Consider the following 57,671-nt stretch of genomic DNA (forward strand, 5'->3'; position numbering starts at 1 on the left):
AAACAAAGATATATTATTAGGAACAGCTATAGGTGATGCTTTAGGATTGCCAGTTCAATTTTTAGATAGAGAAGTTATAGCAAAAAATCCAGTTACGACAATGGAGGGACTCGATCAGTTTAATATACCAGCAGGTACATGGTCTGATAATACTTCTTTATCCTTTTGTCTAGCAGAATCCCTCTGTAATGGTTATGACCTAAATGATATTATCAACAAGTTCACGAAATGGATGTATGAAGACTATTGGACACCAGCTAACGAAACATTTGATATAAACTATATAAATTATTTTGCCATTGTAAATTTAAGAAATAATGGATCTCCACATGTAACAGGGATAGACAATAAACGAGGTAACCGTGACGGATCACTCATGAGGATTCTTCCACTAGTACCTTATATCCTTAACATGGAGGAAGAAAATAGATTTAGGATAATAAAAGAAATTTCCTCGTTAACCTACAGGCACTCAGGAAGTATTTTAGCCTGTATCGCATTATGTGAATTTGCCATACAGTATATCAACCTCCAATTAGTAGAGGAAGCCTACCAAGCTATGCAGCAAACAATACTACAACTTCTGAAAAAGGAGATGTTTATTGAAGAAGATATTCCTTTTAAAAGGTTAGTAGGCTTATCTTATGAAGAATTTAAAGCTATTGAATTGAAGGATATTCATTCTACAGAATATGTTATAGATACACTAGAAGCCAGTTTATGGTGCATCTTCAATACTACTAACTATAAAGATGCTGTTTTAAAGGCTGTAAATTTAGGTGATGACACTGATACAGTTGGAGCGATTACAGGAGGATTAGCAGGGATTATATACGGTTATGATACTATTCCTTCTGAATGGTTGGAGGTATTAGCAAAAAAAGATGATATTATTGAATTAGCTGATAAACTGGATTCAATAATGAAATAACAGTTTTAATACAATCATACATATAGGGTTTACTTCAAGAGAGGTAAGCCCTTTTTATTTGTGGAATGTACACTTTCTATATTAGTGAACGTTTCTCTTATTATCAATCACTTACAATTTAGGGCTATTTTCTGGCTCTACAAAATATTCACTTACATATTTAATCTTATAAATTTGAACGTTATGAGTTTGAAGTATTCTAACACCACGGCAGACCGTCTGGATTGGGCTGATATGCTTAATCTAACTAGAAAACTAATACAGGACGGGAATTATAAAATCGCTTTGTTTATCACGCTAGGTTCTTTCTGGGGATTACGTGTGTATGACATGAAGCAACTCACTTGGTTGTTGATTCTGGATAAGGATGAAATCATCATCACGGAGCACAAAACGGAGAAGAAAAGGACTATTCCCATTTCTCCACAACTAAAGAAGTTCATCACGGATTGTTACAACCACATTAACCCCGTTTGCCTTAATTCTCCTGTCTTTCTAAGCCAGAAGAAAACCGTTTACTCCACCCAACAGCTAAACAGGATTCTAAAGCAGATAAAGACTAAGTACAGGGTAAACGTCAAAAATTTCTCCTGTCATAGTTTACGCAAGACTTTTGGGAGGCAGGTTTACAACCAGAATCCAGAGAATGCGGAAAGGGCTTTAGTTATGCTTATGGATATGTTTAACCATTCCTCTTTGGCTATCACAAGACGGTATATTGGATTGAGGCAGGAAGAGGTTGCGCAGACTTATGAATCTTTGTCATTCTAGTAAAAAGCCTATTCCTTCAATTTAGAGGGGATAGGCTTTAATTTTAATAGATATATTATATTTATTCTTCACGTTTCATTTTTAAGTTTTCATTATACTGTTTTCGATATGAATAGTCTATTCTTAATGATCTTAGTTCTGCAATTTCACTTTTTAGATATTCTTGAATAGTTATTTCTTTTGTTGTAACAGTAGTGTTTAGGGAGAAATTTTTTAGACTTGTATTTTTAGATGTTTCTTTATATTCTGTAATTAGAAGGGTATCTTTGTTTAGCGTATATTTATCTGGTAAGATAGAAACTAGAGGGCTTCTAGCAGTTTTTCTAACAGCAATGATGAACTCTAAACCACTTCTAAATTGAATGACATAAAAACCTTGCATCATAGTGACAGTGTAATAGGTAACAGAGGCAAGATGTTTGTGGAATAATTCTCCTTTTTCCTGAATATTAAGATTATCTAGTTTCTCTTTTTTTCTGGTGTCAATTAATCTTAGTTTATCAGCTTCTTTACTGAGTTTTGCATCAGTTAGTTTGTTCATTTCTTTTTTAAGAGCTTCAATTTTATTTTCTATTTCGATTTGTTTGTTTTGTACCGCAGTGCGTAATGTGGAAGAACGTGCTTCTAAATAGCTTTGTACTAATTCTTGATTTTCTGCTTCTAGGTTTGAACGAATTAACTCTTTATTTTTGATTTGTTTATTCAAACCGTCAATCTCTTCAATTAAGTTTTGTACTTTGTTATCAATTTGTCCTTTGAAAAAGTCAATATTTTCACTATAATTCATGTATTTGAATAAGCTATATATAATTTCATTGGTTAGATGATAAGAGATTTCATCCTTAAAATGGCAGGCAATAGGATTGTCTTCTGTTCCCACGTAACTACATCTGTATGTGAGTTTGGTGACAGCCTTTTCTGGTTTCTTGTCCTTTACAATCATGGAACGTCCACATCGACATTTGAAAATTCCTTTTAATGGGTTGTATAAATTTTTGCCAGTTGATTTATATTTATGATTTTCTTTTACCAAAAGATTTGCCCTGTCAAAATCTTCTGGTGTAATTATTGGTTTAATATTGACAGAAATGATGCTTGCTTCTTCTCTATCGAATTTTAATTTCCTTTCTCTAACTCCTTTGTAAATAGAATGTTTAATTAATCTACCTAATAACTGTCTGGTAACAAAGAACCCTCTAAATGTAATATTTCTATTATTGAAGTATCTTGCGACTTCTCCAAGTGAATATCCTGATAATATTAATTCATAGACTTTTTTTATGTGTTCAACTTCTTGTTCATTTTCTTCGAGAATTTTTTTAGGTCTACGTCCATTAGGATTATAGATTGCTTGGAAGCCAAAAGGTATATTACCATCAACCATAGCATAGGGGTTATTTGATAATATAGCTTGTTTGCCTTCTTGATTTTTTCTTTTTATTTCGATTCTTTCTTTTGCATTTTTGTCGGCACTAACAAGTAAGGTTATTAGTTCTATTAAATTCAGAGCTTGATTAGCTTTATAATATTTACTTGCATCGTCTAAAAATACCACGTCTAAGCCATGATATATAATATTTTGAATTGTATTGACTGTAATTAATGTTTCCTCCCTGCTCAATCGAGATAATTCTGAAATTACTAATATTTCTCCATCTTTATCTGTAAGAGATTGTAACTTAATATAGCCTTCTTGATCAGCTCTTGCCCCAGAAATTCCGTAATCTACAATTTCTTGAACAATTTCATAGTTGTTTCGATCGCAATACTCTTGAATTTTCATCCTTTGTCTTGCGACATCTTGCATTTTAGTTGAAACTCGAATATAAGTAATAGCTTTTTTCATAACTTTGTTCCTAAATAGATATCACAAAGATAATCAATATTTTCTGTCATGGGTTAATCCGAAATGTTATTTGAGTATTCATTTCAAATTCCAGCAAATCGTATTGGCTTCCACGGGAATGGAGGCCCATTCTCGTTGATGCAATTGAAAATAATTCAAGAAGTTATAACCTTAATTGTTTTTACAATCTTTACTGTCGTTTTTTTTAAAGGTGAATCATTACAGTGGAATCATTTTGCAGCTGGCGTTTGTTTGGTGCTTGCAGTATATTTTGTATTCTTGAAATGATTACAGGAAGAAAATTCTTTTCAATGCAAATCAATAATCAATCTTTCTTGAGATTCTTGATCTGATTTTATATTGAGAAGTTTCATAGCAATATCTACCAAGTACGACACTTGGATGTATACCTACTTTATTTGCGAATTCAATTAATTTTTTGTCAAAAATTGCATGATTAATGCAAATGTTTTCTCGTTTAAATTTTGACCATTCATCTTTAGGAATCAAAATATCTTTGGCAAAAACATTTGCTTCGTTTTCTTTTATAGAAACTTCATCTTCAATATTCAATTCTCCGTTATTACCCTCTGTATATAGATGATTATATACATGATAAATTTCATGGAAAATAGAAAATATGAAATTATCAATTGTGGCTTTTCTTAAAGTAACAGCAATAACAGGAATATTGTCACTCAAAAAAGAATATCCGTCAATTGGTGCTTGTTCTGGTTTTGAAAGAATGATAAATTTTATACCATATTTGTTGAGAATATTTAGGGTTTGGCTTTCTAAATTTTTTCCATTTAAATAAGCAGTTTTTAGATCTCTAACGAGTTCATCTTTTTTTGATAAATCAAATGGATTTTGCAAACAAATACCTTTAGCTTTATAGCGGACTAATTGGCACCAGCCTCCAATATTTACAGCATTATTACATAGTTTTTCTGACTTTTTGAAATATGCTTTTTGGGTTGCAACATAATGAAGTAAATCATTTATATCTCTACACTGATAAATATCCCATATTCTCTCAATATTTTTGCTAAGAGAATTAGTTAGTAAGCCTAATTTTTCAAAATATTTGACAGGAACATTTTCTTTAATAATTTTCCAAAGCTCGATATCTTTTATACGTTCGATGTTCTTTTGCTGAATAGAGGCTGAATCTAGATCATATTGATTTTGGAGATCCAACCAAAATTTAGCATCAATACCTAAACTAGCTTCTAATAATATAGCTGTATCTACTGTAATTGATCGTTTACCTTTTATGAGTTCATTTAATGCTGTTACTGGCATACCTATTTCTTTTGCAAAATCTTTTTGCTTTATTTCTCGTGCATCCAACTCATCTTTTAGAATCTCTCCTGGATGTGTTGCTTTGTACGGTAGAGTATTTTTTGTTGCCATAAAACATTATTTATAATGATTACTTAATTCTAATAGAGAGCAAATTATAACCTTATTAGGTTCTCTTTCTTCTTCATAGGAACGAAATTCTATCCTATACTGATTGTTTACTCGAACAGATTCAATATTTTTCTTATTTCCTTGAAGTTTTTCATAGTTCAAATTGTGGAGTTTATATAAAAACTCTGTATTAGGAGCATTTTTTAGAGTGTCAACGACTCTTTTATATCTATCAATAATAGAGGGTTGAAACCGATATTTCTTATTTTTCGCCTTACCCTCTTCATATAATTCTCTTAAATATTCATTTTCAAAAACAATCTCCATATTGTTTATAAATATACGACAAAGATATGAAATTGTTTCTAAATAATTCACTATTATAGTGAATTATTTTTTTGTGTTGTTATTTTGGTAATACTAAATAACATGGGTTATTTCGAAATGTTATTTGAGTACTGTGCGCAGGTGCCGGCTAATCGCTTGGGATTCATCGGTAACGGGGGACCTTTTTCTTTGATGCAATTGAAAGTTATTCAGGAAGTAATCACCTTGGTCATTTTTATTATTTTTTCTGTCCTTTTCTTCAAAGGGGTGACTTTCCAATGGAATCACCTGGCTGCTTGTATCTGTCTGGTACTTGCCGTGTACTTTGTTTTTATGAAATAAAGTTTTTACAGGTCAGGACTTTTTCTTAGGTGAAGGTGATGCTTCTCCGATACGGGGAACACGCATGGTTTGCCGGAGAGCGGGTTGCTTTGGGTTAGGACTAAAGTGTCATACACGCTTTCAATATTCTCGTAAGTAAGCACTTCTTCCGGGGTCCCGGCGGTGTGGATGCTTCCCTCTTTGAGCATGATTAACTGGTCGCTGAACTCGCTAGCGAGGTTGAGGTCATGGATAATCAGCAACACGGTAAGGTTCTTTTCCCGGTTTAGGAGTTGCACGAGGTTAAGAATCCTCATTTGGTGCGATATGTCAAGATGGGAAGTCGGTTCGTCAAGCAGGAGTATTTCCGTTTGTTGGGTAAGTGCCCGGGCGATGGCTGCCAGTTGTTGTTCGCCACCGCTAAGTTGGTTCATGAGTTTTTTCCGTTTCTCCCATATCCCTGTCAGTCGCATATTTTTCTCGGCAATGGCATAGTCCTCGCTGCTTTCGAAAAGTTGTAGCGGGGCATGGTATGGCAGGCGTCCCATGAGCACGTAATCTTCAATGGAAATGAAATCTGCTTCCACGGTTTGGTTGACAATGGCAATTTGCCTTGCCCTCGCCTTGTGCGTCATGCGGGTTGCGTCGTTGTCGTTTATGCGTATGGAGCCTTCTAGCACGGGCAACATCCCGGTGATGGCACGGAACAGGGTCGTTTTGCCCGCCCCGTTGGGACCGATAATAGACGTCAGCTTACCCCGTTGGACGTTGAACGAGATATCGTGTATTGTGAATTTGTGACCGTAGCCGCACCGGAGGTTTTTTATTTCTATCGCGTTTTCCATATCATGCTATCGTTTTTTCCGTTCGGGTATTACTCATGACAAGGATAAAAATGATGCCGCCGATGATGCCGGTAATAACCCCGATCGGAAGTTCATTGGGGGCAATAATCGTTCGGGCAAATATATCGGACAGGATCAGGAAAATGCCTCCCCCGATAAAGGAACTCGGTAGCAATATCCGGTAGTCGGAACCAATGATAAAGCGCATCAATTGTGGGATAATCAATCCCACGAAACCGATAACCCCGACGATGGAAACACAGATTCCTGTGAGCAGCGAACTGAGCAAAAATAGTATTTTGATTGCCCGGTTGGCATTAATCCCCAGTTGAATCGCCTTTTCCGCCCCTAGGCGCATGGCGTTCAAGGTTGGTGTGTAGAAAAATGCCAGACATAGAACGACGAGGCTGGTCGTGGAAATCAGGGTGATGAGAGCCGGGGCGGTTTCGTTCAGGGAACCCATGATCCAGAATACGATGCCGTGCAGATTCTCGCTTTTCGTGACGGACATGATGAGCAACATGAGCGAGGAGGAGATAAAACTAATCATCACTCCCGTCAGCAAAAGATTGTGGATGCGTACTTTGCCCCGCCGTATCCCGAGCGTGTAGACAAGAACGATCGTCACGAGTGCCCCGATGAATCCGGCAATAGGAAGTATCAGACTGCCGTATAGGGTATGCAATGACAGCACGATTGCCGCGGTGACCCCCACGGATGCTCCTCCCGATATTCCTAGGGTGTAGGGCTCCACGAGCGGGTTGCGGAATATTCCTTGCAAGATAACTCCCGACAGGCTTAAGGTCCCGCCGACAATGAATCCGAGTATGATGCGGGGGATTCTTAATTGGCGCAGGATATTTAAACGAACATCATCCGGATCGCCGTTCCAAAGCTGAAAAAGATCTTGTATGGAAAAACGAATCTCCCCGAAGCAAAGTCCGGCAATGATACTTCCTGCGAGCAACAGTAGCAAAAAAGCCAGAAAGACAATCCATTTGTAATATTTTCCTTGCATGGGAAATTTATTTGTTAAGATATAGCGGTTTCCGGTACAAAGATGCGAAATATTCATTAAACTTGAAAGTTATTCTTGTATTCGTCCAGTGGAACGAGTTTTTGGTGCTTTTCTGTAACTTCATGCGGGGATTGACGTTAAAAACTAAAAAAAGATGTTATGCTCTCGGTGGAATTTCAATATAGGGTAAGAAAGATTTACAAGTCGCTCAAGCACTTGGTGGAAGTGGTGAGCAACGTATTGTTGTTTTTGGCTTCATTTCTGGCGATCATTCTGGTGATTTATCGCTTCGGGTTTAGGATGCCCGACACGTATTCCCACGAGATATACTATACTTTCCGGGAGATCATGCATCTTTTCCTGGCGCTGGGTTTGCTTCGTTTCCTGTTTAATTTTAAGCTGTTGCGAGCGGAGAAAGGTTTCTGGATAGAGGTATTGGTGTTGCTTTTCCTGTTTGCCTTGACCTTATTCTCGAGGCATTTTGACAAGCCGGATTCCGGGGCGATCAGTCCGCTACTCTTTAAGGTGGAGCGGATATTGACTTACGGGGTGGTGTTGCTGTTAAGCATCATCCAGCTCTCGAAGCAAATATTCGTCGTCTTGCGAAGCCGGGTGAAAACGGAAGTCCTTTTTGCCGGAAGTTTCTTGTTCATTATCTTGTTAGGATCGGTATTGTTGAGGTTGCCCAATGCCACTTACGAGGGCATCAGTTTCACGGATGCGCTTTTCACGTCGACGAGTGCCGTATGTGTGACGGGGTTGACGGTTGTGGACACGGGCACCACGTTTACTTTGATGGGGCAAGTCGTCCTGTTATTCTTGATTCAGGTCGGGGGGATCGGGGTGATGACCTTCACGAGTTTTTTCGCCATGTCCTTTTTAAGCGGTACTTCTTTTCATGACCAGTTGATGATGAAAAATCTTCTGAACGAGGCTTCCTTGAGAGATATTTTCCGGACAGTCGTGTACATCGTGTTGACAACCTTTATTATCGAGGGCATCGGTGTGTATTTGGTATATTTGCAGGTACAGAATGTGGCGGACATCGGGAATAAAACGTTTTTCGCTTTGTTCCATGGTATCTCGGCATTCTGTAACGCGGGCTTCTCCACGTTGCCCGGCAATCTTTACGACCCGTTGATACGCCATCTGTATGGATTGCAGGTGATCCTGGCTTTCCTGATTATTTTCGGGGGTATCGGTTTCCCAATCTTGTTCAATTACGGGAGATTGCTGCATTACGGTATCCGGAACAGGGTGAAATGTATGCTGGGAATGGGGTACAAGGTTGTCCATGAACCCCGTATCGTGAGTACGACGACCCGCATCGTGTTACCCACGACGTTGGTATTGCTGGTCGTGGGGACGGGTTTATTCTGGATATTCGAAGACCACAACGCCTTGGAAGGAATGTCCGTGACGGGAAAGTTCGTGACTTCGTTCATGGGGGCGGTGACTCCCCGTACTGCGGGATTCAACAACGTGGATATGTCTATTCTGCACCCGTCCACCATTTTCCTGACCATGGTGTTGATGTGGATTGGTGCGGCGCCTATGTCCACGGGTGGCGGTATCAAGGTCACGACCTTCGTGATCGCGTTGAAAAATATCTGGGCGAACCTCACGGGTAACGACCGGGTGGTGGTAGCCCATCGGCAATTGACCCGGGAGAACGTGAACCGGGCACATTCGGTGATCGTGCTTTCCGTGCTCTGGATCATTTTAGGCACATTCGCTATTATTTTGTTAGAACCGACGGCAACCATCACGCAGGCTGCTTTTGAGATTATATCCGCGTTAGGTACGGTTGGATTGACGCTGAATCTGACCCCGACCATGAGTGTCGCCGGGAAACTTGTTGTTGTTTTCACGATGTTCGTCGGTCGTGTCGGTCTGTTGACCCTCTTGGCTTGTTTCATCCGTCGTCAGGAAGCAAAATTGTATACTTACCCGGACGACACGGTAATACTCTAATTTTAATTCTCAATTTTCAATTCTTATGAAGTGCATTGTATTTGGATTAGGAAATTTCGGGGTTGCGTTATCGCAGCGGTTGACGAAAAGGGGCAACGAGGTATTAGGCGTTGACTCGGATATCAGTAAGATAAATTTGTACAAGGAGGCGATCACGAACACGGTGGCATTGGATGTGAAGAATGCGCAGGCATTGCAGACCTTGCCTTTATTGGACGTGGATGTCGTGTTCGTCGTGTTCGGGAAGGATTTCGGGACATCGTTATTCGTGATAGCCTTGTTGAAACAATTTGGCGTGAAACGTATCGTTGCCCGTTCCATCTCGCCCGTGCACAAGGTGATCTTGCAATCCATGGGGATCACGGAAGTGATAAATCCCGAGTGGGAATATGCCGATTTCTTTGCCACGAAAGTAGAATTGGGAACTACTGTCGATTCTTACGTGGTGGATGAGGACCATTTAGTTATCGAGTGGGAAGTACATTCTACTTTCTTGGGGAGAAAATTGGAAAATGCCAAATTTGAGGAAGAGTTCGGCTTGAAATTGATTGCCTTAAAACGCTATGATCCTAAAGCCGGTAAAGCTTTAGTCGTGGATAATCCCCCTGCCGACCTCGTGTTCACGGAAAAGGATGTCCTCGTATTTTTCGGACAGCCGAAGAATTTCCGTAAACTCGGGGTTCAGATAGTATAGGGGGTAGGCGTTATTTCCTGCTTCATCAATTGAATCAACTCTTCCACCGTCTCCACGAACGTGACAGGCGTGGGGCTGCAAATATATTGATCCAACGGAAATATTTTATTATTCTTCACGGCATTGAGGCTTTTGATCTCTTTCCATTTGGTGATCTCGTTTTCGCCCACGATGCCCATGCCCACGACAAAAATGATGTCTGGGTTTTGGAGAAGAACGAATTCTTTGGATACCATGGCATTGTCAAGGTCTTGTGCGATGTTTACCCCTCCGGTTTGTTGGATATAGTCGTGCATGAACGAGCCGGGTAATGCCGAGAATAGCGGGTCACAACCGATCTCCATGAATACTTTGGGAGGATTGTTGAAATTGATTCCTTTTTTCAGGTTTTCGAGTCGTGCTTTGCATTCCTTCACGGTAGCTTCCGCCTTGTCAGCTTTGCCCGATATCTCACCCAGGGTGATGAATTGCTGGCATATCTCCTCGAAGTTTTTGGGTTGGTTCAGGCGTTTGGTTTTTATACCCATGCGCTCGAATCCCTCGAGTACTTTCGGGGGAGTCAATCCGCTGGCGAGCACGATGTCCGGTTGCAGTGCCACGATCTTTTCCATGTTCACGCTCACCGCGTCAGCCACGACCGGGATAGAATCCGTCGGTTCCGTGATGCAAAAGCGGGTACAGCCCACGATGTCTTCGTTTGCTCCCAAAAGGTACAGGTTTTGCGTGATGGAGGCGGCAAGCGATACGATACGTTTATGCTTTTGCGAGTATCCGGTGATTGCCGTGATAAGTAATATGAATAATAAAATGAACTTCTGCATGATCTTGATATATAAAATGAGGGTGTAAAAGTAATATTATTTAGTTTATTCGTGTATGTGTTTATCCAGAATATCCCCGTCCCGGAACTCTTGAATGACGTAGTGTGAACCCGAGAATTCTTTTTGTAAGCTTTGTATTTCTTCGGGGCTTTGCACTCGTGGGATAACCGTCGTCCGGAATTGGTATTCCAGTCCGGAGGTTTTGATAATCCGGATAGATTCTTGTATCTTTTCCAGCAACGAGGCAGTCATCGTGTAATTTACCTTTCGGTAACCGGGAAGCGAGAGGGAGGATTTGATATCCATAGCCACGGCATCTATCCACTGTCCGGCGATCAATTGTTGCAAAACCTCCGGGTTCGACCCGTTCGTGTCGAGTTTCACGGGTAACCCGAGGGCTTTTATTTTTTGGATAAACGGGAGCAGGTCTTCGTGCAACGTCGGTTCTCCCCCGGATATGACCACCCCGTCGAGCCAATCCCGCCGTTTGTTGAGGAAGCCGAATACGTCCTCTTCCTTCATGTCCTGTGTCTGCCGGAGTAATTCCGGCAGTACAAGAGATGGGTTGTGGCAGTACCCGCAACGGAAATTGCATCCTTTCGTGAATATCACTGCGGTAACTTTCCCTTCCCAGTCAATCAGGCTTTGTTTGACGAATCCTCCTATTCGCATAATACGCTTTCTTTTTTCTGGACGCTCTTGTCAAACAGTTTCCGATCATTGAACTCGGCTCGTTTCCCGTTGTTCCATTGGCTTACGGGACGCATGTAACCTACAATCCGGCTGTACACCTCGGAGGATGCCCCGCAATGCGGACATTTGAAATGTTCTCCCGCGATATAGCCATGCGAGGGGCATATGCTGAATGACGGCGAGAGCGTGATATAAGGCAATCGGAAAGTAGACGTCACCTTGCGAACCATGTTTTTCGCCGCTTGCGCGGAGGTCTGCTGCTCCCCGGTAAACACGTGGAAAACGGTTCCACCCGTGTACAGCGTTTGCAACTTGTCTTGTTGGTCAAGAGCCTCGTACAGGTCATCCGTGAAGTTCACGGGCAGATGCGTGGAATTGGTATAGTAAGGTTGTGCGCCTTGCTTGTATTGCTCGTGGTTCGCAACGATAATATCGGGATATTCGGCAGTGTCGAGCAGGGCGAAACGATAAGAAGTACTCTCTGCCGGGGTTGCTTCAAGATTGTATATATTTCCCGTTTCATCTTGGAATTGCGTCAATATATCCCGCATGAAGTGCATCACCTTTTGGGCGAACTCCATCCCGTCCGGGTGTGAAATGGGTACCCCGAGAAAATTCATGCAACACTCGTTCATGCCGTTGATGCCAATCGTGGAGAAGTGGTTTTTCCAGAAACAACCGTAGCGTTCCCTGATATAGCGTAAATAATATTTGGAATAAGGGTACAGTCCTTTCTCGGTATAACGTTCAATCACTTTGCGTTTGATTTCCAGGCTTTCCTTGCTGATCTCCATCAAATGGCGCAAGCGTTGGAAAAAATTCTCTTCCGACGCGGCTTCATATCCCAGCCGGGGCAGGTTGATGGTTACCACTCCCACGGAACCCGTCAGCGGGTTGGCGGCAAACAATCCTCCGCCTCGTTTCATTAACTCCCGTTTGTCCAGCCGGAGGCGGCAGCACATACTGCGCACGTCGTCCGGCTTCATGTCGGAATTCACGAAATTGGAGAAATAGGGAATGCCGTATTTTGCTGTCATCTCCCAGATGCCCTCGTAATCCGGGTTGTTCCATTCAAAGTCCGGGGTAATATTGTACGTCGGGATGGGGAACGAGAACAGGCTGCCGGAAGCATCGCCTTCGCTCATCACCTCGGCGAATGCTTTGTTGAGCATCGTCATTTCGGCTTGGAAATCCCCGTACACTTCTTCTTTCACTTCACCGCCGTGCACGATATGTTCGTCTTTCAGAAAATCGGGTACAGTCAAATCCATCGTGATATTGGTAAAAGGTGTTTGGAACCCGACCCGGGTCGGCACGTTCAGGTTGAATAGAAATTCCTGCAAGCATTGTTTCACTTGCTTGTAATTCAAATTGTCGTAGCGGATATAAGGAGCGAGGAACGTGTCGAAGTTCGAGAACGCTTGAGCCCCGGCGGCTTCGCCCTGCATGGTGTAGAAAAAGTTCACGATCTGCCCGAGAGCCGTGCGAAGGTGTTTTGCCGGGCTACTCTGTGCTTTTCCCTCTACCCCCCGGAATCCGACCGTCAGCAAGTCTTTCAGATCCCAGCCTACGCAATAAACACTCAGGAATCCCAAGTCGTGGATATGCAAAGCCCCGCTTTTATGCGCTTCCGAGATACGTTCCGGGTAGAGTTGGCTCAACCAATAATTGGAAGTGATTTGCGTCGCTATATGTTGATTCAGTCCTTGCAGCGAGTACGAGGAATTGGCGCTCTCTTTCACTCTCCAATCGCTCAATGACAGGTAATTATCCATGACTTCTATATTTGTCAGCAGCGTCTTCGAGTTGCGTATCTGCTCGTGTTGCTTGCGGTAGAGCAGGTATGTTTTCATCAATTGCAGGTCGCCGTGTTGGAACAGAACGAGTTCCACCGTGTCCTGGACTTGTTCCACGTGCGGAAGCTCCCGCTCTGGGGTGTTCGCTTCAAGGATTTGCACGACTTTATGACACAATTCCCGTGCTGTTTTACGATCGGGCTGTCCGATAGCTCTCGTTGCCTTGAAAATGGCTTGTTCAATCTTTTCCGGTTTGAAATCGCAAATTTCCCCGTTGCGTTTCACGATTCTTGAGAACGTGGTTGATGTTTCCATGATTAAAATTTTAATAATTAAAAAATACTTCGGGGAAAACACGAGAAAGGATCGTGTATGGCAGAGAATTGTCTTTTTCGCTTTTCACCCGAAAGCTCCAATTTATTTGCAATCGGCAGGTCTTCTGACTTACTCTCGCTTTTGAATCTCCTTCCCATCGACAGCGTGACAGTGGATTATTGATTCAAGCGTTGAATAGAGCTTACAGCTACGGGTATAGTGCGGGATTTTCACCTGCTTCCCTGTTCGTCACCGGAGTGAACCGAATGCATGGCAAATGTATGATAAAATAATTGTATTTCAATAGCAGTTTTCAAATAAAATAATTTCCTTGAAATGTATGTATTGTTAATGTGATGAATTATAATTTGTTGTAACAAAAATTGGATAACTTTTTGGATGGATGTGTTTTGTTGTCTTTTTGAATTCGGAAAATTTATAGCCAAATGTGAATAAATGAATTTTTGAATAGAGTTGATTATTTCGTCCGGTCTTTGGCTATGAATACTTTATAGGGTTACGAGATACTTGACAACGTAGTACGCTCCTTTTAAAAAGTAAAACCCGATTGCTTGGATTTGATTAGCAATCGGATTTTTTCAGAATGATAGTCTATGACTATTTTTTGTTGGGTTCTGCTGCTTGCAATAGACGGGGAATGGGTAGAGTGTTCCTCATCTCCTCATAGTCAATGGGGGACAGAGTCCATGCATCCCAAGAAAGGTCTTCCAAAGAACGATAGATCACGAAAAAGTTGGAATAGTCGAATTCTTCGGACTCCGGAACTACGTTGCCCTGTCCTAGCCAATAAGTGGGATAAGCTTTGTATAGCCCTCCTAACCAATAATCTTCCGGATCAACGGGTTTCAAATTATCAAAGTCTTGAGATGAAAGTTCATAGAAGCCGTCAACAAAGTTGTCTTGAGAGATTGTCAAGTTCCCGTTACTTACTTCAATTTTTCCGTCATTGTTTCCATCATAGCCAAAACCGATAATATAACTGCCCGATTGAGCAATATAGAGGCGGGGATCTTCTTTCGCGATCGCCCGCAACATATCGATACCTAGAGGTTCTGTCCCTTTTTCCCAGCGATATCCCCATGCGAGAAAGAAAACTTCGTCATCTGTAGGTTCCAGCATATTGGTACCGGTGATCCATTGAATTGCGAGAGCAGAGCGGTTTTCACCTTCCCCTGTCCAGTTTTTTATGTTGGCGAAACGGAATTGACCGTCAGATACGTTGATTGTCAATGTGTCGGCATCGGAACCCACGGAATTGGTTGCCGTGAGGATGATCCGGTATTCTCCGAAATCTTCGGGAGTGAATTTATAAATAGTGTCGGTGGAAACTTGTTCCCCTTCGAGTGTCCAAAGAAGGGCAACGTCCGTGGGATCAAGCAGCCTTGCTTTCAATTCGACGGTTTCTTTCGGAAGGCAAGTAGTGATTCCGCTCACGTTAATGATGGAAACTTCCGGTAGGGTAGGAATGTGAGGGGGCTCTTGCTCCTTGTCATCACTACATGCGCTAAATAACGAGGTCATCAATCCCCACACGATAAAAAAGAAATACAACTTCTTCATAATTGTTTAATTTTGAATTAATTTTATATATTAAAAAACGCAATAATTAATTCATATCCATGTATCCCACGTGGACACAAACATTTCTGTTTGCCGGAAAAGATGATCGTCAAATATCGATATGTAAACGGTACTGGCGTTTATGTTCTCCTTCCCCTTGAACATGAAACATATTAGCATATGGCAGGTCTTCTGACTTGTTTCCTTCTCCGGGCTTCCTTCCCGTCCCTCGTGCGAGGGACAGTGGATAAAGTATGTCCGGGAAGTATCGTGAAACTTACAGCAGGGGATTCTGTTCAGGACTTACACCTGATTCCCTTTTCATCCCGAAACGCGATTCGCGAAGCGGGACACCACTTGCTTCCATTATTCTTGGCAAAAGTAAAGAAATGATGTTAAATAGTCAAATATTTTTATTATATTTTGCATCCATGGGAAAGACGTTTTAGCCTATTCTTGGAATATATTAATGATGTGAAAGTAAAAAGCTCCCGGGCATCCCGGGAGCTCAAGTATAAAATTATTTTTAGTTAAGCGTTTTGGAATATACTATTGTTATTTGATTGTTGCCGTTTCCAACAAACGGGGTAGGGGCAGGATATTCTGCTCTGCATCATTGATCGGGGAGAACGTCCAGGCGTCCCAGCTCTCGTCTTCCAGTTCACGGTTGTTGGCGTAAAAATTGGAGTACTCGTATTCTTCCGATTCCAGTACCGCTTCCCCGTATCCCAGCCAGTAGGAAGCGTACGCCACGTGCCAGCCGCCAATCCAGTAATCATCCTCGGTGAGCAGCTTGAAGTCGTCGATGTTATCGTCCTCTCCTTGTACGTATATGCCCTCCTTGAAATCTTTTTCCGTCAACGTGATTCCCTGGTATGTCTTGCCCCCGTATTCAAAGTCCTCGCTTTTAATTTTGATTTTCCTGTCACCGTTGCCGTCATAGCCGAATCCTTTGATGGTAAACCCGAGGGCATCGCTGGAAACAATAACGAATAGGCGGGGATCTTTTTTGGCGATAGCCTTGATCAGGTCAAATCCCGTGGGGGTATCCTCTCTTTTCTCCGGTTTCTTCCATTTATACCCCCATGCCCGGAAGAATATCTCTCCGTCCTCGGGGTGTAACAAATCCTTCACGTCTTGGGACACCCATTGTATCGCCAGCACCGAGCGGCACTCGCCTTCTCCCGTCCAGTTTGTGACGTCCGAAATTTTGAAGCCGTCCATCACCGTGATATTCACGCTGTCCGATGCTTCCCCGAGTACGTTGGAAGCCGTCACTTTGACCTTGAACGCACCTTCCTTGGCAGACGAGAACTCGTATATCGTGTCCTTTGACATTTCTTTCCCGTCCACGAACCATTGGAGTGCGGCTTCCGTCGTGTTGATAATGTTCGCTCTTAACCTCACCTTCCTTTCCGGGAGAATAGCACTTTTCAGGCTTAGATTCTGTACGGAAACTTCCGGGGGAGTCAGAGGTTTGTCGTCACCTCCGCCTCCGCCATTGTCATCGCTACAAGAACTCCACATTCCCGTGAAGATCAATATAGCTAGTGCATAAAGTAAATTCTTTTTCATTACCGTTTTATTCAAAATTGTACGTGAAGAATATTCCGGCGGGGAAACGGGTATAGTCGTTATATGCAGCACTGATTTCGGGTTCTTCTCCACTAAAATCAAATGCCGTGATTTGATTTATCAAATAATTATTTCCCCAACCTTTTAATGTGTTCATGAAAACTTTTCCTGTTTTAGGGTTAACGGCAACGGTGTTGTAGACCTGTCCGACGTTCTCAACCATTGTTTTGGCATCTACCATGAAATCAGTTTGATTTTCACCGAAAATGTGACGATAGATTTTTGATGAGGTGCTATTTATATACAAGGTATCTCCTTTGGCTGTAATATTAGGAGTAGCTGGGCGAGCGAAAGTATTGGGTTTTAATTCATTTGCCGCATCTCCTGTTAATGTGTTAGCTTTTAGAATTTCACAGGTATTGGCATCCACTTTTGAGATTTTACCGGATGCGTCTGAAACCCAAAGATTATTATCTGAAGATTTAATTACTCCGGAAACATTACCCTCAAACGTAATTGTTTTGGCAATTTGGTCTTTTCCTTCTTCGAAGACAAGGACAGTATTGTTTCGGGTGGCAAATACTTTGTTGTTTACAACAGGCATTGTGTTGTTACGTGCTCCTGAGGTGCCTTCAACGAGTAATACTTCTCCTGTTGAAGGATGAAATATTTTGATACCTTGACCATCACGAATATATATATTATCCTCGTCTAATACCGCAATATGAGTAGGGGAACTTACTTTACCCTCTAATTCTTCTTGGAATTTGCGTTCTCTTTTTAAGGTTTCTGCATTGAGAATAGTTACAAAACCACCATCATACCCTCCGGATTGAGAAACAATATACATTTTATTGTCTTTGATAAATAAGTCTTGGGTTAAGGCTCCTAATTCTCCTCCATTTTCAAATTGATAAACATTATTGGTTATTTCTCCTTTTGAATCAATGAAAATTAAACTTCCGGGCGATCTACTTCCTTCGTTAAGAATGAAAGTCCCGTACTTGTATTTCCCGTGAACCTCGATCATGGTTGTGGTAAATGCCTTCCCGTCTGCATTGGATACGGCAAGCATCACGTTATATTTTCCAAGTTCTTCAGCCTTGAACGTGTAGATAGAATCTGTCGATACTTTTTCCCCATTTACCAACCAAGCCAAACTCGTTTCTATCGGGCTATCGACCTTAGCTTTCAAAACAATAGATTCTGTCGGGAGCATCGAAAAACTACCATTTGCGCTTTCGATAGTTACTGTCGGCGGCGTCGGAATATATTTATCATCATCACTACAAGAACTCACTAATCCTGTCAACACTCCTAAAAACAATAATACTAAATAAAACTTCTTCATAATTCTAACCTTCTCTGTTTACTGTAAAATAATATATTAATAGATACTCTAAAATTCCCACATCAGCGACACGAGGCAATTCCGTAACGGCATCGGGTAATACTGTGTCGATTCGTAATACGTGTCCAGCAGGTTGTCCACCCGAACTTGCGGGGTCAGGCTCATCCCGTTGCGGAACTCGTACCGGTAACCCGCGAGGATATTGTGCACCGAGTAAGGGTCGGTAGCGTATTCCTGGTCGGTGGTGATAAAGCGGCGTCCGATATAGGTCACCTGCCACGAGAAAAAAGCTCCCCGGTAATCGGCTGCAACCCTCACGTTCCATTTGAAGCGGGGCACGTAAGGAATCTGCTTCATGTACGAGCCGTCGTCCTCGTGTTGTTTCTTGCGGGTACGGGATTGCGACCAGCTGTAATTGCCCGATGCGTTTACCCTCAAATCCCCGATCTCGTAGGTCAGCTTCCCGTACAATTCCACCCCTTCTGAACGCACGTTGCGGTGGTTCTGCGGTGTCCATATCCATTGGTTCCCGTCCTTGGGCAACCATAGTATCCAATTGTCGATATACATCAGGTAGCCCGACACCTCCGCGTCCAGCGAGAGTCCCTGGCACAGGTGCTTCCGGTAAGCCACGGAAGCGTCGTACGAGTACCCGTCTTCCGGCTTCACGTCCGGGTTGCCTCCCGGTCGCCAGTAGAGGTCGTTCATGCTCGGGAACCGGTAGTTGTAAGCCATGCTTCCCTTTACCTGCAATTCCCGTTCCAACAGGTTGAACACCACGCCAGCCGACCACGTGGATACGCCCCGGTTGTCGTTCTGTTCGAACATATACTGCCCGTTCAGCATTATCCACTCTACCGGGGTCCACAATGCCGACGCCTGCCACGAGAGCACGTTACGGTGGTGGTGGAAGGGCGGTTCCACCTCCGGGATGTCATAATCCACGTCGCCCAGCGTGTACTTCGACGAGTCGATGTCGATGTAGCTGCTCACCCGTATCAAGTCGTGCGAGTAAGTCAGGCTTGTGCCCAGCACGAGGTTTTCCCGCGGGGTAAACGTGTAATCGGCGATACCTTGCCACGTCTGCGACTGGTTCTTGTTACCCTCCGGGTCGAACATTCCCCCGGCGTACCATTTGTCGTACTTCTGCCGGTAATAGAGCCACGCCGCCTTCACGTGCAGGGCGTGTATGCCGCGGGTGAAATCCACGCCCGCGTATGCCCGGAAATTGGTTTCCCGTTGCTTCTCGTGCGATTGGTTGACAATCCCGAGAGCGGGAGGCAACATCCGTTCGCCTTCCTGAAACCACGCCACTGCCGTCAGCCGGGTGTAAGGGGATAACCGGAAGTAGCCTTCCTGCATTGCCGCCCATTGCGTGTAGTCAGCGTCTTGCCGTTTCTCGCGGAAAGGCTCGTTGGTCAATATCTTGTTCAGGTAAGTGTAATTATTGTCCGAGTGCTGGTAGTATAGGCGGGTTTTAAAAGTCGATTTTTCTCCGCCCGAGTTCACTTGCGCTCCCGCCGTGTACGTGCCGTACGAGCCGTATTCGCCCAAGGCTTTCCCGCTCACGCCCTTGCGTCCGTCCGGGTCGGTGAAGAGGTTGACGCTTCCCCCGATGGCTCCCGTCCCGTTCTTCACGTGGCTGCTCCCGTAGTACAGGTTCACGTTGTCCGTGAAGAACACCGGGATTTGCGAGAAATCGAAAGTCCCCGACATGGGCGGCGTGATATTGATGCCGTTCCAGTTCACCCGAGTCTGCGAGGGACTGGCTCCCCGGAAGGAGGCAGTCGACAGGGCGCCCATTCCCAGGCTTTTGATGTAAATCGCCGTGTAGTCCGTCAGTAACTCCGCCAGCGAGCGAGTTTTATTTGCCTGCATGATTTCCGGGTCTATCCGGCTCACCTTTGCCCCGGCGTTCGCCTCGTTGGCGTGCCGGATACGTTGGCTGACCACCTGCACCGTGTCGAGCGTCCCGCGCATCGTCACCGAATCCCTTCGTTGTGCCTCTGCCTGCATCCCGCTTCCCAGCGTGAAACAGATACATAATCCTATCGTTATTCTTTTAAGCATAATCTTTCTTTTAGCGTTGACTTCCGGGGAAATAGACCTGACCGGGATAAACTCCCACCTTGTGGCTGACCTTCGAGCCGTCCTTCAAGTAGTGGCGGATGTATCCTCTTTGTGCCGTGTAATCCAGGCAGTCGCACAAGTAGACGTCCCCCTCCGGGCTAACCGCGAATCCGTACATCATGCCCACCTCCGGCAGGTCGTAATAATGCTCGAACTCGCCGTTATCCACGTTCATGCGGTACACGCTTTGTTGTTCTTTCTCGCCCTTGTCGTTCGCTTCAGCCGAACGGGTTTTCACGTTGAAATATATCCATGTCCCCGTGGGATCGATGTCCGTGCGGTTGTAATTGATATAGCCGATGATCTCGCCCGGTGTTTGTGAATTGGGGTCGCCGATGGGCAAGGTGTGTGATTCGACCACTTTCTCCCGCTTGGGGTCTACGCGTTTCAGCGTGATGCCCGTGACCACCCCGCTTCTTTTCTGGTACATCAGCCCCCAGATCATTCCTTCCTTGTCGATCAACATTTGGCACGTTTTCGTGTATTCTTCGTTATATACCTCTTTGATGACCCGGGCGTAATCCTTCTTGATGTTGTCGGCGTCGAACACGTACAGACCTCCCTGCGTCATGCCGAACACTTTATTTTCCGCCACGACCAAGTATTCCACCCACCGGGGGATGGAAATGTATTCCAGCGGCTTCCCGTAAGGCGGCACGGTTCGGACGCGTACCAGTTGGCGGTTCAAGTCCGATACGACTGCTTCCGTGGGGGAGATGGGCACGATCTGCCGCGGGTAGCCCGCCTGCGTGTAGAGTATTGTCCCCTCGGACTTGAAGGTCACGGGGTTGATGATCTCGATCTTTTTCGAGTTGTTCATCGCCACGAAATACTTCCCGTTAATCATCGTGATGGATTGTGCCACGTCGCCCATCGGGCGATGGTTCACGTCTTGGAAGGCATCCACTACCACCTTGCCGTCCTTGTATATCACCGAGATAGCCCCGGCATTCGTGTTAATCAACCCCTCGTTCAGCACGAGAGCCTCGATATCCCCGTTGCCCAACACTCCGTCGGGGTAAGGCATCCCCGGTTTGTCGCATGACGACAATACCGTACCTATGCATAAAATAATCAGAAAACAAAACCACTTTTTCGCGAACATAATCTCCCTTTTAAGCAGGAAAAGGCTTGACGTATCCGGTCGACAATTGTTAAGCTATCGGCGTTCACGTTCTTCCTTCCCCTTGAACGTTAAACAATGTGATCGTATGGCAGGTCTTCTGACTTGTTTCTTTCCCGGCGTCCTTCCCATCCCCGATATACGGGACAGTGGATCACGAGTGCCGGAGAAATTGTTATGAAACTTACAGCAGTGGATCTGTTCAGGATTTTCACCTGATTCCCTATTAATCCCTGGTAAGGTTGTAGAAATATCTTACCCGGGAACCATAGCACCGCGAAAGTAATACCTATTTTTTTATATTACTAATGAATGGTGGAAAAGATTTTCCCGTGAAAAAGACATTTTTTGTCTTTATTTGTATATATCAGATAATTCATTATGTTTGTATTCTTATTATTCTACTATGCAACTTTGTGTCGATTGTCTGCTATAGAGATTGTAAGGCGGTTAAATACTGATGTTTGTATTTTTTTAGTATGATCTTGAATTGAAACATGATGAAGCGGGAGATTGCGATCGGTAAAACTAAAACGGAACAAGCGTTGTGGTTGGTGCTTGCTAATGCGTTGTCGTTATGTATGGCATTGATAATATCCGCTATTCTTAGCCGGTACATGACAACTGTCGAGTACGGAACTTATCGACAGGTGATTTATATTTACTCGACCTTGTTGATCATTTTTTCCTTTGGACTTCCTAACGCGTACTCTTATTTTCTTGCACGAGTTCCTATCGAAGAAGGGCAGGCGGTGATTCGCAAATTGAACCTGTTGTTCTGGGGACTTTCTGTTGTTTTCTCGCTTTTGTTGTTCACGGGGGCGGCTCGAATAGCCGAATTGCTGGCAAACCCGTTATTAACTGTCAATTTGAAATATTTTGCCGTAACTCCCATGCTATTGATGCCGGTATTGGGTGTCGAGCGTGTTTTGACCGTGTACGGGATGACACGTGTCGTGCTGGTGTACGTCTTGCTAGGTCGTGTGTTCTGTATACTTTTTTCCGTGTTGCCGGAGATTATTTTCGATGCCGGGGTTACCGGGGTCGTCACCGGGCTGGTGGTTGCTTCTTTGGGTTCGAGTCTTGTCGGTTTTCGACTTTTGTCGTTGCCGTTTAAGAATGTTACACCCGGGAAAACGGAGATAACAATTCGGGATATATTGCGATTTTCGATGCCGGTATTTACTTCAAGCTTGTACGGATTTATTATCGGGTCCGCGAGCCAATTTTTCGTGAGCCGTTACCTGGGAGTTGAAAATTTTGCCATGTTCGCGAACGGCTACAAGGAACTTCCTGTTGCCGGAATGGTGATTGGCGCCATATCCGGTATTTTATTGCCCGAGTTTTCCCGGATGACCCAAAACGGGGCTGGTAACAAGGAATATATAACTCTCTGGAAAAGCGTGATATTCAAGTCCGCGTCAATAATATACCCCTTTGCCGTGTTTTGTTGCGTTTTTGCCCCGGAAATAATGGGAACCTTATACGGGAGCGTTTATCGTGAAGCGGCAGATTTGTTCAGGATTGTTACTATAATAAATTTGGCGCGGATCGTGCCGTACGGACCGTTGATGTTTGCTTTAGGCAAAGGCAAGGTATTCGCGAACGCCCATATGGTCACGGCAATCTCCTTGCTTGCGCTTGATTTGTCGTGTGTTTATTTTTTCCCGTCTTTATTGGCGATCGCAGTAATCACCACGGCAACCACCTTTTTTTGTCTCATGGCTCTAATGATAAGTACAGCGCGTATTTTGAACACGAGCCTGTTGGGGCTGCTACCCTGGAAATCGATGCTCAAAATCCTGTTGGCATCCGCCTTCTCGTGCTTTTTGGGAAGCTTGGCGGTAAGTCGTGTCGGAATCACTCGCGACTTCCCCGTTCTTGTCATGGGATTTTTAGTATCAGTCGGCATCTATTTGCCCGTTTCCCGGGCTCTGGGCATTAATTACACGGTATTATTGAAACCGTTGGTGGCTTTCCAGAAAATGAATAAGATATTTTTTTGTCGTAAATGTAATTGCACGAATCAATAAAAGTAACTATGAATATTTTAATAGTCACGCAGCGTTTTTATCCTTACAATCGCATTGCTTCTTTTCGAATCAATTCGTTCGCGAAATATTTTCGCGAGGCAGGCTATTCGGTTACGGTAGTGACAGAAGGTGAGCGTGATGAGGCAGTCAATTGGAATGGTTGTGACGTTCACTATATCAAAGATCCGATAATGACTCAAATGCAGTGTAATAAGTTTGTGAGGGAGAATAAAAAATGGGTACCAAGACGTGCGCTTAGGGCGTTGGAAACGAGAATTTTGTGGGGCGGACCATGTATTTGGCGTGCCAAAGCTTATAAAAAGATAGAGGAATTATTTCAAAAGAATAATTTCGACATCGTATTGAGTTCTTACGGGCCTTTGGCTCCCCACGTGCTCGTTATGAAATTGCTAAAAAGGGGGTACAAATTCTTCTGGATCGCGGATATGCGTGACGAAATGTCAAAACATCCGCTAAATACTAAATTACGCACGTATCGATTCGCCATTTATGAACGTAAGATATTGGCGAAAGCGGATTTGGTTGTGTCCGTGTCGAAACCAATTATTGATGATTTCAAAACGATGTGTTCACACGGCCGGTTTTTGGAAGTGAAAAACGGGTATGATTACGAGGAATACCATGAAGTGAATTTCCAGTCCCAATTCACGATGGGGTATATTGGTAATTTTTATGGTATGGCTGTGCCAGGTAATTTGTTTAATGCATTTTCTGAATTGATCGAGGAGGGAAGGCTTCCTCGGAATAGCCGAATTAAAATTGTCGGGAATTCTTTGAAACTTGATATTCCGGACAAGATCGCATCAAACGTGGTTCAATATGAAGCAGTTCCACATGAAGAGGCCATCAGGATATCCATGACTGAAGTTGATGTTCTCCTGATGGTGCACAAATCCGGTAGGAAAGGCGTGTATTCCGGGAAATTATTTGACTACCTTGCCACGAATAAGCCTATTCTGGCATTATACGATCCCAACGACGTGGTCGCACCTCTGCTTGCCGAAACTAAAGCCGGATTTATCGTAGATGAAGCCGATAAAGAAGGAATCAAGGATATGATGATGAAATGTTATCGGATATGGAAGAATAAGGAGGTGCTTCCGCGAGATTGGGATAAAATAAGACAATACTCGCGTCGCAATCAAATTCAGATCCTTTTAGACTATTTATCCGAGGTGTTTTGTCGCGGAAATAATTAGATAACCGCATATTCGCTCGGGGAGAAGCGGTCCGGGTTCCCGTTGCCGAAGAACAGGTACAGGTGCAGAGGTGTTCCGTCCGGTTGGCCTGCCGCGGGGATTTCCACGGTTACCTCGCCGTCACCGCGGCGCATGCCGGGGCAGGCGATCATTTGCGGGGAACGGGGTTGCGTGTCGTAGAAGTACCCGAGGTACACTTGGTCCGAGGCGCTCGCTTTCGGGCGGTCTGAGTCATTTTCCCAGCGGAGGGTGACGCTCCAGCCATCTCTTGCCACGTCCGTGATCACCGGGGCTTCCAGGGTTCCCATGGAGAAACGGAATGTAGGGAATGCCCACACACCCTCGCCCGGGCGGAGGCATCCGCCGTTCACGGAGTGGAATGCCGAGTCGCTTTTAGCGATCCCCGTGGCCCTTGCCCACGCGCGCCATATGGGCAGTTCCCCGGTAGCACGGCGGTATATTCGCCACATCTTTCGCACCTCGGTGAATTGGCTGGAAGATTTCTCTTCTCCCTCTGTCCTGGATTTCTTGGGTCCTCGTTTGGATTTGCATTTCCGTACTGTTCCCCCGTACAAGTAAAACGTGACGCCGTCCATTTTCAAGGGACCGTTAGTAAGTAAAGCGGCGAGTAATGATGAGTTCCTATCCATAACCAATATGATTTAAGTATTAATTCCGAATTAATTCCGGTGCAATAGTACTTAAAATATTTTAATTATGCAATAGCTACTCTTTATGAACGCTATTTATTATAGGGTTCATATAGGGTTCATATAGGGTTCCTATAGGGTTCGTATAGCGTTCATGACGGAATTCATACCGGATTGATACGGAATTATAATTGAATTAATGTATGTAATTGTCTTATCTTATTATGGTTTTGGTAAAAAAATTGTATATTTGGCAAGTGAAACATTAAAATAGATAGGGTATGGCAGAATTTGTGAACCCGATAGGAAAAATACGGGGGAAATACGGGAACGTGATCGGTTACGTGAGGGAAAACGGGAAGAATTGTTGCAAAAGTGCCGGGTTGAAGCGTAAGCCGAACGGGGAGGTACAGAAACGGCAGTCTATCGCTTTCGGCGCGACGGCAGAAAGAAAACGATGGCTGATGGTCGCTATCCGGTTGGGATTTCCCGGGGGGAACGGTTACCCGAAAGGATTCAACGGGTTCGTGAGCGCGAACGTGATGAATGCCGTGAGCGTGGAAAAGATAGACCCGGAAGCACCGGTTAACCCGCGCAAAAAAGCCGGGCGGGAATTCAGGGGAAGCATTGATTACCGGAAATTGCGGGTAGCTGCCGGGCAGTTGGTGCCGCCGTCGGTTAGTACCGAGGTGGACGCGGAGAGCCGGAAGGTGCGTTTTGCTTCCCCGGGTGTGCAACTCGAGTCGATCGATTGTTTTTTGGATGATAAAATTTATGGTGTGGTGGCTGGCACGCGGGGTAAGCGTTGCCGCGTGGTGGAATTAGGTACGCGGGGCGAGGCGATTGATACGAGCGTGGATTTCCCGAGAAATGTCGAGGCGGACGAGATTGTCGTTTACGTGTTCGCCGCGAGTGCTGACGGGAAGGATGTTTCCGATTCAGTGTGTTTGCACGTGTCGTCGGATGAAATTTGACGGTTTATAAAATGAATATTGAAGAATTTAGAGAATATTGCCTTTCGCTGAAAGGGGTGCATGAGAAAATGCCTTTCCCGAATGTTGCAGACAGGTATAGCCGGGATGTATTGTGTTTTTACGTGGCGGACAAGTGGTTTTGCTTCGTGAATATCGAGGTATTCGATTTTTGTTGCATCAAGTGTGATCCCATGGAATCGGGAGAGCTGCGGGATCAATACGCTGGGATTACTCCCGGTTGGCACATGAACAAGAAGTATTGGATTAGTGTCTATTTCAACCAAGACGTTTCGGACTATAAGATACGGGAACTTGTGAAGAAATCTTACGATATTGTTGTAAAGGGGCTTACGAAGAAGGAACGGGAATTGTTAGGGTGAATATTTCCTTTGGAAGTTAATTGTTTTTCTTTATTTTGGACATTCCCGCGGTGTTTGGTTTTATGATTTGCGGGGTACCGAAATAGGTGATGGAGGATACTCCGGTTGGCTCGGTGCTGAGTTCTTGTATCACGTGGATGTTGATATGTGAGGTTCGACTTCGACATTTGCCGTTGTGCTTTTCTATTAAAATATAGAATCGGACTCTTTTTCTCCGATTTTTACATTAAATAATGTTAAATTAAACATTTCTTCTGCGGAGAGGGAAATCGTGTCGCGGGGGAAGGGATCCTGGGAGGGTTACTGTAATGACTCTAATAGAATGTTCAAGTTGGAAGTGAAAATCTTCACGGACATGGCGAGCAGGATGATACCAAAGAATTTCCGCAAGATGTAGACACCGCCTTTCCCGAGAATCCGCTCGACCAGATAGACGTTGCGCAGGACAACGTAAACGACCGTCATGTTTAGGATAATGGCAATGATGATGCTGAATACGCTGCATTCGGCTTTGAGGGTGAGCGTGGTGGCTAATGCCCCGGCTCCCGCGATAAGAGGGAAAATGACGGGGACGATGGTGGCGGAACCTTCGGGACCGTCGTTGCGGAATATTTCGATATTGAATGTCATTTCAATGGCGAGGACAAAAAGCACCAGTGCCCCGGCGAGGGCAAAGGAGTATATATCTATGTTGAATAGTCTTAGCAGTCCGTCACCGGCGAACAGGAAAGCTATGAATATGAGAAGAGATATTCCAGCCGCTTTGCCGGCATAGACTTTTTTCCCCGCATTGTTAAGCCCGATGATGATGGGGGTGGAACCCGTGATGTCGATCACGGCGAAAAGTACCATGAAGGCGGTGAATATTTCTTTTATATTAATGCTGAAATCCATTTTTGAATTGTGTTATAATAAAACTTGCAGGTTACAAATGCAGAGGTCAATCATTTATGAAACGGACAATGAAAGACAGCCATTTGTAAGTCTGCAAATTTACGATTAATTTTTATAATTCCCATATCTCGGCATCGGACGGTACGTGTATCCGTTTTTTCCTGTAATCCTGTTTCATGTAGAGGGGCGGGGTGCGTGAAAGGTACGCTAGACAAAAAAACTTCAATATAGGAGATATTGTTGGCTTGAAAATTTCTGGAATCACCTTTTTTATTATACTTTTGTCAAATGCACCCTGGCGTAGGGTAAGAAGATGTATGAACATTTCGACACGTCATGTGCCGACGTAAATGAGGAACACAATGAAAAAAAGCGAAATGTCTTCTCGTGAAGACTATAAAAAGTCTTTTGAGGATGAAGTAACCGAATTGATGCAAGGACAACTCTTGTTCTCGGAAAGCATATATACCAGTCTGCCGATGGGTGTTGAAATCTATGATGCCGCGGGTCTTTTACGCGGAATCAATGACCATGCCTTACAGATGTATGGTGTTGATGACCGGAATGCAGTGGTGGGTACGGTTAATCTTTTCAATAGTCCTTATTGTGACGAGGAGCTGAGGGGGAAAATTCAGAGAGGAGAGGATATTATATTAGAGTTCGAGTACGACTTCGATCGGATCAATGGTGATGCCTATTTTGAGTCCCACAACCAAAATTCCATTATCTATGAGGCGAAAGTTGTACCGATACGAAATAAGGAGAAAATGATTGTCGGGCACATCTTGCTTACTAATGATGTGACTCCCATGAAGGAGGCGGAATTTCGCACGGAGGAGAGCAAGAAGAATCTGGAAATGGCGATGGATACCGCTAATATGTCTTCATGGGTGTATGACACGTACAAGAAAACGTTCCACACGTTGTATGGAAGTGCTGTCGTGAAGGATGGCTTGACGTTGGAGCCGTTGTTGGAGGCGTTACACCAGCAGGACAGGGAGCCTTTGGTACAGATTTTTACTCGATTGATAAATAAAGAGATTTCGCAGGGGCAGATCACCGTGCGTTTTTATAACGAGGAGGAGAAGCAGTATCGCTATTACGATAGCCGGATGAGGTTGTCTTCCGAGCATTTGGGAAAATTACTGATTATTGGGACACAAATGGACGTGACGGAGAAGGTGCAGATGGCGAAAAAAACACAGGATTTGATAGTGAAGCGCGAGCTGGCGATGCAGTTCAATAGTATCGTGCATTGGGATTTTGACGTGCGGAACCAAACTTTCGAGTCTTATAACGATCCGATTAACGATTATGCCAGTGACCGGCTGGTGAAGATTTCGGAGTACATGGATGTCATCCATCCCGACGATCGTTCCATTTCACACGATGCGATACAGTCGATGTTGTCGGGTAAAGATATAACAGTCGATTTTACTTGCCGGATGCGAACCAAGCACGACGAGGGGTGGCAGTATTGCAATATCACGGGTGTTCCCTTTGAACGGGACGAGGGTGGGAATATCATCCGTTTCACGGGATTCCGGCAAAATATCTCGAAACTTCACCAGTTGAACGAGGAGGTGAAGGAGAGAAATTACAAGATGGAGCTTACTTTCAAAACGGTCGGGATGTCTTATTGGGATTTTGACGTGGAAACAAGACAATTCCGGGCGTTCAATGATCCGGTAAATGATTTCCATCCCGAAAAGCCAATCACTCCCGAGGAGTACCTGAAGTCTTCCCACCCGGATGATTTGAATTGTGTCCGTGAAAATCTGGGGCATATGCTTCAAGGGGTAGATAAGGATTTTAATTTTAAATATCGTTCCAAAACGAAATGGGATAAGGATTGGCAGACCTTGTTGGTTACCGGGGTCCAGATCGAGAGGGACAAGAGGGGGCGTGTGATCCGTTATACCGGGATCAAATTCAATAACACGGAATGGGAAAACGTGACGCGGGAGTTGAAGGAGTTGAAGGATAAAGCGGAGCTTTCCGATCGGTTGAAGTCGGCTTTTCTTGCTAATATGAGCCACGAGATACGCACCCCGCTGAATGCCATCGTGGGGTTCTCCGAGTTGATGATTGGTTCGGATGATCCGGCGGAGAAAGAGGAATACATGAGTGTTATCCAGTCCAACAATGAATTGCTGTTGCGGTTGATTAACGACATCTTGGATCTTTCCAAGATAGAATCGGGTATTCTCGAACGCAAAAGGGAGAGATTCAACCTGGCGAAAGTGCGTGGCGAATTGTACATGATGATCCAGCAGAAGATCACGAATCCCAATATCGAATTTATTTTGGATGATTCCGCCCCGGAGTGCTGGGTGTTGCTGGATCGAAACCGGCTCAAACAGGTGTGGGTGAATTTCCTCACCAACGCCGTGAAATGTACGAGATCCGGGTATATAAAAACGGGATATTCTCTTGAAAAAGGAGGGGTGCGGGTGTATGTCGAGGATTCCGGGGTCGGAGTCCCGAAGGAGTTGCAAGATCGATTGTTTGGCCGCTTCCAGAAGCTGAACGATTTCGCGCAGGGGACGGGATTGGGATTGGCTATTTCCAAGGCGATTATTGAAGCGGCAGGAGGAGAGGTTGGATGTGAGTCTACTGTTGGCGTCGGGTCAACTTTTTGGGCATGGGTTCCTTGTGAGATTTCCATGCAAGAGGATGGAGAACCCGTTGTTCCCCCGGAGCCTTTAAGGCAGCCTTCGCCCTTGAGCCGATTGGAAGGGAAAGATTTGAAGATTTTGATAGCCGAAGATAACGATAGCAACTATTTGTTGGTTCAGCAAATTCTGAAGAATTATGATGTTACGCGGGTACTGAACGGAGCCGAGGCGGTGCAGGCAGTCCGTGATGGAAATTTCGATCTTGTCCTGATGGATATGAAGATGCCGGTTATGGGAGGCTTGGAGGCGACTCGGAGAATCCGGGAATTTGACCCGGAAATGCCGATCGTTGCCCTTACGGCTAACGCATTTGACTCGGATAGGACTCTTGCCCTAGAAGCCGGATGTAATGCATTTTTAACGAAACCTTTAAAGAAAAGCGAATTGCTGGAATTGTTCGCTATGAAACGATAGGGCGTTGAAATGAAAAGATAAAAGCTAAAAACTAAAAGGAGTTCAACTTTTAGTTTTTAGCTTTTAATTTTTAGTTTTTATTTTCCTCGTATTGCCGTGATTCCCGGTAATTCTTTCCCTTCGATGTATTCAAGTAAGGCGCCTCCTCCGGTGGATACGTAACTTACTTTGTCGGCGAGTCCGAATTGGTTGATGGCAGCCACGGAGTCGCCTCCGCCGATGAGCGAGAAGGCGCCTTTGGCGGTTGCTTTCACGATGGCATCGGCAATCGCTTTTGTGCCCACTGCAAATTTAGGCATCTCGAAAACTCCCACGGGACCATTCCAAAGGATGGTCTTGGATTCCTCGATGATTTTCGAGAATGCGGCGATGCTTTCCGGACCTACATCCAAACCTTCCCATCCGTCGGGTATTTCCATGGAGGGTACGATGCGGGTGTTTGCGTCGTTGCTGAAAGCGTCGGCAGCCACGGTGTCTGTTGCGAACACGAGGTTCACGCCTTTTTCTTTGGCAATTTTTATGATGTCAAGAGCCAAGTCGAGTTTGTCGTCTTCGCAAATGGAGTTGCCGACGTGTCCGCCTTGGGCTTTTTTGAATGTATAAGTCATTCCTCCGCCGAGGATAAGATTGTCCACCTTGTCCATCAAGTTCATGATAATCTCGATCTTGGAAGAAACTTTGGAACCTCCCATGATGGCTGTGAACGGGCGGACGGGGTTGTGCATCACTTTGTCTACGCTTTCTAGTTCGCCCTGCATCACGTAACCGAATATTTTGTCATTCGGGAAGAATTTAGCGATAACGGCAGTAGAAGCGTGGGCACGGTGTGCGGTACCAAACGCATCATTGATCCACACGTCGCCGAGGGAAGCTAATTTTTGGGCGAAACCCTCGTCGCCTTTCTCTTCTTCTTTGTAGAAACGGAGGTTCTCGAGTAGAAGTACTTCGCCGGGTTTCAAGGCGGCGGCTTGTTCCTTGGCACTTTCGCCGATACAGTCATCTGCGAATTTCACGGGAGTGCCTAACAGTTCTTCCAGGTGCTTCCGGATATGATTTAGTGAAAATTTATCTTCGGGTCCATTTTTCGGGCGTCCGAGGTGTGACATCAAGATGACGGAACCTCCGTCTGCCAGCACTTTCTTGATCGTGGGGATGGCTGCCCGCATACGGGTGTCGTCGGTGATCTCGAATTTGTCATTTAACGGCACGTTGAAGTCTACGCGGATAAGAGCCCGCTTGTTTTTAAAGTTGTAATTATCAATTGTCTGCATAGCAATTGTTTTTTAATGAATAAAATGACTTAATTGACAGATAAAGGTAAGTATAAATTCATATTAAAATAAAAAAACAGTGGCGAAAATTTGCATCGCTCACGGAAAATACGGATTTTTACTCCCTGTATATAGTGGTACGGATTTGCAATTGAAAAAGTTAGCATGGCAAATGATAGATAAGCACGAGATATTTATGCGTAAGGCTTTAGAGGAGGCTCGCCTAGCAGAAGAGGAAGGAGAAATCCCCGTGGGGGCGGTGGTGGTATGCAAAGATCGTGTGATCGCACGAGCGCATAACCAAACAGAGCGATTGAATGACGTGACTGCGCATGCCGAGATGCTGGCGATTACCTCGGCGACTTCCACGCTGGGAGGGAAATACTTGAATGACTGCACGCTCTACGTGACGTTGGAGCCTTGCGTGATGTGTGGCGGGGCGTTGGCATGGGCGCAGTTGGGGGAATTGGTTTACGGGGCTGCCGACCCGCACCGGGGATATGACCGGCTTACCCCTGCCGTGTTGCACCCGAAAACGAAAGTGACGGGGGGCGTGCTGGAAGCAGAATGTGGCGAATTGGTGAAGGCATTTTTCGCTAAGAAAAGGGAACGGTAAGGCTGATTTTTAATTGTTTTATTGTACATTTACCAATTGAATTTGCGATAGACAGATGGATTAAAAATAGATTTAGTACATGGGAAGTTTTGATATAAGAAACGGGAATGTGCCTGATAGCGAGAAGGAGGTGGAAAAAGCCTTGCGACCTTTGAGTTTTGGCGATTTTCAAGGACAAAAGAAGATCGTGGAGAATTTGGAGATTTTCGTGCAGGCGGCAAAGATGCGGGGGGAGTCTCTGGACCATGTCTTGTTGCATGGACCTCCCGGATTGGGGAAGACAACGTTGTCGGCGATCATCGCCAACGAGTTGGGCGTGGGAATAAAAATCACTTCCGGTCCGGTGTTGGATAAGCCGGGAGATTTGGCGGGGTTACTGACCAATTTGGAACCGAATGATGTGTTGTTTATTGATGAAATCCATCGGTTAAGCCCGATCGTGGAAGAGTACTTGTACTCGGCAATGGAAGATTTCAAGATAGACATCATGATTGACAAGGGACCTGCCGCACGTTCCGTGCAAATTCAATTGAGTCCGTTCACGCTGATCGGGGCGACTACCCGCAGCGGATTGTTGACGGCACCGTTGCGGGCACGATTCGGAATCAATAGCCATTTGGAGTATTATGACCTGGATGTGTTGACGGGAATCGTGGAACGTTCTGCCGCGATATTGAAAACGAAAATAACCAGCCAAGCATCCAAGGAGATCGCTTCCCGTAGCCGCGGAACGCCTCGTATCGCGAATGCCCTGTTGCGGAGGGTGCGTGATTTTGCCATGGTGAAGGGGAACGGGGTGGTGGACCACGAGATCACGACTTATGCGTTGGAGGCGTTGAATATCGATAAATTCGGATTGGATGATATGGATAACAAGATATTGTTGACGATTATCGATAAGTTCAAGGGTGGTCCCGTGGGATTGACCACGATCGCCACGGCGGTGAGTGAAGACCCGGGGACTCTGGAGGAAGTGTACGAACCTTTTCTGATTAAAGAGGGATTTTTGAAGCGAACCCCGAGGGGACGGGAAGTGACAGATTTGGCTTATAAGCATTTGAGAAAAGACAGGAGAAAGGACGACTGGCAACCCTCGCTTTTTTAAAGCGGGAAATATATAAGTTATTGAACTATTGAATGGTTTAGAGCTTTTACGAACGTTAAATATTAATCCGGGGAGAGAGGATGGCGTTTTAGTCCGGTTTTCGTGGAAAAATATTAGAACGTCAGATAGTTATAGTTTAGTTAAATTTTGCTAAGCATACCAATTGTTAAAATTGAATTGTTAAATTTGCGTGTATGAGAAAACAACAGATCATCATATTAGGGATTGTGTTTGGCATTTCTTTGCTGGGATTAGTTATCTTGCAGGCGAGTTATTTCCAGACGGCTTACGATGTGAAAAGGGAGCAATTCTTTTTCACCGTGAATCGGGCTATGGATAAGATCGTCGATTATATCCGCCAGAAAGAAGAGTCGGGGAGAATTGTGCAAGACCAGAATCTGTTGGAAGCGAAAAAACGGGGAATAGCGATAAACGCACCTATGTATATAGACCCGAAACGCCCGATCCCGTCGAAGAATGACCGTGCCTTGATGCTAGGGGCGACGCTGGCGTCGGTAGATGACAATTCGGACGTGCAGGACGTGAGCGAGTTCATGGGGAGTAAGTTCAAGGAAGATAATCTGGCGACCTCTATTTCTAAATTGCAGCAGGCGATCAAAGAACGCACGGGAGAGAATTATAAGTTCGTGCCCGAGGGAAGGGAAGACAGGCACCTGATTGAGGGACGGGTGGATTTGGATAACTTGTATGGTTTTATCGGCAACACGTTAAAGGACGCGGGTGTTAGTTCCCGTTTCGAGTTCGGTATCAAGGAAGAAGGGAAATTTATTTTGAGTTCCAGAGATTTCTTGAACCAAACGTCTAATGATCTCACTTTTAATCGGCAAATATTCCCGGGCGAGGGTAATTCTGCCATATTATATTTGAAGTTCCCTGATGCATCTTCCGATACTTCCGGTTCGATTTGGATGGTATTGCCGGGATTGATTATCACGGTGATGATTGTTTTCTGTGCCGTTTTCTGCCTAATTGTCATTGTGCGACAGAAGAAATTGTCCGTGATCAAGAATGATTTCATCAATAATATGACACACGAGTTCAAAACGCCTATTGCAACGATTTCTTTGGCAGCCCAAATGTTGAAAGATGGTGCGGTGACGAATACGCCGGAATCGGTAGACCGGGTGGCAACGATCATTCGGGACGAGAGTAAACGCTTGACTTTCCAGGTGGAACGTGTGTTGCAAACCGCTTTGTTTACGGAAACCCGGATGAAGTTGAAACTGAAGAATATTAATATGAATCAGTTGATCGAGGATTTGTTGCCTAAATTTAGTTTGCGCGTGGAAGACAAAGGCGGGAAGTTCTCGGCTTACCTTGAGGCAGAGCAAGATGAAGTGCTTGCTGATGAGGTACATATAACTAACGTAATCTCTAATTTGGTGGATAATGCTATAAAATATTGCGTAAAATCACCAGAAATAACCATTTATACTCGTAATAAAGATAAAGAAATTGTAATAAGTGTGATCGATAATGGCATAGGAATTGCTAAGAAAGATCAGAAGCTAATCTTCGAACGATTCTATCGGGTGTCCACGGGAAATTTGCATGATGTGAAAGGTTTCGGCTTGGGACTGTCATACGTGAAAAAAATCGTTGAGGCTCACGGTGGAAGGATTGACGTGGAAAGCTCCTTGGATAAAGGTAGCTGTTTTGACATTATTTTACCATTAACTGTGAAAAAGCAAAAGATAAAGAGAACTTTATTTTTCTAATTTCGTATATTTTTTCAGACAAATTAGAAAAGAGAATGATTAAAATCAACACGAATTATTAAAAACAACATAGCTATGGATGAGAAAATTAAAATTTTATTAGCAGAAGACGATACCAATTTGGGTATGCTTCTTAAGGAATATTTGAGAGCTAAAGGGTTTGAAACCGTTTTATGTGAAGATGGAGAAATTGCGTATGAAACGTTCTTGAATGCACCGTTTGATATTTGCATTTTTGACGTGATGATGCCGAAAAAAGATGGGTTTACTCTCGCGAAGGAAGTAAGACAAATCAATAGCGAAATTCCAATTATTTTCTTGACGGCTAAATCAATGAAAGAGGACGTGTTGGAAGGCTTCAAACTGGGTGCCGACGATTATATGAGCAAACCTTTCAGTATGGAAGAATTGTTGCTTCGTATCGAGGCTGTGTTGAGAAGATCAACCGGATTGAAACCCGAAGACGAGCAGGAAATTTTCAAGATTGGTAAATTGACATTCAATTCCAAGAAACAAACTTTGTTTGATGGCGAGGAAGAACAAAAGCTGACCACGAAAGAATCAGAGTTACTTCGTTTGTTGTGCTTGAATGTAAACAAAGTGCTGGAAAGAAATTACGCTTTGAAGAACATCTGGGCTGATGACAATTATTTTAATGCCAGAAGCATGGATGTTTATATCACCAAGTTGCGTAAACATTTGAAGAAAGATCCGTCAGTGGAAATCATCAATGTTCATGGAAAAGGATATAAGTTGATTCTTTGATAAGGTCATTAGATAAAATAAGCGCTTCCGGTAACGGGAGCGCTTTTTTTTGTGGAAATTTGTTTTGTTTGCCGGTTACGACTTTTCTTGATTTTTTGTACCTTTGCACCCGCAAAAATGAAGAAGTATAGTTAATGAAACATATGAGGTATTCTGATAATCATGTATTTATCCCTTCTCGATTAACCTTTGCCAACTTGTGGGGTGGTGAATGGAGAATACCTAGTTGCTGCATCTAATCTTTTCGATTTTCTTTCATTATATTTCATAATTCATAAATAAAAACGTATGGACAAGTTATTTGTGTTCATAACGATGTTCTGTGTGTCGTTATGGACAGGGGGTGTGTATGCCCAAAATGCAAGTGGGCGGGTGATCACTATCGAGGAAATGTTTTCTCTCGCGGATCGAAATGCCAAGGTATTATATCCATTTGCCACTCTGATAGAGGAGTCAAGTCAAAATGTAAAAACGGCTAAAAGTGCCCGTCTTCCCGATGTGGAGGCGTCTATTTCCGCAAGTTTCTTGGGTAACGGTGTTTTGCTGGATCGTGATTTTTCAAATTCAACAAAGGCTCCCATGCCGCATTTCGGGAATAATTTTGCTTTGGAAGTATCCCAGGTGATATACGCGGGGGGAGTGGTAAACCGTGGAATCGAGATTAGTAAGCTGCAGGAAAAGATGGTTGGCCTTTCCCTGGAAAATGAGCGGGATAAACTGCGGTTTATGCTGGTGGGGTATTATCTTGACCTATTTAAACAAAGAAATCTTCTTCGGGTTTACGAGCAGAATATCGAGTTGACCCGTCAAGTTCTTGTCGATATTAAGGCAAAACATACAGAAGGTGTAGCTTTGAGAAATGATGTGACAAGGTACGAACTTCAACTTTCAAATCTGGAATTGACTTGTACTCAAATCCGTAATTTTATTGCTATTTTGAATAATAATTTGGTAACGATCCTGGGATTGCCCCGTGAAACAAACGTGGAGCCGGACACTACTCTCGTGTCCCGTTTTATGCCGCTCGATGAGGCGGGACATTGGACGGGACAGGCTTTACGGCATTCACTTTCGTTGCGGCAGAGTCTTTTGACTGTGGAGATGAACAAGCAGCAGGAACGAGTGGCTCAATCGGAGATGCTTCCCAAGATTGCTTTTTTCGCGAGTAATCATTTTGACGGTCCGATCACGATAGAGGTGCCGCCTATTGACAAGAATTTTAATTATTGGTACGTGGGAGTAGGGGTAAAATATAATATCGCATCGCTTTACAAATCGAATAAATCCCTTAAACGTAGCCGGCTTACGACTCGCCGGGCTCTACAGCAATATGATGACGCGAAAGAACAAACGGAACTTGCCGTGAAGGCGGATTATATCAGGTACATGGAAGCGCACGAGCAATTGAATACACAAATTAAGAATGTTGAGTTGGCTAACCAGAATTACGCGATCGTAAATAACCGGTACAAGAATGATATGGCGCTTATAACCGATATGCTTGACGCAAGTGCTGCCAAGTTGTCGGCGGAACAGCAATTGGTGAATGCCCGCATCAATATTATTTACCATTATTATAAACTTCTCTATGTATCAGGAACACTTTAAAATATACTATTATGAATAGAAAAACTAGAAAAATCGTTTCAAATACTATTGTTGTTATTGTTATATTGATCGTGTTTGCCGGGGTATGTACCCGTTTCTTTCATTTCGGGACGGTCGAATACACGGATAATGCACAAGTACGCCAACATATTGTGCCTGTTAATAGTCGTATTCAGGGATTTGTTAAGAATGTTTATTTTGATGAATACCAGCAGGTGCACAAAGGAGATACGTTGGTATTGATTGAGGAGGCGGAGTTTGTGCTTCGGTTGGCTCAAGCGGAAGCCGATTATCAGAATGCGATTTCGGGGAAGCATATCGTTTCTACCGGGGTGAGTACGACTCAAAATAATGTTGCCGTTTCGGATGCAAGTCTTCAGGAGGCGAAGATATTGTTGGATAACGCGGAGCGTGATTACAAGAGATTTAAGAATCTTTTGGAACAGGATGCGGTAACCCGCCAGCAATATGATAAAATGGAAACGGCTTATTTGGCAGCTAAAGCAAGGTATGAATTGCTTTCCCGGCAAAAGAAGTCGGCTTCGCTAGTTACTCTGGAACAAACCCGGCGTTTGGAACAGACTGAGGCGGGAATAAAACTTGCCGAAGCGGCTCTTTCTCTTGCCCGGTTGAATCTTTCGTACACGGTGATTATAGCCCCGTGTGATGGTATTACCGGACGGAAAAATATTCAGGAGGGACAACTTGTGCAACCCGGACAGACGTTGCTGAACGTGATTGACGAGAACGATAAGTGGATTGTGGCTAATTACAAGGAGACGCAGACCCTTCATATTGCTCCGGATTATGTTGTCGATATACAGGTTGATGCTTTACCTGATATTACATTCAAAGGGGTTGTGCGTTCTGTTTCTCAAGCCACGGGAGCTTCACTCTCGCTTTTGCCGCAAGATAATTCGGCAGGGAATTTTGTAAAGGTGGAACAACGTATTCCCGTGAAAATTGAATTCACGAAAGATAATGATCCGCGGGATCTTCGTCGCCTTCGTGCCGGGATGAATGTTCAATGTTTCGTAAATTATTGATGATATGCATGACCATAGTAAGTTTTCGTTAGCTTTCATGCGTGATTTTGTCCCGGAAAAACTTCGCCCTTGGATCATGGTTCTCATTGCCGTTGTTTTCCAATTTTCGGGCGGCGTGTATCTGGCGGTTGTAAGCGAGATGGGGGGAGCGCTTGCCTTGAAGCAGGAGGATATTATGATGGCGGGGTATGCCTCTATGGTAAGCATGGCTCTTTCCTTTGCTATTCTGTTCCGGCTTAAATTCCGGTTCCCGCCACGAACATCATTATCGGTTTGTGCTGTCGTTATAATCCTTGCTAATTTAATTTGTCTGAATACCGGAAACGTGGTGGTGCTGGTGCTCGTGAGTTTTATCGCGGGATTTTTTCGTATGTGGGGGACATTTGAATGTAATTCGTCGTTGCAGCTTTGGATTACTCCCAAGAGGGACTTGTCGATATTTTTTTGTTATATTTTCCTTATGGTGAATGCTTGCATTCAGCTTTCGGGCCTGACAACTGTGCATATTGCCACGTGGATTAACTGGCAGTATATGCATTGGTTTGTTATTGCGCTGTTACTTGGTGTGATTATTTTTGTGCTTGTCGGTTTTCGTGATGATCGTTTGATGAAATATTTGCCTCTCTACGGGATTGATTGGCTTGGTGGGGTTCTTTGGGGGATCACCGTGTTGGCTATCGTGTTCGTGGGCGTGTATGGAGAACATTACGACTGGTTTGCCTCTCCTCATATCCGGACGGCTTCGTTTATAGCGGTGGTTTCTCTTTTGTTCAATATATCGAGAGCGTTGGTTATCCGTCATCCTTATATCGATTTGTCGATTTGGACGTATCGACCCATGTGGTTGACGTTTGTGCTTTATATTGTCATTGATTTTTTGTTGGCTCCCCAGCACGTGTTGGAACATATCTTTATGGAAGGAATTTTGGGATACGATGCCCTGCATTTGATTTCGCTGAATTGGATGGTTTTGTTGGGAATCGTAGCCGGAGGGGTTTTCACGTATTATACTTTTGCTCTCCGGAAATGGGGATACAAGCGGATGTTGGTTTTTGCCATGTCGTGTATTACCGCTTATCTGCTGGTGTTTTATTTTTATCTAGATTATAATCTCCCCAAAGAAGCGTTGTATTTGCCTGTTTTTCTGCGAGGGGTGGGATATGTCGTCGTGGCGATCTGTTTCCTGACAGCCCTATCGGGAAGCGTGCCTTTTCGTGTATTCTTTCACGCGGTTACCACTCAAACGCTTGTTAGTGCCACTTTGGGTGGAGTGATCGGCAACGCCCTCCTGGGACGGATATTGAATGTTGTGGTGACAAAAAATACGATGTTGTTGAGTGGGGAGCTTGACAGCGTGCATACGACGGCAACAGGAATCCCTTTGCCTCAGTTGTATGGTATTGTGCGGCAGCAGGCTATGATGGTTTCCATGAAAGAGATTTTTGGTTGGTTGGTATTGTTGTCTTTAGCTTGTTTGGGTGTGTTTATATTGAAAGGAAGTAGCTTGCGAATGGGAAATATTATTCATCCTAAATTCAGTACAATTCGCAAATTGATAAAACATGAGCTTCGGTTAGACCGGATATTTGTCACGAGGCGTTTGTTTTCGGTCGGTCGTAAATTGTGGTTGTTGGTGATAATTTCTGTTGGAATGACCCTTGTAATAGACAATTGTATTACCTTTGTATGTAGAAATGTATAACTAATGCTGTTTTGGCAGCTATAATTTTAATAAAGATGAAAATAGCGATAGCATGTGACCATGCCGGTTACGAGTACAAGGAACGATTAGTGAAATATCTTCAGGAAAGAGGTCACGAGGTAAAAGATTTCGGTGCTTTTTCTGCCGAGAGTATGGATTATCCGGATACGGCTCATCCGATGGCTTCTGCTGTTGAGTCGGGAGAATACGAGAAAGGGATTGCTATTTGCGGAAGTGGTAACGGTATCTCGATGACAGCCAACAAGCACCAGGGAATTCGTTGCGCTTTGTGTTGGAATATGGAGATTGCCGCTTTGGCTCGTCAACACAACAATGCTAACGTGGTTGGTCTGCCCGCCCGTTTTATTGCTTACGAGGAAGCTCAAAATATAGTAGATACTTTCCTCGTAACGGATTTCGAGGGAGGACGTCACCAGAGAAGGATTGACAAGATACCGGTGAAGTAATTCTGTGATTAAATGATTTCCGATTCAGTGATTATAGGTTCATTAAAAACAATCACTCGATCGGAAATCATAAAATTGTCAAGTCATCAGATTCTGCACATATCCACCGGCATTTCTTTCTGTGCATCTGTCACGGCGAGGGTGGTCATGTAAACAATATCTCTTACACTACATCCCATTTGTAATATATGTACGGGTTTGTTCAAGCCTAGCAGGACGGGACCGATGATTTCGTTGTTCCCGAGTTCTTGCAGCACGCCCAAGGCAATACTTCCGGAGCTGAGGTTCGGGAAAATGATCGTGTTCACATCCTTGTTTGCCAACGGGGAGAAAGGGAAACGGGCTTGTCTGAGTTCCGTGTTGAAAGCAATGGATGCGGACATTTCACCGTCGACCAGTATTTCGGGATATTTGCGATGCAACGTATCCACGGCTTCCTGTATCTGTGCCGGACTTCCCAGATGATATTCTCCGAAATTGGAGTATGATGTCAGTGCAATAACAGGCTCAACGTTGAATTGTTTCACGGCTTCGTAAGTTAAGATGGTCACACATTCAAGCGTGTCAGCTGACGGGTGGCTGTTGACGGTCGTGTCGGCGAGGAAATAAGTTCCTTTTTTGTTCGTCACGATGTGCATCCCCACGGCATATTTGCAACAAGCTCTTAATCCGATAATGTCTTTGGCGGCACGCAGTACATCGTGGTAATCGGAATGTACGCCGGAGATAAAACCGTCGGCATCGCCGGATTCCACCATCATCAACCCGATGAAGTTTGAGTCTTTCATCAATTCTTTGGCTTGTTCCAGAATAATCCCTTTACGTTGTCTTTTCTCGTAATAAGCCCGGGTGTATTGATCGATTTTCTTTGTTTCTTTAGCCGGGTCGAAAATGGTCAGCTCGGGGAGTTCCAGCTTGTATTGTTTCTGAAGGGCTTCGATCTCTTTTTTCGTACCGATAAGCACGGGATGGGCTATTTGTTCCGAAAGGATTTCTTGTACAGCCATCAACGTTTTGATGTTGGCTCCTTCCGAGAAAACGATGCGTTTGGGATTGGTCTTCGCTTTGCGGGTCATGCGGCGCATAAGTCTTTCATCCTGTCCCATTCTTTTTTCCAGTTGGTCGCGATAGGCATCCCAATCCTCGATGTTTTTGCGGGCAACACCCGATTCCATGGCAGCCTTGGCTACGGCGGGAGCGATGTGACTAATCAGACGGGTATCCAACGGTTTGGGAATAATGTAATCCCGTCCGAACGCGAGTGACGGATCGTTGTATGCCATTTTCACGTTTTCGGGTACGGGTTCTTTCGTGAGTTCTGCCAGCGCGTAAGTGGCTGCCAATTTCATCTCCTCGTTAATTCCCCGTGCTTGGACATCGAGGGCTCCCCGGAAAATGTAAGGAAAGCCTAGCACGTTGTTGATTTGGTTCGGGTAATCGGAACGTCCGGTGGCGAAAATGATGTCCGGGCGGCTATGAATGGCTTTGTCATAACTGATTTCCGGGTTCGGGTTTGCCAATGCGAACACGATCGGGTCTTTTGCCATACTCCGGATCATATCTTCCGTTAATATGTCCGCGACGGAAAGTCCCAGGAACATATCGGCTCCCACGAGTGCTTCGGGTAAAGTGCGTGCGGACGTTTCGACAGCGAATTCCTCTTTCTCGATATTGAGTCCGGCTCTTCCCGTGTAGATTACGCCTTTGCTGTCGCACATAATTATGTTTTCTTTCTTCACGCCTAGTGCTTTGTATAGGCGGGCGCAGGAAATAGCAGCCGCTCCGGCTCCATTGACAACAACACGAATCGAGTCGATCTTTTTCCCGTTAAACTCGAGGGCATTCAATAGCCCGGCAGCCGAAATAATGGCAGTCCCGTGTTGATCGTCGTGCATCACGGGAATATCCAGTTCTTCTTTCAGGCGGCGTTCGATCTCGAAACATTCGGGGGATTTGATGTCCTCCAGGTTGATTCCCCCGAAAGTAGGGGCGATCATTTTGACGGTTTCGATGAATTTATCGATGTTTTTTGTATCCACTTCAATGTCGAATACATCGATGTCCGCGAATATTTTGAAAAGAAGTCCTTTGCCTTCCATGACAGGTTTGCCGGATAAGGCTCCGATGTCACCCAACCCGAGGACGGCTGTCCCGTTGGAGATGACTGCCACGAGGTTGCTCTTGGCGGTATATTTGTAGGCGTCGATCGGGTTTTTCTGAATTTCCAGACAAGGCTCGGCTACTCCCGGGGAATAGGCTAACGAGAGATCATATTGTGTGCTATGCGGCTTTGTCGGAATGACTTCTATCTTGCCGGGACGTCCCATGGCATGATAATGTAAAGCTTGTTTTTTATCCATTTTATTAATGTTCTTACTTGTTTTAATCGAGTGTAAAACTATTTAGACTTAATCGAATAACAAGATGTTAAATGTTAATAAAAAGTTAAAGTTTAAATATTAATCGAGGTTAAAAGAAGTTATTATTAATTTAGGCTATTGTAAAATAGGCAAGCTAGATGATGGGTAAGTTTGGTGGTATATTGTTGATATTAATAGGTTTGATGTGGTGTTGTAATACCCGTAAAACTGTCGTGGAGTTGAATTTGATTGGTTCTTCCGGGATAAAACCGGAAATTTTGGTGAACGGGAGCGAACGTCCGGTGGATGTGAATGAGTCGGGATACGCCAAATTGGTGATGGGGGACAAGGAAAATGGTTACGCTTTGTTAAAATACGGGAAAGATCGTATCCCGTTATTCATAGAGAAAGACAAATCTTTGGTTATATACGTGTATGGCGACCAAGCGAGAGGAAATACTCGTTTCGAGGGAAATGGAGCACCGAAGAATATATACTTGAGCAGTTTGGAGTCGAAGAACAAGTCCTTTGATTACGAACTGGATGGGATGGAGTTTTTGCAGCAATTGAAGGAGCAGGTGGAGGAGCAAATGTATTATTTGGATACCATGGAGTTTGACGAGGAGTTCAAGGAGATGGAGCGCCACCGGATCAAGTTCTCGGCTTACACGGCATTGGAAAATTATCCGTTGTATCATGCCTGGAGCACGGGAAATAAGGATTACCAGCTCGATACGACTTTTTTAGCGACTCTCAAAACGTTTATCAAGGAGGATGAAAAGTTGCTGGTATTGAAGGAATACCAGGAGGGAATGGCTTCATTGGTTTCGGTAATCAGTTCCTCTCGTTTAAAAGAATACGATGCTTACAAGCAAGTGATAGCTCAGTTCGAATACGTGATTCATAACCTGTCGAACAGCACGCTAGTCGAATTTCTGATAGACCATTATGCTTATAATTATTTGTTAGGTGCAGGAGCGGACGAACACATGGATGAGATTCTGAAAACCTATGATAGGTACGTGAAGGACGCGAGAATGAGACAGCGTTTTTACGACGGGTACGAGCGATGCATGAAAATTGTGGCGGGACAACCGGCATCGAATTTCGTGTTCACGGACGTGGCGGGACAGGCTTTCCGGCTGGAAGACTTCCGGGGCAAGTTCCTTTTTATCAATGTATGGGCAACCTGGGGAGTACCTTGTCGTAGCGAGAATATTTATTGGGAGAAGTTGGAAAAGGAGTTCGAGGAGGAGAATATCGTGTTCGTGGCGGTAGCCTGTGATAACGACCGGGCGATTTGGGAGAAACGGGTGCGGGAGAATCCCAAAGGCGAGGTGCAGTTGTACATGGGAAGTGACCGTTCGTTTATGGATTTCTACATGATACGGGGAATACCTCGGTTTATACTGATAAGTCCCGACGGGCGGATTATCAATTCGGATATGCCCCGTCCTTCCAATCCCGAAACGGCAAAGATTCTGCGGTCTTACCTGAAGGATAAGAATTAAAATTTTTTTCTATTTGAACCATTGGGTTACATCTTCGTTTTTCAGGATGTGGATGATCGTTTTCCCGTCAGCCGTGTAATTCGGGTGTTGGCAGGTGAAAAGATTGTCGAAGAGGTCGCTCATTTCTTGCCGATCCAATACCGTGTTGTAATCCATTGCGGCGGCTTTTGCCAGCGACAGAGCGATCCGTTCCCGCATCTTGTCCCGGATGGAGCCTTCCGTGTTTTTGTAGTGCTCGATCAGGTTCAGCAGAACTTCTTTTCCCCGGGAGGTCGAGAGGTCGGGAGGGGTAGAATATATAGCATAACAGTTTTTCCCGAATTCGCCCAATTCAAAACCTAAAAGCATGAGGTCGTCGAGAATGTCTTTCACCAGCATGAAATCCTCTGCCGATAATTCCAGTGTTTCGGGGAATAGGCTCTTTTGCCCTCCGGCGGGTTGATGGGATAACGTCTCCTTGTAGCGTTCGAACAGGATGCGCTCGTGTGCCCGTTTCTGGTCTATAAACATCAGTCCGGAATGAACGGGGGTCACGATATAGCGACCTTTCATCTGCACGAATGAGATCACGCCCTGGTGGTCTTCTTGTTTTTCAGCCATCTCCGGTATCACGGTTTGCACTTCTTCCGGCTTGTCTTCCAATCCGGCAAAGAGTGCATCCCAATTCGCGGGCACTTGTTCTTTGCGATGATAGTCGTGATTTCGTTGGCTACTATTGCCTCCGCTGTTCCCGTGTGATCGTTCCCCTTGCTCGAAATCCGAGTCTTCTTTGGAAATAGACGTCGAATAATTGAACGGGTTGTAATTTGGGTTGTAACTTACCTTCGGCACCTTCGGAATGACAGGTACGTCGGGAGCCACGAAATCTACTTTATCTTCCGTGTCGAAGTCGATGGTCGGGATGACGTTGAATTTTCCCAAAGCTTCCTTTACGCAGGCAAGGATGATCTGGAAAATAGCACTTTCGTCTTGGAACTTAATTTCGGTTTTGGTCGGGTGTATGTTCACGTCGATGATGGACGGGTCTACCGTGAAATACAGGAAATAGGATGGGATCATATCTGCGCTGATTAATCCCGAGTAAGCTTCCGTGAGCGCTTTGTGGAAGAAATTATGTTTCATGAAGCGGTTGTTCACGAAAAAATATTGTTCCCCGTAAGTTTTGCGGGCGTGTTGAGGAACGCAAATGAAACCGTTGATGGTTATAATACCGGTTTCGCAATTCACGGAAAGTAACTTCGAGTTGATGTTTTTGCCAAAGGCATTCACGATGCGTTGTCGCAACCCGGATGCCGGAAGGTTGAATATTTCATTTCCGTTGTTCGCCAGGGTAAAGGTCACTTCCGGGGTGGCAAGGGCTACTCGCAGGAATTCCGTGGTGATATTCCGCAACTCCGTGTTGTCGGATTTCAAGAACTTGCGTCGGGCAGGGATCGTGTAGAACAAATTTTTCACGAGCATATTCGTTCCCCGTGAACAACTGATGCTCTCTTGGTTTTTCAACTCTGAGTCGGCAACGAAGAGGTAAGTCCCCAATTCGTCTTCTTCCCGGCGGGTGCGTAATTCCACTTCTGCCACGGAGGCGATGGAAGCAAGGGCTTCGCCTCGGAAACCCATGGTGCGTATATTGAATAAATCTTGCGCGGAGGAGATTTTGGAGGTTGCGTGTCGTTCAAAAGCCATACGGGAATCTCTCGGCGACATTCCTTTCCCGTCGTCGATCACCTGGATGAATCCTTTTCCCGCATTTTTTAATATTACCTGTACTTTGGTTGCCCCCGCATCGATAGCGTTCTCCATTAATTCCTTCACCACGGAAGCCGGACGTTGCACGACTTCTCCCGCGGCAATCTGGTTTGCCACCGAATCGGGTAATAGTTGAATAACATCTGCCATACCTGAACTCCTAGAAAAATTTCATTATGAGGTCTAACTTATAAGTAACCAAATAAAAAGCGACCATAAGTATAACGATCAATATAAGAAATAAGCGCGTGGCATATCCTAATCCCGTTTTTGGGCGATTGCTTCTTTGTTTGTTATATTCCCGTTGTAAACTGGCTCGCACGTCGGGGATGTATTCATTCCCGTTTTCATCGAGACCCAATTCGGTACGGATACGTTTCTCCCGTTCCTTGCGGGCTTCCGCTTCCGGGTCCCAGTAACGGGGTTTTAGGTTGAAACGCCTGTATTCCGGTTGTTTAAATAGTCCCATGATTCAATTGTAACTTTAAATATTTACTGCTTCTCTTTCTTGGTGGATTTCCCGAAACTTCGGGCAATCCACTTGGGTACGATGAACGCTCCTATGAACAGGTAAGGATAGTAGCTGATGAGTCTCCAGAGAATAGCCATCGCAATGGCGACTCCCGCGCTCGGAAGAAACTCCCCGAGGTATTTGGAGAAGACAAATTCAGCGAAACCACTACCTCCCGGTGTAGGGCTTACCAACATCATGATCCACATGACAAGTTGTCGTGCAAAGATAAGAAAATGTTGCGCCCAATCATAGCGTCCGAACCAAAAAGCTACAAGAATGGCATTCACAACCCAGTAACGTGCGGTCCACGAGAAGAATGTAGCCCCGAAAGTTTTTAACCAGAAGACGAAGGGCATCTTTCGTAATTCATGGGAGTTACGGATGATGTCGGTGCCCGCCTCGTTGGCATCGTGGCGCCATTTGCGAAGGATGCGCCACTTGAATAATTTCATAATTAGCCATTTGAGTCCCCTAGGATTTTTGAATAACCCGTAACTCAATATCAGGAGATAGGCTAGTTTCACGCTGTAACCGATGGCGGCGAAGGTGATCAGGCTGTCGACAACCGCTTTGGTTGTGTCGGGCATATGCCATAGGGCTTGGTGGTTCACGCATAAAAGAATGATTGGGAACATGATGATAAAGTATAGTTCGTCGAGGAAAGAGGTCGCCATGACCATTGCCGAACTTTTGCCCACGCCGATGCCTTCCTTGTGCACGAAGAGGATCGCAAGGCTGGTGCCTCCAATGGCGGAGGGGGTGACTGCCGACGTGAATTCCCAAAGAAAGATGATGCGTAAGGATTGGAGCCACGTGAGTTTGTCTCCGGAGAGTACCCGGATTCGTACCACGTATCCGAAATCCCGGATCGCCATACACAACAGCGCCACGAATAACCAGAATACCGTGTTCCATGTGAAGGTGATCATATCAAATGCCTTCGGGTCGAATTCTTTGTATAGCATATAAGATACCACTGCCAAGCCGATGACAATGGGGTATATGATTTTGTAAGGACGAATTTTCTTTGTCAGCTTCTGGTTTCCCTCCGTGCTCTCCTGTGCCATAATTTCGTTAATTTATTCGCTACTAAATTACGAAATTGTATGGAAAAGCAATGAAAACAAGTAGTAAAATAAAAAAAGCAATTAACGGATTTAATATCAATTAATTGCTTTTCGTGGAGAATAACGGAATCGAACCGTCGACCTTTTGAATGCCATTCAAACGCTCTAGCCAACTGAGCTAATTCCCCGTTTGCGGATGCAAATATAGATAAATTATTGAAAATAGAAAATATCAGAGGAAAATTTGAACAATTTTTGTCGGGAACAGTATGTGGTAAACGGAAGATTTTTCCGTAAATTTGCACACTGATAAAAGATGTCTACTAATGAATGCTCAAGGTTTAGAAAATGAGCAAGTATTACTTGCCTTGTTAAGAGAGGGGGATGAAAGAGCTTACTCTTATCTATTCAAAGCATTTTATCAGGCTTTATTTAATTATGCAGGGCGGGTTGTTCATGATGAGGATTATGCACACAATATAGTACAAGGTGTGTTTTGTCGTTTTTACGAGAATCGAAAAAAGATAGTCATTGAAGGAACGTTAAAATCGTATCTGTATCGATCCGTTTATAATAGTTGCTTGGATACGCTAAAGCATGAAAAAATAAAAAATATTTATAATGATCAGGTTTTACTTGATTTTTATTCTAAAGAAATTGCTTTGGCTCCCGAGGTGGAGTTGAATCTTCGTCGAGAAGAGATTCGTAAAGCAATAGATGTTTCCATAAATAAATTACCGGAACGTTGCCGACAAATTTTTGTGATGAGTAAGATTGAAGAAAAATCGAATCAAGAAATTGCAAACGAATTAGGAATTTCTATAAAAACAGTTGAAACTCAGATGAGAATAGCTCTTGCTAAGTTGCGTAAAGATTTAGGTTGGCTATATTATATGATTTTTCTTGATTTTTTTTCAAAAATGTTTTAAGGGTAAATCTCGTGTGAGTCGTCTTGAAGATATATAAAAGACGATTATGCAGATTACGGATGACATTATCATACGGGTTTTAGAGGGAAAAGCCACGAAAGAAGAATTTGTGGAACTGAAAGCCTGGTTGCAGGATGAGGATAACCGACAACATTTTGAATATCTGAGAGAAATTTGGAATGTGATCGGGGGACCTATGCTTTCCGTGAAGCAAGAAGCTAAAGTATGGACAGATTTCAAGGCATATATGCATAGGTCACGGGTAAAGCAAGTTATTTATAAATGTTCGAGATATGCGGCAATCGTTATTGTTTTATTCGCGATTCCTCTGTTTTTTTTATGGATTCGAGGTGATGAGAAGGAGGTTGCTATCCGGCAAGAAATTTCTATTAACCCGGGACGTTTTCAGGCTATTTTAACCGTTCCCGGGGGAGAGTCTATTGAATTGCGACCGGCAGAAACAAAATGTATCGATGTCAGTAAGAACGGGAAAGCAACAAATGGAGAGGGAGGATTGGTTTACGAGAGGCGAACGGGGGCATCTTCGGCGGAATACAATCAAGTACATACCCCGTGCGGGGGAGAATATTCTGTGATGTTGGCGGATGGGACCAAAGTGTACATGAATTCCGGTTCAACGCTGAAGTTTCCGGTTGTATTCAATGATTCTACCCGAGAGGTCTATTTATCAGGGGAAGCGTATTTTGAAGTACAAAAAGATTCAACAAGACCTTTCCGGGTAAAAACGGATGCCATGGTATTGAGTGTTTATGGTACAGAATTCAATATCAATACATTTGAATCGATTAAGACGGTTCTGTTTTCCGGACGTGTAGGTATTAAAGGAAATGATAACAAGGAATATATCTTGGAACCGTCGCAATTGATCGAATATGACAAGAGTGGCAATTTCGTGCAATTGCGAGAGGTCGATACAAGGGTTTATCTTGCCTGGAAAGAGGGATATTTCTTTTTCGATAACGAAAATTTAGCACATGTTCTTGCCGCTTTAGGCAGATGGTATAATGTCGAATTTGAATATAACGAAGTTGATGTGAAGGATATGCATTTTACGGGGCATATAAAAAAGTATGAAAATATGAATGTTATTTTAGATGCGATTCGAAGAATTGTTCACGTGCGTTTTGATATAAACGGGAGAAAAATTGAAGTAACTAAATAAGAGAGACTCGATAGAGCCTCTCTCGTTAAAATAATGTGATTCTGTGTCCTGGAAAAACAAGAGAATCACGAGTATTAATTAAAAATACAAAACTATGAAAAAAGATGGATTATACTTCTCTTTCGGGAAGTATAGTAGACAAAAAATTTTTTTACCTATGAAATTGTGTGTGTTATTTATGTTGTGTTTCGTTGTAGGTGTATCAGCCAAAGTTGCGGCACAACAAGAAAAAGTGAATTTGGATCTTCAAAATGTTTCCGTTAAACAATTGTTCCTTGAAATTCAGAAACAAACAAATTTATCTTTCATCTTTAGTATGGAACAAGTTGCGGCTATCGGGAATGTTTCGGTCAAAGCCGAGCAGGAAGTCGTGGAGAATGTTTTGAGGCGAGTGTTCAAGGATACGAAGCTTGCTTTTGAGTTTTCCGGTAATCTCATCATTGTTCGCACGGATGATGACAAGAAGGAAAAAAGCAAAGAGATAAAAATTGTCGGTAAAGTCGTCGATGAAAAACAACAACCGTTACCGGGAGTCACTATTCATGCCAAAGGATATTCGGTAGGGACTTCCACTGATAAAGACGGGAAGTACACTTTTCGGTTTGTGGAGACAGACAAGGAAACGATACTGATATTCTCGTTTATCGGAATGGAGAAACAGGAGATAAAATACACCGGGCAAGACACGATTAATGTTACTTTAAAAGAAACCGTGGCACAGTTAGAGGAGGTAGTTGTCAGTACTGGATACCAGCGTATCGATGCGCGTAAGAGTACAAGTGCTATTACCACTGTCCGGGCGGAGGATATTGTAACTCCTGGGCTGCAAACAATAGACCAGATGCTGGAAGGACGGGTCCCCGGTCTAATGGTGTTACAGAATACGGGGCAGATTGGGGCAACTCCCCGTTTACGTATTCGCGGTTCGTCAACTGTTTTGAGTTCTCGAGAACCGGTATGGGTTCTTGATGGCGTGATTTTAGAAGATCCCGTGGATGTCGACCCCTCGCAAATCAATGATCTGGACTTCGTGAATCTATTAGGGAATGCCATTTCAGGGTTAAATCCGGAAGATATTGAGCAGCTTGACGTGTTGAAGGATGCTTCCGCTACAGCTATTTATGGTGATAAAGCAGCGAATGGGGTTATCGTGATTACAACTAAAAAAGGACGTCCGGGACCTCCTTCCGTTACTTATTCGTTATCCGGTAGTTTTACGCAACGCCCGAGTTACAAAGATCGCAGTGTAAACGTGATGAATTCTAGAGAGAGGGTAGCCTATTCGCGCGAGTTAATCGAGAAACGAATGGCTTACCCGAATGCAGAAACCTGGGTTGGGTACGAGGGGGCATACCGTGATTACATGAATGGATTCATTAACTATTCCCAGTTCCAACGGGAAGTGGATAAATATGAAACTATGAATACAGATTGGTTCGACATTTTGATGCAAAATGCTTATTCCCATAAACACTCGTTGAGTTTTTCCGGCGGTTCTTCCGAACTGCGTTATTATGCTTCCATGGGGGTAAACAATGTCATCGGAACCGTGAAAGGCGAATTGAATCGGCAATATACTACTACGTTAAACGTTAATGGTAATTTCAATAAATTTTCCGTGCGATTCGGTTTAACGGGTAATTCTGCTAAAAAAGAGTATACTCCCAGTAATGTGGGCGTAACCGAATTTGCTTACAATACTAGCCGGGCTATTCCCGCGTATGATGAGAACGGAGGATATTATTACTACAAGAAAGAGATGCAGGGTGCGGATGGGGAAACCTTTTATTTCCCGGTAAATATTCTGGAAGATATGGATAACTCCTCGCAAACGATCAATCAAAACGGTTTAAATCTTCAGGCTACCGTGGGATACCAGATTATAAAAGATTTGAAAGCTGAAATTTTGTTAGGGTATAGTTTCTCAAACTCTAAATCTCAAACTTGGTATGGAGAGAGTAGTTCTTATTGTAAGAACTTGAATAAATCTTTGCAATATGCAGACGAGGCTGAATGGATGGAAAACACGGAATTGCCGGACGGAGGTGTGCTGGGGGACTCCCGCACAGATCGTAACAGTTATACCATACGAGCAACCTTAAATTACGCGTTTAGTGCAGATAAGGAAGAGAACCATAATTTAAGTGCTTTCGCGGGCTGGGAGTTAAGTTCTAATAGATATAAAACGACAGACAGAACTATTCGGGGGTATCAGAAGGATCGGGGAGAAACAATTGCCACATTTGATCTGGATGATTATCCGAAGTATAAAGAATGGATTGAACGTGGAGATGCCTTCGGAAGATTCTCCAATTCGTTAAGCAATAAAGTATCGGCGTTTATGGTGTTGGGCTATGGATACAAGGATATATATCAATTCAATGTTAATGCCCGTGTCGATTATTCCAACAAGTTTGGAGATCGTGCTAATGATAAATTCTTCCCCATTTGGTCTGTAAGTGGTCGTTGGAATATGAAAAACAATATATTATGGTCTGCTGATTGGATTAATGAACTGGCTCTGCGAGCTTCGTTCGGTTACCAGGGAAATGCCCCAAGCGTGGCTCCGAATATGGTGATTCAGAAACAAGCAACCAGCAGTTGGTTCAACGAGAAATATTCAACAGTAAAATCTTTCCCGAACCCGAATTTGAAATGGGAGAAGACGTCGAATCTCAATTTTACTTTGGATTTTGCTTTCTTCCAAAGAAAAATAAACGGATCCGTCAGTTATTATTACCGAAAAACGACAGATGCTTTCCTGGATTCTAAAGTCACGGATATTAATGGAATCACCTCCTATAAGGTAAATACGGGAACAGTTACAAATCAGGGATACGAATTGGCGTTGAACTTTATTCCGGTAAACACAATTGGCGCTAACGGTAAAGGATTTCGTTGGCGTTTTGATCCGCAATTGGGATCCGTGATCAACAAGTTAATTAGCCGTGCTATTGATAATAAAGACAAAACTATGCGAGATGATGAGGAGTTAACTTATCAGGATTATTTGAATGGAACCGTACAAACGGTAAATCGCTCTATTGATGGATTTTATTCTTACAAATTTATGGGATTAGATCCCACGGACGGGCGACCTATTTTTCCGATTACGGCAACAACAGAAGAGGAATTCGGGGAGAAATTCTCATCGATGACCAACGAAGAACGTTACATGAGCCAGATGGTGTATTCCGGAGAGCGTACGCCTTTTCTATCTGGCGGGATTTCCAATACGTTCACGTGGAACCGTTTTTCGATGTCTTTGTTTTTATCTTACAGTATAGGATCTAAAATTCGTTTGTTAAGATTGTACTCCTCGATCAATTCTTCCAATTTGACGATGGCTCCGGACCCCATGGAGAACGTGCGTAGTGAAATAAAAAGACGTTGGAAAAATCCAGGCGATGAAACAAAAACAAGCATCCCGGGTATTCTATCGAATAATGCGTTTAAAGAAACGGTATCCTACAACACTGAATGGTGGCGTAGCAGGAGTTACAATGCTGCTATCGGGCGTAAGGATGTTGCTGATCACATTTGGCAGATGTATGACTATTCGGATATTCGGGTAGTAAGCGGGGATTATTTGAAGATATCTTCGTTGTCGGTTCGGTACAATATTCCGGAGAATATCCTAAAGAAAGTTGGAATTCGATCTGCCTATGTTGGCTTCTCGGGCACAAACCTCTATACGTTTTGCAGTAAAAAGTTGAATGGACAGGATCCCACGCAATCAGGAAGTTCTTCTACGATTACGCAATCAGTACGTCCCACTTATTCGTTGACTTTAAATGTAAGTTTCTAAATAGATGATATTATGAATAAGATATATTTATTTTTAGTTTTGTTATTTCTGGGAACCACGTCTTGTAGTGACTTCCTGGAGGAATATTCGCAAAACTTATCCTACGTGAACACGATAGACGATTTGGATGAATTGTTGATGGGGGGAGCTTATTGGATGCAAACAAAAAGTAGTATCGATTTTTACTTGTATTATTTGAATACAATGGATGACGATATTGCTTCAATAAACATTTCTCATAATGTAAAATCTCCGGGTTATTACATGAGGCATTTTTATACTTGGCAGGAATACTCGTATATATCTAATGACGAGGGCGATAAAACTTGGGGCGTTGATGCTGCATGGGCTAAATTCTATGAGAAGATTGCTGTTTGCAATTCTATTCTAGTGGATATTGAGCGTTTTACCGGGGAAGAAAAATATAATCGGGTAAAAGGGGAAGCTCTTTTTTTACGAGCCTTTTATTACCTCTACATGGTAAATATGTGGGGAGAGCCATACGATAAGGATATTGCCACAACCCAGTCGGGAGTGCCAATAAAAACTTTTTCTGAGGTGGAGGACAAGGATTATTCTCGGAATACCGTGGCTGAATGTTACGAGCAAATAGTAAAAGATGCAAAAGCAGCTTTAAATTACTTGAAAGGGGTTACGCCTTCCTCCGCCAAACGAGTGGGAGAGCAGGCGGCACGAGCCCTGTTGGCTCGAACTTACTTGTACATGGGGGAGTATGCTTCAGTTATACAACAATGCGATTCTATATTGAATTCTCCTAAAATGTTAGCATTGATGGATATGAATACGATGTCTGTGAGTGACTACGAGGATGCGACAACCCATGTCGGAAGTTCGGAACTTATATTCACGGGGTCCATGGGGCAAAGTTGGAGAAGTACCTCCGGATATCGATTTACCGTATCGGAAGATTTGGTAAGTTGTTACGAAGAAGGTGGCGACTGGAGGTTTAGACTAAACAAGCAATCTCATTTCTTTAGTTACAAAACAGCGAAGGGAAAAACTTTCTACACACGATGGTTGATGGATGGTAATCAAGAATGGATTGGTTTTGGTTTCGGTTATCCGGAAATTTATTTGAACAAGGCAGAGGCTGCCGCCATGTTGGGCAGGAACGAAGAAGCTATCTCCACGCTGGAAAAATTGAGAGAAACTCGAATCGAGAATCCTGCTTCTATTCGAGGATTATCGGGAGAATCTCTGGTCAAGTTTACTCGTAAGGAACGTCGTCGGGAACTTTGTTTCTCTTATCATCGTTGGTTCGATTTGCGGCGATATGCCGTTGCGCCCCAATATCCGGAGGCGATCACGATTAAGCACAAGTGGGATGCTGATGACAGCGACTTGGAGAATGGTACATACGTGTTGAAGCCTTATCCGGAGGACGGGGGATGGGTATTGCCTTTCCCGACGTATGTTTTGGAAGATAATCATGGCGTGTTGGTCGATAATGTGCGCCCGGCGAGAAGAATAGAAAGTAGTACAGGAGAATAATGAATGTTATGAAAATGAAGAATATTATTATCGGTTGTGCATATGGAATGCTATTGAGTTTATTCGGATGCTTCCATGAGGCGGAATTATCTGAATCCAAACAGGATCGGGATTGGTATATCCTGGAGGATTCCGATGATAAACTGGATCATTTGCGATACTTGGTTTTTGAACAATACGGGGTTCCCATTTTTTATAACGACACGATCGGGAGCCGGACGGACGGAACAGATGTGTATGGTAATCCGGTTATTTATTACGAGATTTTAGACCCGAGTTATGATTTGGTAAGCGTTAATGATGAAATTGAAATTAAACTTGCCACAAATCGAGAACAAATCATGGCTGCGGTTTGCTTCATGAGAGATGAAGTTTTGCCGATGTTGAATTCTACGGGATTGCTTCCCCGTTGTTTCTTGCTTGTCGACAGTGTCCATGCAGCTTGTTTCAGTTCCAGTGGGGCGTACCGGCATGAGGTTAATGTTTGCCGAAGTTTAATGGCTTCTCTTGTTGGTAGGGTGGATCGACTGGAAGAAATGTCCGATGAGGCGAAGAAACGATTTGCCGTAGAAATTGCTGCAGAAGAATGGGCATCTTACTTGACTCAGTTCAAGAAAGAAGAGTTGTCGCCATTCTACTCGATTAGCGAAACCGAGGTGTATTCAAAATCGACGACCTATTCAAAGTATTCGAGTAATACAGGACCGGCTACGCTGAGTGTCCCGTATAAAGATTATCGTGAATATGGCTTTTTAGACTATAGCCATTGGGAGGCATACCAAGAGGGTTCCTCTTATAAAACGGTAAATAAACAATATGATGTCGCAGACTACGTGGCAGAAGTATTACTTGACGACGATGAGGCTTTTGAAGAAAAGTATAAAAATTATAAATGGGTATTGCAAAAATACGAACTCATGAAGGGTATCGTAAAAACAGTAAAAGCAGAGTTGAAGGTAAATAATTGAAATTTTAACGCTAGTAATGTCCACTTTAGGAAGGAGAAAAATAATTCTCCCTCCTAAAGGATGGAATCAACTGCTCTTTTCCCAAAGATATTTTTCTAATAATTAAAATTGTATGTATGAGAAAATGGATTGTATGGTATGTAATTTTACTGTTAATTCTGTCTTGCGCCTTGCCTGTTGAGGCTATAGCCCGCAAAAAAAAGAAGGCACAGGTAGAAAAAAAGGAATTAAGCAAATATGATAAATTATTTCAAGGGAAACATGTCACTTCTTCTGCCGGAGAATTCGTAACCTTGCACCGAGTGAACGGAAAAGTGTACATGGAGTATCCCTTGAAATACATGGGGCGGGAAATATTGTTGGCATCCACCATAACGACTTCTACGAATGGTTTGGTATGTACAAACGGGTATAAAGAAAACAAGCCCATGCACTTACGAGTGACGGCAGATTCAAGTGCACTCTTTTTTCACCAGGTGAATGCTTTGATGAATGTGGATATCACGAAAGAAAAATTGCGAGAGGTAAAGCAACAGAACTTTGAGGATCCAAAGTGGATGAGGTATGATATTTTGACCTATTCTCCGGATAGTTCTTCTGTGGTAATAGACATGACAAATTTATTCATGGATTCAGAAAAAGCTCTATCTCCTCTTCCGCCCAAACACCGTGGTCTGGAAATTCAAGCGACAATGAACGAAGAACTTTCTTCTATTCTAGAAGTAAAAGCTTTCAAGGATAATGCTTCTGTAAAATCTCAGCTAGTCTATCGATATAGCTTGCTAAACCAGAATAGCTATAAAGTTATAGATAATCAACCTTTAACGCTAGTTGCCACCCGGACGTTATTGTTATTGCCGGAAAATAAAATGAAACCTCGCCGTTCGGATCTACGTTTGGGGACATTCCTAACATCAAAGAGGGAATTCACGGAAAAGGGGGAAATGTTACGCTACACGTATGCCAACCGCTGGGATTTACAG

At 43.9% G+C, this 57,671-nt stretch carries 44 protein-coding genes, 1 tRNA gene, 2 pseudogenes and 3 riboswitches (1 of these 50 running past the window's edge); of the genes and pseudogenes, 26 read left to right on the forward strand and 21 right to left on the reverse strand.

Annotation, left to right across the window (positions count from 1 at the left end; translation table 11 throughout):
• Both A3CY_RS0117155 and A3CY_RS0117160 read left to right on the forward strand, forming a co-directional pair.
• On the forward strand, positions 1 to 931 hold a 931-nt coding region (locus tag A3CY_RS0117155), incomplete at its 5' end, for an ADP-ribosylglycohydrolase family protein (RefSeq protein WP_018339175.1).
• 183 nt (positions 932 to 1,114) lie between these two features.
• Positions 1,115 to 1,702, forward strand: coding sequence for a tyrosine-type recombinase/integrase (locus A3CY_RS0117160; protein WP_018339176.1), 588 nt, complete (start codon positions 1,115 to 1,117; stop codon positions 1,700 to 1,702).
• A gap of 61 nt (positions 1,703 to 1,763) precedes the next feature.
• Here A3CY_RS0117160 and A3CY_RS0117165 read toward each other — a convergent pair whose 3' ends face one another.
• A complete protein-coding gene (locus tag A3CY_RS0117165) occupies positions 1,764 to 3,548 on the reverse strand; it encodes a recombinase family protein (RefSeq protein ID WP_026207808.1) in 1,785 nt (594 codons plus the stop codon).
• A 69-nt stretch (positions 3,549 to 3,617) separates the two neighbouring features.
• Here A3CY_RS0117165 and A3CY_RS21505 point away from each other — a divergent pair.
• A pseudogene (locus tag A3CY_RS21505) lies at positions 3,618 to 3,836 on the forward strand (DMT family protein); the annotation flags it as partial.
• A gap of 30 nt (positions 3,837 to 3,866) precedes the next feature.
• Here the strand turns inward: A3CY_RS21505 and A3CY_RS0117175 are convergent.
• On the reverse strand, positions 3,867 to 4,964 hold the full coding sequence (locus tag A3CY_RS0117175) for a HigA family addiction module antitoxin (protein WP_018339179.1): 1,098 nt from the start codon (positions 4,962 to 4,964) through the stop codon (positions 3,867 to 3,869).
• 6 nt (positions 4,965 to 4,970) lie between these two features.
• Positions 4,971 to 5,291 carry a type II toxin-antitoxin system RelE/ParE family toxin gene (locus A3CY_RS0117180; protein WP_018339180.1) on the reverse strand — a complete coding sequence of 107 codons (321 nt, stop codon included), beginning with the start codon at positions 5,289 to 5,291 and terminating at the stop codon, positions 4,971 to 4,973.
• Positions 5,292 to 5,375: 84 nt separating this feature from the next.
• Between A3CY_RS0117180 and A3CY_RS21510 the strand changes: the two are divergent.
• Positions 5,376 to 5,633, forward strand: a pseudogene (locus A3CY_RS21510) (DMT family protein); the annotation flags it as partial.
• Between the two features lie 5 nt (positions 5,634 to 5,638).
• On the opposite strand, the gene A3CY_RS0117190 reads toward A3CY_RS21510, so the two are convergent.
• Together A3CY_RS0117190 and A3CY_RS0117195 are read right to left on the reverse strand one after the other, a co-directional pair.
• Complete coding sequence (locus A3CY_RS0117190; protein WP_018339182.1) at positions 5,639 to 6,457, reverse strand: ABC transporter ATP-binding protein; 819 nt, start codon at positions 6,455 to 6,457, stop codon at positions 5,639 to 5,641.
• A 1-nt stretch (position 6,458) separates the two neighbouring features.
• Positions 6,459 to 7,475: a FecCD family ABC transporter permease gene (locus A3CY_RS0117195; RefSeq protein WP_018339183.1), complete on the reverse strand. Its 1,017-nt coding sequence runs from the start codon at positions 7,473 to 7,475 to the stop codon at positions 6,459 to 6,461.
• A gap of 159 nt (positions 7,476 to 7,634) precedes the next feature.
• Here A3CY_RS0117195 and A3CY_RS0117200 point away from each other — a divergent pair, with 159 nt between their 5' ends.
• Both A3CY_RS0117200 and A3CY_RS0117205 read left to right on the forward strand, forming a co-directional pair.
• Positions 7,635 to 9,449: a TrkH family potassium uptake protein gene (locus A3CY_RS0117200; RefSeq protein WP_018339184.1), complete on the forward strand. Its 1,815-nt coding sequence runs from the start codon at positions 7,635 to 7,637 to the stop codon at positions 9,447 to 9,449.
• Positions 9,450 to 9,474: 25 nt separating this feature from the next.
• Positions 9,475 to 10,143: a potassium channel family protein gene (locus A3CY_RS0117205; RefSeq protein WP_018339185.1), complete on the forward strand. Its 669-nt coding sequence runs from the start codon at positions 9,475 to 9,477 to the stop codon at positions 10,141 to 10,143.
• Here the strand turns inward: A3CY_RS0117205 and A3CY_RS0117210 are convergent.
• The 8 genes from A3CY_RS0117210 to A3CY_RS0117250 all read right to left on the reverse strand — a co-directional run bounded on the left by A3CY_RS0117210 (position 10,131) and on the right by A3CY_RS0117250 (position 21,510).
• Positions 10,131 to 10,964 (reverse strand): ABC transporter substrate-binding protein, encoded by an 834-nt coding sequence (locus tag A3CY_RS0117210; protein WP_018339186.1) that lies wholly within the window; start codon positions 10,962 to 10,964, stop codon positions 10,131 to 10,133. The genes A3CY_RS0117205 and A3CY_RS0117210 overlap by 13 nt on opposite strands.
• Positions 10,965 to 11,009: 45 nt before the next feature.
• On the reverse strand, positions 11,010 to 11,636 hold the full coding sequence (locus A3CY_RS21515; protein WP_018339187.1) for an anaerobic ribonucleoside-triphosphate reductase activating protein: 627 nt from the start codon (positions 11,634 to 11,636) through the stop codon (positions 11,010 to 11,012).
• A complete protein-coding gene (locus A3CY_RS0117220; protein ID WP_018339188.1) occupies positions 11,627 to 13,768 on the reverse strand; it encodes a ribonucleoside triphosphate reductase in 2,142 nt (713 codons plus the stop codon). Before A3CY_RS0117220 ends, A3CY_RS21515 begins: the two co-directional genes overlap by 10 nt.
• Before the next feature lie 97 nt (positions 13,769 to 13,865).
• Positions 13,866 to 14,050: riboswitch (cobalamin riboswitch) on the reverse strand.
• A gap of 336 nt (positions 14,051 to 14,386) precedes the next feature.
• Positions 14,387 to 15,349, reverse strand: a complete 963-nt coding sequence (locus A3CY_RS0117230; RefSeq protein WP_018339189.1) for a PKD domain-containing protein — start codon at positions 15,347 to 15,349, stop codon at positions 14,387 to 14,389.
• 165 nt (positions 15,350 to 15,514) lie between these two features.
• Positions 15,515 to 15,722, reverse strand: a riboswitch (cobalamin riboswitch).
• 182 nt (positions 15,723 to 15,904) lie between these two features.
• Positions 15,905 to 16,924: a hypothetical protein gene (locus A3CY_RS0117235; protein WP_018339192.1), complete on the reverse strand. Its 1,020-nt coding sequence runs from the start codon at positions 16,922 to 16,924 to the stop codon at positions 15,905 to 15,907.
• Between the two features lie 7 nt (positions 16,925 to 16,931).
• Positions 16,932 to 18,275, reverse strand: coding sequence for a DUF5074 domain-containing protein (locus tag A3CY_RS0117240; protein WP_018339193.1), 1,344 nt, complete (start codon positions 18,273 to 18,275; stop codon positions 16,932 to 16,934).
• Positions 18,276 to 18,323: 48 nt separating this feature from the next.
• Positions 18,324 to 20,345, reverse strand: coding sequence for a TonB-dependent receptor plug domain-containing protein (locus A3CY_RS0117245; RefSeq protein WP_018339194.1), 2,022 nt, complete (start codon positions 20,343 to 20,345; stop codon positions 18,324 to 18,326).
• 10 nt (positions 20,346 to 20,355) lie between these two features.
• Positions 20,356 to 21,510: a DUF5074 domain-containing protein gene (locus A3CY_RS0117250; protein ID WP_018339195.1), complete on the reverse strand. Its 1,155-nt coding sequence runs from the start codon at positions 21,508 to 21,510 to the stop codon at positions 20,356 to 20,358.
• A 91-nt stretch (positions 21,511 to 21,601) separates the two neighbouring features.
• Positions 21,602 to 21,814, reverse strand: a riboswitch (cobalamin riboswitch).
• Between the two features lie 214 nt (positions 21,815 to 22,028).
• On the opposite strand from A3CY_RS0117250, the gene A3CY_RS0117255 reads away from it, so the two are divergent.
• Together A3CY_RS0117255 and A3CY_RS0117260 are read left to right on the forward strand one after the other, a co-directional pair.
• The gene (locus A3CY_RS0117255) at positions 22,029 to 23,561 is read left to right on the forward strand and encodes a lipopolysaccharide biosynthesis protein (RefSeq protein WP_240388178.1); all 1,533 of its coding nucleotides are present in this window, start codon (positions 22,029 to 22,031) and stop codon (positions 23,559 to 23,561) included.
• Between the two features lie 8 nt (positions 23,562 to 23,569).
• A complete protein-coding gene (locus A3CY_RS0117260; RefSeq protein ID WP_018339197.1) occupies positions 23,570 to 24,781 on the forward strand; it encodes a glycosyltransferase in 1,212 nt (403 codons plus the stop codon).
• Here the strand turns inward: A3CY_RS0117260 and A3CY_RS0117265 are convergent.
• A complete protein-coding gene (locus tag A3CY_RS0117265; RefSeq protein ID WP_040372011.1) occupies positions 24,778 to 25,431 on the reverse strand; it encodes a hypothetical protein in 654 nt (217 codons plus the stop codon). The genes A3CY_RS0117260 and A3CY_RS0117265 overlap by 4 nt on opposite strands.
• Positions 25,432 to 25,712: 281 nt before the next feature.
• On the opposite strand from A3CY_RS0117265, the gene A3CY_RS0117270 reads away from it, so the two are divergent.
• A complete protein-coding gene (locus A3CY_RS0117270; RefSeq protein ID WP_018339199.1) occupies positions 25,713 to 26,405 on the forward strand; it encodes a hypothetical protein in 693 nt (230 codons plus the stop codon).
• A gap of 11 nt (positions 26,406 to 26,416) precedes the next feature.
• The gene (locus tag A3CY_RS0117275; RefSeq protein ID WP_026207809.1) at positions 26,417 to 26,785 is read left to right on the forward strand and encodes an MmcQ/YjbR family DNA-binding protein; all 369 of its coding nucleotides are present in this window, start codon (positions 26,417 to 26,419) and stop codon (positions 26,783 to 26,785) included.
• Positions 26,786 to 27,085: 300 nt separating this feature from the next.
• Here the strand turns inward: A3CY_RS0117275 and A3CY_RS0117280 are convergent, their stop codons facing one another.
• Entirely contained in the window at positions 27,086 to 27,679 is a 594-nt protein-coding gene (locus tag A3CY_RS0117280) for a MarC family protein (RefSeq protein ID WP_018339201.1), read from the reverse strand.
• 362 nt (positions 27,680 to 28,041) lie between these two features.
• Between A3CY_RS0117280 and A3CY_RS0117285 the strand changes: the two genes are divergently transcribed.
• Entirely contained in the window at positions 28,042 to 30,771 is a 2,730-nt protein-coding gene (locus tag A3CY_RS0117285) for a response regulator (protein WP_026207810.1), read from the forward strand.
• Between the two features lie 77 nt (positions 30,772 to 30,848).
• On the opposite strand, the gene A3CY_RS0117290 is transcribed toward A3CY_RS0117285, so the two are convergent.
• On the reverse strand, positions 30,849 to 32,042 hold the full coding sequence (locus A3CY_RS0117290) for a phosphoglycerate kinase (RefSeq protein ID WP_018339203.1): 1,194 nt from the start codon (positions 32,040 to 32,042) through the stop codon (positions 30,849 to 30,851).
• Between the two features lie 172 nt (positions 32,043 to 32,214).
• On the opposite strand from A3CY_RS0117290, the gene A3CY_RS0117295 reads away from it, so the two are divergent.
• From A3CY_RS0117295 to rpiB, 8 genes are all read left to right on the forward strand, one after another.
• Positions 32,215 to 32,658 carry a nucleoside deaminase gene (locus A3CY_RS0117295; RefSeq protein ID WP_026207811.1) on the forward strand — a complete coding sequence of 148 codons (444 nt, stop codon included), beginning with the start codon at positions 32,215 to 32,217 and terminating at the stop codon, positions 32,656 to 32,658.
• Positions 32,659 to 32,737: 79 nt separating this feature from the next.
• Positions 32,738 to 33,763: a Holliday junction branch migration DNA helicase RuvB gene (ruvB, locus tag A3CY_RS0117300; protein WP_018339205.1), complete on the forward strand. Its 1,026-nt coding sequence runs from the start codon at positions 32,738 to 32,740 to the stop codon at positions 33,761 to 33,763.
• 194 nt (positions 33,764 to 33,957) lie between these two features.
• Positions 33,958 to 35,502: a sensor histidine kinase gene (locus A3CY_RS0117305; RefSeq protein WP_018339206.1), complete on the forward strand. Its 1,545-nt coding sequence runs from the start codon at positions 33,958 to 33,960 to the stop codon at positions 35,500 to 35,502.
• A 75-nt stretch (positions 35,503 to 35,577) separates the two neighbouring features.
• Positions 35,578 to 36,267 carry a response regulator transcription factor RprY gene (rprY, locus tag A3CY_RS0117310; RefSeq protein WP_018339207.1) on the forward strand — a complete coding sequence of 230 codons (690 nt, stop codon included), beginning with the start codon at positions 35,578 to 35,580 and terminating at the stop codon, positions 36,265 to 36,267.
• 288 nt (positions 36,268 to 36,555) lie between these two features.
• Entirely contained in the window at positions 36,556 to 37,875 is a 1,320-nt protein-coding gene (locus tag A3CY_RS0117315) for a TolC family protein (RefSeq protein ID WP_018339208.1), read from the forward strand.
• Between the two features lie 11 nt (positions 37,876 to 37,886).
• Entirely contained in the window at positions 37,887 to 38,921 is a 1,035-nt protein-coding gene (locus A3CY_RS0117320) for an HlyD family secretion protein (protein ID WP_018339209.1), read from the forward strand.
• Positions 38,922 to 38,925: 4 nt separating this feature from the next.
• Entirely contained in the window at positions 38,926 to 40,623 is a 1,698-nt protein-coding gene (locus A3CY_RS0117325; protein WP_018339210.1) for an efflux MFS transporter permease, read from the forward strand.
• Between the two features lie 35 nt (positions 40,624 to 40,658).
• Positions 40,659 to 41,090, forward strand: coding sequence for a ribose 5-phosphate isomerase B (gene rpiB, locus A3CY_RS0117330; protein WP_018339211.1), 432 nt, complete (start codon positions 40,659 to 40,661; stop codon positions 41,088 to 41,090).
• An 86-nt stretch (positions 41,091 to 41,176) separates the two neighbouring features.
• On the opposite strand, the gene A3CY_RS0117335 is transcribed toward rpiB, so the two are convergent.
• Positions 41,177 to 43,459, reverse strand: coding sequence for an NADP-dependent malic enzyme (locus tag A3CY_RS0117335; RefSeq protein WP_026207812.1), 2,283 nt, complete (start codon positions 43,457 to 43,459; stop codon positions 41,177 to 41,179).
• Positions 43,460 to 43,608: 149 nt separating this feature from the next.
• Between A3CY_RS0117335 and A3CY_RS22290 the strand changes: the two genes are divergently transcribed.
• Complete coding sequence (locus tag A3CY_RS22290) at positions 43,609 to 44,961, forward strand: TlpA family protein disulfide reductase (RefSeq protein WP_018339213.1); 1,353 nt, start codon at positions 43,609 to 43,611, stop codon at positions 44,959 to 44,961.
• A gap of 9 nt (positions 44,962 to 44,970) precedes the next feature.
• On the opposite strand, the gene mutL is transcribed toward A3CY_RS22290, so the two are convergent.
• The 4 genes from mutL to A3CY_RS0117360 form a co-directional block, all read right to left on the reverse strand.
• The gene (gene mutL, locus A3CY_RS0117345) at positions 44,971 to 46,857 is read right to left on the reverse strand and encodes a DNA mismatch repair endonuclease MutL (protein WP_018339214.1); all 1,887 of its coding nucleotides are present in this window, start codon (positions 46,855 to 46,857) and stop codon (positions 44,971 to 44,973) included.
• A 10-nt stretch (positions 46,858 to 46,867) separates the two neighbouring features.
• Entirely contained in the window at positions 46,868 to 47,176 is a 309-nt protein-coding gene (locus tag A3CY_RS0117350) for an integrase core domain-containing protein (protein ID WP_018339215.1), read from the reverse strand.
• Positions 47,177 to 47,199: 23 nt separating this feature from the next.
• A complete protein-coding gene (locus tag A3CY_RS0117355) occupies positions 47,200 to 48,288 on the reverse strand; it encodes a lysylphosphatidylglycerol synthase transmembrane domain-containing protein (RefSeq protein WP_018339216.1) in 1,089 nt (362 codons plus the stop codon).
• 114 nt (positions 48,289 to 48,402) lie between these two features.
• Positions 48,403 to 48,476, reverse strand: a tRNA-Ala gene (locus A3CY_RS0117360).
• 138 nt (positions 48,477 to 48,614) lie between these two features.
• On the opposite strand from A3CY_RS0117360, the gene A3CY_RS0117365 reads away from it, so the two are divergent.
• From A3CY_RS0117365 to A3CY_RS0117390, 6 genes are all read left to right on the forward strand, one after another.
• Positions 48,615 to 49,217 (forward strand): RNA polymerase sigma-70 factor, encoded by a 603-nt coding sequence (locus A3CY_RS0117365; RefSeq protein ID WP_018339217.1) that lies wholly within the window; start codon positions 48,615 to 48,617, stop codon positions 49,215 to 49,217.
• A 46-nt stretch (positions 49,218 to 49,263) separates the two neighbouring features.
• Positions 49,264 to 50,400, forward strand: a complete 1,137-nt coding sequence (locus A3CY_RS0117370; protein WP_018339218.1) for a FecR family protein — start codon at positions 49,264 to 49,266, stop codon at positions 50,398 to 50,400.
• A 157-nt stretch (positions 50,401 to 50,557) separates the two neighbouring features.
• Positions 50,558 to 54,208 carry a SusC/RagA family TonB-linked outer membrane protein gene (locus A3CY_RS0117375; protein ID WP_240388179.1) on the forward strand — a complete coding sequence of 1,217 codons (3,651 nt, stop codon included), beginning with the start codon at positions 50,558 to 50,560 and terminating at the stop codon, positions 54,206 to 54,208.
• Between the two features lie 12 nt (positions 54,209 to 54,220).
• Positions 54,221 to 55,720 (forward strand): RagB/SusD family nutrient uptake outer membrane protein, encoded by a 1,500-nt coding sequence (locus tag A3CY_RS0117380; protein ID WP_018339220.1) that lies wholly within the window; start codon positions 54,221 to 54,223, stop codon positions 55,718 to 55,720.
• An 8-nt stretch (positions 55,721 to 55,728) separates the two neighbouring features.
• Positions 55,729 to 56,688 carry a hypothetical protein gene (locus A3CY_RS0117385; protein ID WP_148375311.1) on the forward strand — a complete coding sequence of 320 codons (960 nt, stop codon included), beginning with the start codon at positions 55,729 to 55,731 and terminating at the stop codon, positions 56,686 to 56,688.
• A gap of 116 nt (positions 56,689 to 56,804) precedes the next feature.
• Positions 56,805 to 57,671, forward strand: partial view of a zinc-dependent metalloprotease gene (locus A3CY_RS0117390; RefSeq protein ID WP_018339222.1) — the start only. Its footprint extends 1,716 nt past the window's final position; 867 of the gene's 2,583 nt are visible here — the first part of the coding sequence; the start codon lies at positions 56,805 to 56,807; the stop codon falls past the right edge of the window.

This window comes from Butyricimonas synergistica DSM 23225, from assembly GCF_000379665.1.
Classification (GTDB): Bacteria; Bacteroidota; Bacteroidia; order Bacteroidales; family Marinifilaceae; genus Butyricimonas; species Butyricimonas synergistica.

What these genes read in the sequence shown, in the direction of transcription:
- A3CY_RS0117305 (WP_018339206.1), top strand. Translation starts at nt 33,958, where the DNA reads ATGAGAAAACAACAGATCATCATATTAGGGATTGTGTTTGGCATTTCT.
- A3CY_RS0117280 (WP_018339201.1), bottom strand. Translation starts at nt 27,679, where the DNA reads ATGGATTTCAGCATTAATATAAAAGAAATATTCACCGCCTTCATGGTA.
- ruvB (WP_018339205.1), top strand. Translation starts at nt 32,738, where the DNA reads ATGGGAAGTTTTGATATAAGAAACGGGAATGTGCCTGATAGCGAGAAG.
- A3CY_RS0117190 (WP_018339182.1), bottom strand. Translation starts at nt 6,457, where the DNA reads ATGGAAAACGCGATAGAAATAAAAAACCTCCGGTGCGGCTACGGTCAC.
- A3CY_RS0117210 (WP_018339186.1), bottom strand. Translation starts at nt 10,964, where the DNA reads ATGCAGAAGTTCATTTTATTATTCATATTACTTATCACGGCAATCACC.
- A3CY_RS0117290 (WP_018339203.1), bottom strand. Translation starts at nt 32,042, where the DNA reads ATGCAGACAATTGATAATTACAACTTTAAAAACAAGCGGGCTCTTATC.
- A3CY_RS0117260 (WP_018339197.1), top strand. Translation starts at nt 23,570, where the DNA reads ATGAATATTTTAATAGTCACGCAGCGTTTTTATCCTTACAATCGCATT.
- mutL (WP_018339214.1), bottom strand. Translation starts at nt 46,857, where the DNA reads ATGGCAGATGTTATTCAACTATTACCCGATTCGGTGGCAAACCAGATT.
- A3CY_RS0117315 (WP_018339208.1), top strand. Translation starts at nt 36,556, where the DNA reads ATGGACAAGTTATTTGTGTTCATAACGATGTTCTGTGTGTCGTTATGG.
- A3CY_RS0117370 (WP_018339218.1), top strand. Translation starts at nt 49,264, where the DNA reads ATGCAGATTACGGATGACATTATCATACGGGTTTTAGAGGGAAAAGCC.
- A3CY_RS0117380 (WP_018339220.1), top strand. Translation starts at nt 54,221, where the DNA reads ATGAATAAGATATATTTATTTTTAGTTTTGTTATTTCTGGGAACCACG.
- A3CY_RS0117365 (WP_018339217.1), top strand. Translation starts at nt 48,615, where the DNA reads ATGAATGCTCAAGGTTTAGAAAATGAGCAAGTATTACTTGCCTTGTTA.
- A3CY_RS0117275 (WP_026207809.1), top strand. Translation starts at nt 26,417, where the DNA reads ATGAATATTGAAGAATTTAGAGAATATTGCCTTTCGCTGAAAGGGGTG.
- A3CY_RS0117350 (WP_018339215.1), bottom strand. Translation starts at nt 47,176, where the DNA reads ATGGGACTATTTAAACAACCGGAATACAGGCGTTTCAACCTAAAACCC.
- A3CY_RS0117285 (WP_026207810.1), top strand. Translation starts at nt 28,042, where the DNA reads ATGAAAAAAAGCGAAATGTCTTCTCGTGAAGACTATAAAAAGTCTTTT.
- A3CY_RS0117195 (WP_018339183.1), bottom strand. Translation starts at nt 7,475, where the DNA reads ATGCAAGGAAAATATTACAAATGGATTGTCTTTCTGGCTTTTTTGCTA.
- A3CY_RS0117255 (WP_240388178.1), top strand. Translation starts at nt 22,029, where the DNA reads ATGAAGCGGGAGATTGCGATCGGTAAAACTAAAACGGAACAAGCGTTG.
- A3CY_RS0117385 (WP_148375311.1), top strand. Translation starts at nt 55,729, where the DNA reads ATGAAAATGAAGAATATTATTATCGGTTGTGCATATGGAATGCTATTG.
- A3CY_RS0117235 (WP_018339192.1), bottom strand. Translation starts at nt 16,924, where the DNA reads ATGAAAAAGAATTTACTTTATGCACTAGCTATATTGATCTTCACGGGA.
- A3CY_RS0117165 (WP_026207808.1), bottom strand. Translation starts at nt 3,548, where the DNA reads ATGAAAAAAGCTATTACTTATATTCGAGTTTCAACTAAAATGCAAGAT.
- A3CY_RS0117175 (WP_018339179.1), bottom strand. Translation starts at nt 4,964, where the DNA reads ATGGCAACAAAAAATACTCTACCGTACAAAGCAACACATCCAGGAGAG.
- A3CY_RS21515 (WP_018339187.1), bottom strand. Translation starts at nt 11,636, where the DNA reads ATGCGAATAGGAGGATTCGTCAAACAAAGCCTGATTGACTGGGAAGGG.
- A3CY_RS22290 (WP_018339213.1), top strand. Translation starts at nt 43,609, where the DNA reads ATGATGGGTAAGTTTGGTGGTATATTGTTGATATTAATAGGTTTGATG.
- A3CY_RS0117200 (WP_018339184.1), top strand. Translation starts at nt 7,635, where the DNA reads ATGCTCTCGGTGGAATTTCAATATAGGGTAAGAAAGATTTACAAGTCG.
- A3CY_RS0117270 (WP_018339199.1), top strand. Translation starts at nt 25,713, where the DNA reads ATGGCAGAATTTGTGAACCCGATAGGAAAAATACGGGGGAAATACGGG.
- rprY (WP_018339207.1), top strand. Translation starts at nt 35,578, where the DNA reads ATGGATGAGAAAATTAAAATTTTATTAGCAGAAGACGATACCAATTTG.
- A3CY_RS0117375 (WP_240388179.1), top strand. Translation starts at nt 50,558, where the DNA reads ATGAAATTGTGTGTGTTATTTATGTTGTGTTTCGTTGTAGGTGTATCA.
- A3CY_RS0117355 (WP_018339216.1), bottom strand. Translation starts at nt 48,288, where the DNA reads ATGGCACAGGAGAGCACGGAGGGAAACCAGAAGCTGACAAAGAAAATT.
- A3CY_RS0117230 (WP_018339189.1), bottom strand. Translation starts at nt 15,349, where the DNA reads ATGAAGAAGTTGTATTTCTTTTTTATCGTGTGGGGATTGATGACCTCG.
- A3CY_RS0117295 (WP_026207811.1), top strand. Translation starts at nt 32,215, where the DNA reads ATGATAGATAAGCACGAGATATTTATGCGTAAGGCTTTAGAGGAGGCT.
- A3CY_RS0117205 (WP_018339185.1), top strand. Translation starts at nt 9,475, where the DNA reads ATGAAGTGCATTGTATTTGGATTAGGAAATTTCGGGGTTGCGTTATCG.
- rpiB (WP_018339211.1), top strand. Translation starts at nt 40,659, where the DNA reads ATGAAAATAGCGATAGCATGTGACCATGCCGGTTACGAGTACAAGGAA.
- A3CY_RS0117320 (WP_018339209.1), top strand. Translation starts at nt 37,887, where the DNA reads ATGAATAGAAAAACTAGAAAAATCGTTTCAAATACTATTGTTGTTATT.
- A3CY_RS0117325 (WP_018339210.1), top strand. Translation starts at nt 38,926, where the DNA reads ATGCATGACCATAGTAAGTTTTCGTTAGCTTTCATGCGTGATTTTGTC.
- A3CY_RS0117265 (WP_040372011.1), bottom strand. Translation starts at nt 25,431, where the DNA reads ATGGATAGGAACTCATCATTACTCGCCGCTTTACTTACTAACGGTCCC.
- A3CY_RS0117240 (WP_018339193.1), bottom strand. Translation starts at nt 18,275, where the DNA reads ATGAAGAAGTTTTATTTAGTATTATTGTTTTTAGGAGTGTTGACAGGA.
- A3CY_RS0117160 (WP_018339176.1), top strand. Translation starts at nt 1,115, where the DNA reads ATGAGTTTGAAGTATTCTAACACCACGGCAGACCGTCTGGATTGGGCT.
- A3CY_RS0117180 (WP_018339180.1), bottom strand. Translation starts at nt 5,291, where the DNA reads ATGGAGATTGTTTTTGAAAATGAATATTTAAGAGAATTATATGAAGAG.
- A3CY_RS0117220 (WP_018339188.1), bottom strand. Translation starts at nt 13,768, where the DNA reads ATGGAAACATCAACCACGTTCTCAAGAATCGTGAAACGCAACGGGGAA.
- A3CY_RS0117250 (WP_018339195.1), bottom strand. Translation starts at nt 21,510, where the DNA reads ATGTTCGCGAAAAAGTGGTTTTGTTTTCTGATTATTTTATGCATAGGT.
- A3CY_RS0117245 (WP_018339194.1), bottom strand. Translation starts at nt 20,345, where the DNA reads ATGCTTAAAAGAATAACGATAGGATTATGTATCTGTTTCACGCTGGGA.